Genomic DNA, 53890 nt, shown 5'->3' with positions numbered 1-53890 from the left:
TTCGCGGTGAGCGTGGGGCAACGAACGGACAGGGGATTCCAGAATGCGCGCACCTTTGATGGCGATCGCGGCGGTAGGACTGATGGTGACAGGCTGCGGGACCAGGCTTCCGCTGCTGTCGTCCAAGCCCAAGGCGATGCCGACGCGGGCCAGCTGCCCCGCGATGAAGAACGAAACCTGGAGCCCGGTCGTCGAGGGCGCGGTCCACAAGACGTTCGACCGCGATCTTCAGAAGCGGTTCGCCGACACCGGGGTCCATGTGCGACTCGCCTGGAGCAAGACCGACAAGGGCGACACCGTGATCACCGCCCAACGGATCGGTCCGGCCAAGTTCGCGATGCCCGAGCCCGGCAAGGGCGGCGAGGTCGAGATCGTGTTCAAGGCCTGCACGGGCAAGCTCCTGAAAACGCGCAAGCTGGCCGGTCTGGAGAAGCATCCGATGCCGCTGCCAGCGGAGGGCGCGAACTAGGGCGAGTCGACATTCAGCCAAAAACTACCAAACCTTTCGTCATTCCCGCCCTTGTGGCGGGAACCCCTGGTTCAGCTGACACGTGAGACGCAAACGGATCGCTGGCGATCCGCCCCTCCCGCACCTGCGGCGGCACGAGGGGTTCCCGCCACAAGGGCGGGAATGACGGAGTTATAATATCTGAATGTCGATTGGCCCGAGGCCGCGATGACAGTTTTTACCGCCTAGCGCCGCTCCAGCACCCGGAACACGAAGGCCTGCTCGTCGCCTTCGCCAGCGGGGTGGGCCTCGCGGCGGACCTCGGTCCAGGCGGCCTCGTCGAAATCGGGGAAGGTGACGTCGCCATCGACCGTGGCGTCCACCTCGGTCAGGTAAAGCCGCTTGGCCTTCGGCATCGCCGCCTCGAACAGGCTGCGGCCGCCGATCACGCAGACCTCCTCGGCCCCATCGTCGGCCGCCTGTTCGCGGGCCATCTGCACGGCTTCCATGAAGCTCTCGCAGACCACGGCCTGTTCGGGCGCGAACGAGCCGTCACGCGACAGGACGAGGTTCATGCGGCCGGGCAGGGGCTTACGGGGCAGGCTGTCCCAGGTCTTGCGGCCCATGATCACCGGCTTGCCCAGGGTGTTGGCCTTGAACAGCGCCAGGTCCGACTTCAACCGCCAGGGCAGGCCGCCGTCACGACCGATCACGCCGTTGGCGGCGCGGGCGACGACGAGGGAAAGGGGGATCAAACCGAGACCTCGGCCTTGATGTGCGGATGGGCCTGGTAGCCCTCCAGCGTGAAGTCTTCGTACTCGAACGCGAACAGATCGCGCTTGTCGGCGATCTTCAGGGTCGGAAAGGCGAACGGCTCGCGGGTCAGCTGCTCGCGGGCCTGGTCGAGGTGGTTCAGATAGAGATGGGCGTCGCCGAAGGTGTGGACGAACTCGCCCGGTTCCAGGCCGACGACCTTGGCGACCATTAGGGTCAGCAGGGCGTAGGAGGCGATGTTGAACGGCACGCCCAGGAAGACGTCGGCGCTGCGCTGGTAGAGCTGGCAGCTCAATTTCCCATCCGCCACGAAGAACTGGAACAGGCAGTGGCAGGGCGGCAGCGCCATGTCGTCGACATCGGCCGGGTTCCAGGCCGAGACGATGTGGCGGCGGCTGTTGGGGTTGGTCTTCAGGTTCTCGACGAGATTGCTGATCTGGTCGATGACCCGACCGTCCGGAGCGGCCCACGAGCGCCACTGCTTGCCGTAGACCGGGCCGAGGTCGCCGTTCTCGTCGGCCCACTCGTCCCAGATGCGCACGCCATTGTCCTTGAGATAGGCGATGTTGGTGTCGCCCTTCAGGAACCACAGCAGCTCGATGAAGATCGAACGCAGGTGCAGCTTCTTGGTGGTCAGGACCGGGAAGCCCTTGGCCAAATCGAACCGGATCTGCCGGCCGAACACGCCGAGCGTGCCGGTACCGGTGCGGTCGCCGCGCTGGACGCCGTTCGCCAGGATGTCGGCGAGCAAGGCCAGGTACTGCCGCTCGGGATGGTCTGCGGCGGCTTTCGGAGCGTCGAGGACGGCGGTGGTCATGGGGACGAGTGTGGCGGCGAATCAGCCGGTTGAACACTGCGGCGCCGGGAGGCGTCCACAGGCTGGCCGCTGTTTTCCATCGCAAATCGATGTCATCCCGGCCGCAGCGGAGCGGAGAGCCGGGACCGCCCCAAGCTCGGCGCTTCCGGCGGTCCCGGATAGCCTCTGCGAGGCTTCCGGGATGACACGCTGTTTCGAGTAAATCTACTTCCCCGGCTCCAGCGCCGTATTCAGGACCCAGCCGACGTTGTCGTTCTCGTCGGCGACTTCCCACCACAGGTCCTGCTTCTTGCCGGTCGGGTAGACGATGGCGCCGGCGGGCAGGGCGCGGATCAGTTTGCCGGCGGCCACCGGCGCGGCGCGCAGGTTCGTGGGACGCGTGGCCACGAAGGTCTTGGACGGCGCGGAGACGGCCGCTGGCGCGCTGTCGGACAGCAGGCCCAGATCGCCGATCATCTTGGAATAGGCGTTGATGAACGACAGGGTGACGATGCGGCCGATGTCGGTGTCCTCGTAGCCGCCGCCGACCGCGCCGCCCCAGCCGATGCCGCCGCCCGCGCCCCAGCCGATGTCGTTCTTCACCGCGTAGCCTTCGGCCACCGAGGTGGTTTCTGTGGTGCGGACATTGGTCAGCGACAGGACGGTGTTGGCTTCCAGCTTCTTGGTCTTGATGCCGCCGACCAGGCCGCCAACGCGGCCGCCGATCAAGCCGCCGATGGCCCCGGCCACCGCGCCGCCGCCGACATTGCTGTTACTGCCCTGGACCTCGGCGACCAGCACGTAGTCGGCCGCCTTGACCTGGCCCTGGCCGACGTTGGAGCCGCGCTGCAGGCCGAGATTGCCGCCGATGGCCCGTTCCTTCTCGGCCGCGCTGAGGCCCGCGCCGCGGTCGACGAGGTTGAAGCAGCCCGAACGCTGGACGATGGCGCGCAGCACCTTCTGCGGCGAGGCCAGGTTGTACTGGGTCCAGCCGCTGGAGTCGTCGCCGTCGACGATCGACAGCGTGCCCAGCTTGCGCGAGCAGTGCGGAATCTCGGCCGACGCCTGGGTCTGCATCGTCTGGCCCTTACTGGCCTTGGCCTGGGCGAAGGTCTGCGCGGGCGTCAGGACGGTCAGCGCCAGACCGACGGTCAGCGCGCTACGGAAGGCTTTCATTAGGTGGTGTTCCCCGATCTATCCCCGGACTCGAAGCGTCACCCTACAGGCGAGCCCCGGTCGCGCCAAGATTGAGCCGTGGTTAACCGGCGAACCCGCCTTCGTCGAGGAACTCCTGCTCGGCCGGCGTCGTCTCGCGGCCCAGGCCGGGATTGCGGTGCGGGAAGCGCCCGAACCGGGCGATGATGTCGCGGTGGATCAGGGCGTACTTCATCGACTCCTCGTCGCCAGTGTCGGCCTGCAGCGAGGCGAACAGCTGAACGCTGAACTCCTGGTCGACCAGGGATTCGGAGTGCTCGAACGGGAGATAGAAGAACCGCCGCAGCTCGGGGGCGATGATCGGGTCCTGGTCGTGGCCGGCGGCGATGGCGGCGCGGGCGAACATGCGGGCCAGCGGATCGGTGGCGAAGGCGTGCGGCGTGTTGCGGTAGAGGTTGCGCGGGAACTGATCGAGCAGGATCATCAGGGCCAGGGCGCCGTCCGGCGTCTCGGCCCAGGCGTCATAGCGGCGCATCGAGGCGCGGTAGTGGGTCTGCTCGAACTTCAAGGCGATGGCGGAGTCGAAGGCGTGGTCCTTGGCGAACCATTTCTTGGGCCCGGCCCGGTGCCAGAAGCTGACGACGTCGTTGGGGTGCGCGGTCATCGAGACGCCTCGTGAAATCCGTTCAAGCCCGGTTCATCGGGTGAGTCCGAGATTGCTATCAAGGGACAAGCCCGGGCCGCGCTTCAAGGCCCTTCGGAGCGAGAAATGAAACGTCTGATCACGACCGCCATGCTGCTTTCGTTGCTTGGCGGCGCGGCGGCCGAGGCCGGGGCCGCTGGCGCGGTGGTCGCCCAGCAGCAGCAACAGCAGGGGCAGCACGAGCGTGGGGACGGCGGTCCTCGCGGCGACCGCGGTGATCGTGGCGGCTGGCAAGGCGGCGGCGATCGAGGCGACCGGGGCGGTGATCGCGGCGGCGGCTGGAACCGAGGCGGCGGCGACCGTTCGCAGCCCCAGCCTCAACCCCAACCTCAGCAACAACAGCAGCAGCCGCAGAACAACGGAAGCGGCTGGAACCGGGGTGACCGGGGTGATCGCGGCGGCCGGCCGGACTGGAACAGCAACGGCGGGAACGGCGGCTGGAACCGCGGCGGCGACCGTCCGCAACAGCAGCCGCAACCGCAGCCCCAACAGCAGCAGCCGCAGAACAACGGTGGCCGCGACTGGAACCGGGGCGGCTGGGACCGTGACAACCATCGCGGCGACAATCGCGGCGACTGGGATCGCAACGGCCGCAACGACCATCGCGGCGGTTGGGACCGCAACGACTGGAGCGACAATCGCGGCGGCTGGGACCGCAACGACCATCGTCCGGGCCAGGGCCAGTATCGCGACCGCGATCGCGGCCGTCCCCAGTACGATCGCAACCACTACCGTCCAAGCTTCCGGGCCACGCAGCGGTACCGCATCGGCGCCTACCGCTATCCGCGCGGCTGGTATGTCCGCAGCTGGTCGTTCGGCGACTATCTGCCGGGCGGCTGGTACTCCAGCCCGTACTATCTGGACTGGTACCGCTACGACCTGCCGCAGCCGCCGATCGGTTGCGAATGGGTCCGGGTCGGCGACGACGCCATCCTGGTCGACGTCTGGAGCGGTCAGGTCCTGAGCGTCTATTACGACCTCTTCTGGTAAGCGCTTCGCCTGGCGAGTGTCGACGGGCGGGCTTCCTCGCGGAGGCCCGCCCGAACTTTTTTGGTCTCCCCTGTCGGCGCCGGTTCCGCCGATCCGTCTTGAAACGGAAGGCGGCTGTCCCGCCCACAAGGAGAGACCGATGAAAGCTTCCCCGATGGTGTGGACCGGCCGTGTCCTGACCGGCCTTTTCGCCCTGTTCATGCTGAGCGCCTCGATCGCGCCCAAGCTGCTGGGCATGCCGGTGGCCGCCCAGACGCTGAGCGCGCTGGGCTGGAAATCCGACTACGTGCTGATGATCGGCCTGATGGAGCTGACGTTCCTGGCGCTGTATCTGTTCCCGCGCACGTCACTGCTGGGCGCGGTGCTGATGACCGGCCTGCTGGGCGGGGCCATGGCCACCCAGGTGCGGGTCGAGAACCCGCTGTTCAGCCACGAGCTGTTCCCGATCTATCTGGGCCTGTTCCTGTGGGCGGCCTGTGGCTGCGCGATCCGGCCCTCCGCGCCCTGTTCCCCTGGCGTCGGGCTTAGCGGCGCCTATATCGGCCGAAACCAGGGAGGCGCCCGCATGAAGCCGGCCGGAATCGATCACGTGGTGCTGAGGGTGCGTGACCGCGCCGTGGCCGAGGCCTTCTATGTCGACGTCATCGGCTGCGTACTGGAACGCCGCCAGGAGCATGTGGGCCTGACCCAGCTGCGGGCCGGAGCGTCGCTGGTCGATCTCGTCGCCATCGACGGCCCGATCGGCCGGCAAGGCGGGGCGGGGCCGGGCGTCGAGGGCCGCAACATGGACCACTTCTGCCTCGCCATCGAAGGTTTCGACGTCGAAACGATCAAGGCCGAGCTGATCGCCAAGGGCGTCGCGCTCGGCGAGGAGGGCGAGCGCCACGGCGCCTCGGGCCTGTCGACCTCGATCTATCTGAAGGATCCGGACGGCAACGGGCTGGAGCTGCGCGGCTAGCTAGACGTTGGTCGTCGACTTGGCGGCCTGTTCGTCGTCCTTAGTCGCCACGATCCCCTTGCGCTCGACGTGGCGGATGAACGCGCTCGCCCAGGCGTCGAAGGGCTTCAAGCCCTCGACGTCGGCCATCATGTCGTCGATCTGGTCGTCGGCGTAGGGGACGCCTTCGCCGAACGCCCCGGCCACCCACAGCTCGTCGGGAACCTCGATCCCGCTGTAGCGGCACTGCCAGACCAGGCCCTGATAGGCCAGCCGCTCGTCCTGGTAGGGCTCTTCCGTCGGATCGAACCACGTCTTGTGCTGGAGCAGCTTGGGCCGCCCGTCTGGACCCAGCTCGTTGGCCCCGCCGTCGCAATAGGTAAAGAACCCGGCCGTGCGGCCCTCCAGGTGGTTGCGAGTCAGCTGTCGCCACTCGGGCGAGCGTTCCAGGGCCTGGGCCTTCTGGGTGTCCTTCTTGTCGATCAGGTCGGGACGCGGATTGCCGCCCGCCGCGCAGACCAGCCGATCGAACATCAGCTTGAAGTTGGTGGTCGGCCCATACCAGTTGGTCGGCCCGATCAGCGCCCAGGCGTCGGCGCGGGCCAGGCGGCCGTAGAGATCCAGATCCCACATCAGGTCCGGCTGGCTGGTCGAGCGCGGGCCGTAACAGTTGCAGGGCCAGACGCAGAGCGCCATCGACGAGCTGACGCAGGCGTTGCAGGCCTGGATCTTGGGCTTGCCGTGCTGGTTGCCCAGGTCCTCGGTGTCGACCTGCCAGCCGGGCGGCATCCGCGCGGCCATCCGCAGCATCAGGGCGCGCGCCTTGGAATCCAGGCCCGGGCAGCTGTTGTGGCGGCGCTGGGATCCCGCGACGATCAGCACCCGCAGGGGGCGCGGTTCAGGCGGCCGGACCATGGCGGTCGGAGGCTCGTGACCATCCTTTTCGGGTGTCGGCATGGCGTACGAACGCACGAGCGCCTAAAACGTGGCCGCGAGGGCTTCGGCATTTCGCCGTTCTGTCGGCTTCACCTTGACGAAACGGCAAAAAAACGCTCAAACGCCCGGCCTTTGTCGCTCCGCCGTTGCGCGGCGCGGCCAGATTGACCAGTCCTTGGAGAAAAAACATGCGCGTCTATTATGATCGCGACGCCGACCTCGCCCGCATCTTGGACAAGAAGATCGCGATCGTAGGCTATGGTTCGCAAGGTCACGCGCACGCTCTCAACCTTCGGGACTCGGGCATCAAGAACGTCGCCGTGGCGCTGCGCGCCGGCTCGCCGACCGCCAAGAAGGCCGAAGGCGAAGGCCTGAAGGTCATGACCGTCGCCGAGGCCGCCGCGTGGGCCGACCTGATCATGATCCTGGCGCCCGACGAGCATCAGGCCGCGATCTACAAGCACGAGATCGCCCCCAACATCCGTGACGGCGCGGCCCTGCTGTTCGCCCACGGCCTGAACGTCCACTTCGGCCTGATCGAGCCGAAGGACACCATCGACGTCCTGATGGTCGCGCCGAAGGGCCCGGGCCACACCGTGCGCGGCGAGTACCAGAAGGGCGGCGGCGTGCCCTGCCTGATCGCGGTGCATCACAACGCCACCGGCAACGCGCTGGACCTCGGCCTGGCCTACGCCTCGGCCATCGGCGGCGGCCGCTCGGGCATCATCGAGACCAACTTCCGCGAAGAGTGCGAGACCGACCTGTTCGGCGAGCAGGCCGTCCTGTGCGGCGGCACCGTCGAGCTGGTCCGCGCCGGCTTCGAAGTGCTGGTGGAAGCCGGCTACGCGCCGGAAATGGCCTATTTCGAGTGCCTGCACGAGCTGAAGCTGATCGTCGACCTCATGTACGAAGGCGGCATCGCCAACATGAACTACTCGATCTCGAACACGGCCGAGTACGGCGAGTACGTCACCGGCCCGCGCATCATCACGCCGGAGACCAAGGCCGAGATGAAGCGCGTGCTGGAAGACATCCAGTCGGGCAAGTTCGTCCGCGACTTCATGCTGGAAAACCAGGTGGGCCAGCCCAGCTTCAAGGCGACCCGCCGCCGCTCGGCCGAGCACCAGATCGAGGAAGTCGGCGGCCGTCTGCGCGGCATGATGCCCTGGATCGCCAAGAACAAGCTGGTCGACCAGGCCAAGAACTAGTTTCGACGAAAATCCCACGAAATCCCACGACGAAGCGGCGGGCCGAAAGGTCCGCCGTTTTTCGTTCGCGGGTTGCATTTCAATCAATTGAAGGTTGTTTAAATCTGTGATTGAGTTCCTTGGCGCAATCGCGCGCTGTAGGAGGTCAATGGATATGTCCAAGTTGCTCCGCCTCGCCCTGGCTTCGGGCGCTCTGCTCTCCACCGTCTATGTCCAGGCGCCGGCCCAGGCCAAACCGCCGATCTGCCTCCAGTGGGCATGGTCCCGCTGCACTCACTACGAGCAGGGCACACCGGAATGGGGCGCCTGCATCGATACGATGGAAGCCGCTTGCGAAGCGACACAGCCGGGGCCGCCGCCAAACTTCCCGCCCCCGGCTCCCCCGTTCCCCTGGCCGACGACGACCGGCGGCGACTGATCCGCACGTCCCTCGGTCTCTGAGGCCGAGGGACTTCGCTTGAGGCTTGCGTGAGCGGAGAGAGCGACTGAAGCTGTCTCGCTGGTCCCGCTTGGGGATCCGGAGGGGATATCCTGATGAAACGCCTGCTCGCCACCCAGATTGCTGGCTTGATCGCCGGAGCCGCCCTGACGATCGCCGCGCCCGCCTCCGCCGCCGAGGTCGCCTACAAGCTGGACCCGGCCCACACCGAGACCACGTTCACGATCGACCGCTTCGGCTTCACCTCGATCATCGGCATCTTCGCCAAGTCGGAAGGTACGATCTGGCTGGACGAGGCCGCGCCCGAGAAGTCGCGCGTCGAGGCCACGGTGGCCGTCGACAGCCTGTTCACCGGTGACGACACCCGCAACCAGCACATCGAAGGCGAGCGGTGGATGAACGCCGCCAAGAACCCGACCATGACCTTCAAGTCGACCAAGGTCGAGAAGACCGGCGACATGACGGCCAAGGTCACCGGCGACCTGACGGTGATGGGTGTGACCCAGCCGGCGACGTTCGACGTCAAGCTGAACAAGATCGGCACGGCGCCGAACAATCAGAAGAAGCAGGCCGGCTTCACCATCACCGGCCAGGTCAGCCGCAAGGCCTTCGGCAGCGCCAGCGCCGCGGGCGTCATCGGCGACACGGTCAACATCCGCATCGAGACCCTGGCGGTGGCGCAGTAGTGGCTTTAGGGAGCGCCCCCTCCGTCACGGCGCGTATCCGCGCCGCGCCACCTCCCCCGTTTCACGGGTGAGGAGGAAGTCGCCCATCCTCCCCCGCCTGCGGGGGAGGTGGATCGCCGCGGATACGCGGCGAGACGGAGGGGGCGCTCGTCAGCCTCACCCCAACACGAACACCGGTCCCCAGGCCACCTGGTAGCGATGTTCGCCCGAGGACAGGTGCGGGCGCAGCTGCCAGGCGCCCGGGGCGAGCACGCTGGGCGGGCGGCCCTCGACATAGGTCGTGGTCAGCACCTCGCCGCCGGGTTCGGACACCGAGAACTGGCGGATCGCCGGCGCCGCGTTCGACAGGGCGCGGGCGATCTCGTCGGCCGAGCGCACGCGGAGCGGAGCGGGCCCCGCCAGCCGCGCGGCGACCTCGGCATAGGCCCCGACCGCGACGACGCGCGGGCCCTGGCGCAGCACGCCGTAGCCGACATGGGTGAAGCCCGGGGCCAGCAGGTTGGCGCGGTGGCCGGGGCTGGCGCGCCACTGGCCCATGATCTGGTCCGGCGTCACCGCGCCGGCGGCGTTGCGGCGCATGGCGATGTTCTCGCCCGGCGCGCCCACCAGGTCGCGGGCCAGCAGGCCCACGCGACCGGCGGGGGAGTAGCCCTCGCGGGTGACGTGGTCGAACAGCTCGGTCCGGGCCATGTCGGCGGCGTGGGCGCGGGCGGCCAGCGACAGGCCTTTGTCCCAGGCCAGCGGCGCGGGCCCTTGGCGGTTCCGGAAAATATTGTTGAGGTCGAGCAGCGTTTCCTCGAAATCCGGGTCGAAGTCGCCGCCCGGCGGGTCGGCCAGCAGGTCGCGCAGCCGGCGGTCATAGGCGATCCAGGGCTGGGGCGGCGCGGCCCAGGCGGGCGTCGAACCGGACGCCGCGGCCAGGGCCAGGGGGACGGCCAATAGGGTTCTTCGCGCGATAGGCGTCATTCGCTTCCCATCAAGTCATTGACTCCAGGCCCCAGGACCCAGACCTAAGACGCATGCGTCCTGTCCGTTCCCTATGGCTCGCCGGCCCCGAGGCCTGGCTCCCCGATTCCGAGGCCCAGGCCGCCCGGCAGAGGGCGCTCTGCCTGGAGGCCGGGCTCGAACCCCTGACCCCCGCCCATATGCCGCTGGGCGAGGGCGGCGACGAGATGGAGGCCCGCCAGTTCTACGCCGCCCGCATGGCGCAATTGCGCCAGGCCGATGCGGCGGTGATCAACCTGACCCCCTTCCGAGGGCCGTCGGCCGACACCGCCGCGGTGTTCGAGGCCGGCGTCCTGGCCGGCCTGGGCAAGCCCACCTTCGCCTATCTGAACGTCACCAGCGAGATCCAGGCGGAATACGTGGCTCGCGTCGACTCGATCCTGGGCGCGACCCTGGACGAGAATCGCATCTGGCGCGACGGCGACGGCTGCAGGGTCGAGGATCACGGCCTGCCCGAGACCGTAATGCTGTGGGGCGAGGCCCGGCGGCTATTCGTGATCGTGACCCAGGACCCGCTGCGGGACCTGACCGGACTGGAGCTGTGCCTGCAGGCCCTGGCGCTGTACGCGGAGTAGGGGGCGGCGAGGGGCCTGGATGTCCGTTGGAATGGGTGAGCGGGGGCCTCGCGAGGGTTTCCTTGGCGCGGCCTAGATAGCGGGTTCGGGCTGTGTGAGGTCTGGATCATGGTCCAGTTCGCCGGCCAGCGCGTGGATCACGGACACGCTCACGCCTGGACGTGCGTCTTCGACGGTGACTTGAGCCCGCAACTGCCTTGCCAAGGCCTGTACGATGCTGGTGCCAAGCCCCGCCATGGCAGGGCCATGAGGCTGCGGCATCCCCTTGCCATCGTCCGTCACCGAGAGCGTCCAAGCGGGCCCCACGGCGGCGTATTTCACGGTAATGGTTCCTTCGACCTCGCCGGGAAAGGCATGTTTGAGCGCGTTGATCGCCAGTTCGGTGACAATGAGGCCCAGGCTGACCGACACGGCCGGATCGACATCGACGTCTTGAGCATCGACCCTGAGGCGCAGCCGGTCGGGATCGGCGATCATCGAAGCGCCGATGGTGGCGCAAAGCTTGGTCAGATAGGACCGGATATTCACGGCTCCGCTGGTGGACACCGCCAGCTGCTGCTGCAATTCCGCGACGGACATGACGCGATTGTGGGCGTCTCGAAGATGGCTGCGGGTCTCTTCGGACTGGGTCCGGCGCGCATTCTGCATCATCACGCTGGCGATGATCTGCAGGCTGTTGGCGACGCGGTGCCGGATTTCCAGGAGGAGAAGCTGGTTATCGCGTTCCAGCGCTTCGTTCTTGGCGCGGGTTGCAAGACCGCTCTTCTCCAGGCGCCGAAGATCGGTCAGGTCGGTGATCGACAGCAGCAGCCGCATCTGGGTCGGGTCATCCGGCGCGGTTAGCCGTTGCACCTTGATCGCCAGATGGCGGGGTGGCCGGTGGGCGCGCTGGAGGTCCATTTCATAGGCCTCGATCGCCGCGTCGCCCGAAATGGTCGCGTCGATCAGGGACTGGAGCGTGCGCGAGCCCCACTCTCCCTCGCCCAGTTCGGTCAGCAAGGCGCCCGCGACCGTACAATCGACGTCGAAGGCGGTGCAGAAGGAGGCGCTCGCCGCGACGACGCGCTTATCCGCGTCCAGCAACAGCATGGGAACCGTGGACGTCACCACGATGGCCAGGGCGAGCGTGAGCCCCGGATCGTCGCGTAAAGGCGCGGAGTTCGGCATAGGCTCGTCCAAGGGCGTCCGGGAGGCTTTACCGTGCGAAAGCCAAGCCCGACGAGGAAGCGCGCTTGCGCCCTGTGCAATCGCCACGCCGACACTAGCACAATTTTCGAGTTGCGTTTGATGTGACGTACGCGCTTGGCGAGCGCTTCGATTTTCCAGGTTCAATAGCGCAGGCCCCCACCTGGCCTGCGCGCGCACCCTCTTCCCCCTCCGGGCGAGGAGCGCCGCGGGCGCGGAGGGGTCAGTACGGGGATTGAGCGCGCTGTATCCCCGGCGTTCGCGAGATCGAATTCAACGAAATCAACCACTTCTCACTTTTACGCGCCGCTGAATGATCCGCGTTGAATCCTGACGTCATAATCATTCCACCTGATGGCTTGAAAGGGACGTCCGGCCGGCGACTTGGGCGGCTGTCAGGGGTGGTCGAGCGGGAAGCGCTCGCCGGCCTTTCTTCGGGAAGGCGCCTTCGCGACGGATCCGGCGGCAGGCTCCCTGAAACACGGGACGAAGCCCCGGCGGCGAAGGCTTCGGCGGCGCGGCAGGCATGGGCTGAAATCGCTCATGCGGTCCGGACGGGATGGCCAATCCCTCCGCCCGTCGGGGGCCTCTTCCGGAGCGGGTTAAAACCCCGCGCCCCGGAGGCTCACCGGATAACGCGCCACGCGGAGCGTTCGGACTTCGTCGAAACGGTACTTACACACTCACATCCCGGGCGACGCCCGGCGCTCCGCGGTCCCTTTCACACCTTCAGCGGCAAACCGCGTGAAGCGGCGGAGCCGTGACCTCACCACCCCAGCGCCGCTTCGCCGCGCAAAATCGCCTCGGCTTCGACGCTGTGCTTGCCGCCTTCGCGGTCGTGCAGGACCAGCGGCGGCAGGAGGACCAGCGGCGCCTTGCCCGTCTTGAGCGCTCGCACGATCACCCGCTTGGCCGGCGCGTCGGCGAACGGGGCGATCGGGCGAATCCGGAACGAACCGGCCTTGGGGGCGAGCAGGGCAAGAAGGTCGGCCAGGCGATCGGCGCGGTGGATGATCGTGATGGTCCCGCCCTCGCGCACCGCCTTCAGGCAGAAGCCGGTCCAGGCCGCGAGGCCGCCGTCGGCCATCCAGGCGCCGCTCTTGGCCTCGGCGGGCGCGCGCAGGGCGCCGGGGTCGTCGAAGAACGGCGGGTTGGTCATCACCGCGTCGAAAACGGGCAGGGCCAACGCCCGGAAGCCGGCCTCGACATCGCCTTCGACGACGGCGACGCGATCGGCCAGGCCGTTCAGGGCCGCGTTCCCGGCCGCCAGGGCGGCGGCGGCGGAATCACGCTCCACGCCCTGGAAGATCGCGTCCGGCCGGCGGGTCGCGGCCGCCAGCAAGGCCCCGCCGACTCCACAGCCAGGTTCCAGCACACGCTGGCCGGGCAGGGCGTCGCAGGCGGCCGCCAGCAGGGCCGCGTCCATGCCGGCCCGGTAGCCGTCGGGCTTCTGACGGAGCCGCACGCGGCCTCCCAGAACCCGATCCTCGGTAACGCCTGTCTCTTCCAATGCTTTCTAGGCCTTGTGCTCGCCTTGACCGTGACCTATCCCGCCACCATTGTCCCTCGCAACGGTTCATCCTCGGCCGGCCACCGTTGGCCGACGTGAAGATCGAGGGAACGCCGTAAGGAGAGTATGGTTTTGGACGCAGCCGCAGCGACCCTCCCCCGTAAGTCGGGCTCGGTGGATCGTCTCGTGCGCCTCGCCGAGGCCGACATGGCCGGCGTGAACCGCCTGATCACCGATCGCATGCAGAGCGACGTGCCGATCATCCCGGCCTTGGCCGAGCACCTGATCGCCGCCGGCGGCAAGCGCTTGCGTCCGCTGCTGACCGTCGCCGCCGCGCGGTTGGCCGGATCGGACAACGACCACTGCCTGAAGTTGGCGGCGTCCGTCGAGTTCATCCACACCGCCACCCTGCTGCACGACGACGTGGTCGACGGCAGCCAGCTGCGTCGCGGCAAGGTCGCCGCGCACCTGATCTGGGGCGCGGCCCAGAGCGTTCTGGTCGGCGATTTCCTGTTCGCCCGCGCCTTCGAGCTGATGGTCGAGACCAACTCGATGAAGGCGCTGGAGATCCTGGCCCGCGCCAGCCGCGTCATCGCCGAGGGCGAGGTGCTGCAGCTGATGCGCAGCCACGACCTGAACCTGTCGCAAGCCGTCTATCTCGAGATCATCCAGGCCAAGACCGCCGAGCTGTTCGCCGCGGCCTCGGAGGCCGGCGCGGTCTCGGCCGGCATCGACGCGGCCAAGGCCGAGGCGCTTAAAGCCTACGGCCTGAACCTGGGCCTGGCGTTCCAGCTGGCCGACGACGCCCTCGACTATGGCGGCGCGACCGAGACCCTGGGCAAGAATGCCGGCGACGATTTCCGCGAAGGCAAGGCGACCCTGCCGCTGCTGCTGGCCATCGCCCGCTCGGGGCCTCGCGAGGCCGAGTTCTGGGAGCGCGCCATCGGGCGTCGCGAGCAGACCGAGGCGGATTTCCGCCGGGCCCGCGAGCTGATCATCGGCTCGGGCGCGCTGGACGCGACCCTGGACCTGGCCGCCGACTACGCCGACAAGGCCAAGGGGGCGCTGGCCATGTTCCCGGCCAACGACTGGCGCGGGGCTTTGGAAGACCTGGCCGACTTCGCGGTCAGCCGTCTCGCCTAGATGGCCAGACGGAAGTCATCCTACGGGGGACTTCCCCCGGCCAAGCCGGGCGAACTGCCGAGGCTGCGGACGGTCATCGCGAGCTCTCCCGAGAATCCCGGCGGCGATCCGAACGTGCGGCCTCACGAGGCCGGCGAGGCGGCGGGCAAGGTGATCGGCGGCGGCCTGGGCGTGCTGATCGGCGCGGTGCTGGTCATCCTGATGCTGGGACCGATCTTGTGGGCGCCGCTGTGGGCCGGCCTGCGGACGGCGCGGTTCTTTCCTGGCGCGTGGCAGCCGTGGCTGGCCGGCCTGGTCGCCTGCGCGGCGGCGGCCTTCGTCCAGACCGTGCTGCTGGTCCAGCGCAGCCCGATCCTGCGCTATCCGATCGTGGCCCTGTTCGCCCTGATCTGGATCGGCGGCCTGTGGCTGGAGTTCACGTCGCCGCGCCACGACTGGGTCACCACGGCGCCGACCCTGCACATGCCCAGCCCCTGGTCCTGGGCGCTGATCGCGGTCGGGACGGTGATCTACGCCGGTATCTACCTCCTGGCCCTGGCCCCGATCGGCAAAAGCCGTTGGGCCAAGCGCTGGCAGCTGATCAAGTAGGCGGTGAATTCGGTGTAATCCGGGCCTCGCGGCCTTCACAGCGGGGCAAGACGGGGCCACGTACGGGGCCTGGGCCTCGAAGGGCCTGATTGGGGACCCCATTGGGGGCTACAAATGATCCGTTTCATCCTGAACGTTCTCTGGTTCATCTGCGGCGGTCTCGTCACGGGACTGGGCTGGCTGCTGGCCGGCGTGCTGCTGGCCATCACCATCGTTGGCCTGCCCTATGCGGGCGCGGCCTTCCGCATCGCCGGCTTCGCCTTCTGGCCGTTCGGCAAGGAGATCGTGCATCGCGAGGTGCTGGGTCGCTCGGACGTCGGCACCGGCCCGCTGGGGACCGTGCTGAACGTGATCTGGTTCATCCTGGCCGGCTGGTGGCTGGCCCTGGGCCACGTCGTGGTCGCCGTCGCCGAAGCCGTGACGATCATCGGCATCCCGTTCGCGATCAAGGATCTGCAATTGGCCTATATCGCCCTGGCCCCGATCGGCCGGGACGTGGTGCGGCGCTAGAAGCCGGTGAATAGGCGGTCGAGCGCGCGACGAATGGCGTCCTCGTGCTCGACCAAGCTGCCGGCGCGCCGACGCAGCGCGGTCGCGGAGAGGCTGAAGAGTTCGCTGACCACCAAGGTCAAGGGGGCGTCCTGGACTTCGACCGCTATCTCCAGATCACCGATCACTCGTGTCGCATCATTGACGGCTGGTGCGACAATGACCTCGGATAAGCCATGCAGGTGATGCGAGGAAAGAACAACGAGGTATGGCGCGATCAAACGCGCCTCTGGAGACGGATTTTGGTAGGCGTCGAATTGGCGCAAACTACCACCGTCTGAAGTGGTCGGAGATCAGGCCGCGACGCTCGATGCGCTCGTTATGCTCCTTGATCGCCTCGGCGTTCTCCTCCGCCCAGCGACGGGCGCGCTCCTCGGCGCCTGCGGGATCGACCTTCTGGAGATGCAGCCGCAGCTGGGTTTCGCTCATGCCCGACACCGAGATGCCCAACCGCTTGGCCTGGGCCAGCAGTTCGGGGTCGATGCCGAGGTCGAGTTCGGGCGCGTCCATGGCCAGCACGATAGCGCGCTTTATGGCCAGCGCGAAGCCGCACGCCGCAGCGTATGGGTCCACGGGCCGCTTGTGTCGGCCACGAAGCCCTGTGCCTCCCAAAAGGGCGCGGCCCCGTCCGAGGCCTGCGCGTTGACCGTCAGCAGAGCCACGCCGTCGAAACCCTCGTGGATCAAGGCCGAGGCCAGGGCGGTCGCCACGCCCCGCCGACGCATCGCAGGACGGACGTAAAAGCGGCGCAGGCGGCGCGCCGGTTCAGCGGAAGCGGGTTCGACGGACAGGCCGCCGATCCCCGCCAGCTCGCCCACCAGGAACGCGGCGAACAGGGCCTCGCCATCGCCCTGGAAACGCGCGCCGCCCCGCCAGCTCTCGGCTAGCCGGGCCATGTTGCGCACGCCTTCGCCGGAGGCCTCGGCGACCAGGTCGTCGAAACCGTCCGGCGGTTCGTCGGCCAGACGAACCAGCTGCAGCATCAGCCGGGCGAGACCATCTTTTCCGGACGGACGTATTCGTCGAACTCTTCGTTCGTCAGATAGCCGCCGCCGACAGCCTCTTCGCGCAGGGTCGTGCCGTTCTTGTGCGCGGTCTTGGCGATCTTGGCGCAGATGTCGTAGCCCAGTCTGCCGTTCAGGGCCGTGACCAGCATCAGGCTGTTCTCGACGCCCTTCTTGATGTTGTCGATGCGCGGCTCGATGCCGACCACGCAGTTGTCGGTGAAGCTGATCGCCGCGTCGGCCAGCAGGCGCACCGACTGCAGGAAATTATAGGCCATCACCGGGTTGAAGACGTTCAGCTCGAAATGGCCCTGGCTGCCGGCGAAGGTCAGGGCGGCGTGGTTGCCGAACACTTGGACGCAGACTTGGGTCAGGGCCTCGCACTGGGTCGGATTGACCTTGCCCGGCATGATTGACGAGCCCGGCTCGTTCTCGGGCAGGGACAGTTCGCCGAGGCCGGCGCGCGGACCCGAACCCAGGAAGCGGATGTCGTTGGCGATCTTGAACAGGCTGGCGGCGACCGTGTTGATGGCGCCGTGGCTGAAGACCATGGCGTCGTGGGCGGCCAGGGCCTCGAACTTGTTCGGGGCGGTGGTGAACGCCAGGCCCGTGATCTTGGCGATGGCCTCGGCCACGCCTTCCGCGAAACCGATCGGGGCGTTCAGGCCGGTGCCGACGGCGGTGCCGCCCTGGGCCAGCTGCATCAGCTTGGGCAGGGTGCTCTCGATGCGCTCGATCCCGTTGGCGACTTGCTGGGTGTAGCCGCCGAACTCCTGGCCCAGGGTCAGCGGGGTGGCGTCCTGGGTATGGGTGCGGCCGATCTTGATGATGTCGGCCCAAGCCTTGGTCTTGGCTTCCAGGGCGGCGTGAAGATGCTTCAGGGCCGGCAGCAGATCGTGGACGATCTGTTCGGCGCACGCCACGTGCATGGCCGTCGGATAGGTGTCGTTCGACGACTGGCTCATATTGACGTGGTCGTTCGGGTGGACGGGCTTCTTGCTGCCCATCTCGCCGCCCAGCATCTCGATCGCGCGGTTCGAGATCACCTCGTTGGCGTTCATGTTCGACTGGGTGCCCGAACCGGTCTGCCAGACGACCAGCGGGAAGTGATCGTTCAGCTTGCCGTCGATGACCTCGTTGGCCGCGGCGATGATCGTCTCGGCGATCTTCGGGTCCAGCTTGCCCAGCTTCAGGTTGGTCTCGGCGGCGGCGCGCTTGACGATGCCTAGGGCGCGGACGACCGGCAGGGGCTGCTTCTCCCAGCCGATCTTGAAGTTGCCCAGGCTGCGCTGGGCTTGCGCGCCCCAATAGCGGTCAGCGGCGACTTCGATCGGGCCAAAGGTGTCGGTCTCGATGCGCGTGGCGGTCATGCGGCGATCTCCGGAAAAACGGTCGAGCGCGGTCTAGACCCTGAGGCCCCGGTTCGCAACGCCCCCAAAGCGCAACGCCGTGGCGCCGCACAATCGGCTTCGCTATACCGAAGGCAGCAGGAGGGACCCATGCTCGTCACCACCACCAACGATCTGGCCGGTTATCGCGTCGTCGAACATCTGGGCCTGGTGCGGGGCGTCACCGTCCGCTCGCGCAGCGTCATCGGCAATATCGGCGGTTCGATCCAGTCGCTGTTCGGGGGCAACCTGTCGATCTACACCAACCTGGCCGAAACGGCCCGGCAGGAAGCCTATGACCTGCTGGTCGCCCACGCCCGCGAGGTCGGGGCCAACGCCATTCTCGCCACGCGCTACGACGCCAACGAGATCATGGAAGGCATCACCGAGGTGCTGGCCTACGGCTCGGCGGTCCGCGTCGAGGCGCTCTAGATGAACGCCTTCGTCGCGCTGCCGCGCTCGATCAACACCGGCAAGCGCAAGGTGCTGAAGGAAGACCTGCTGGGCATCGCCCAGGACACCGGTTTCAAGGACGCCAAGACCTATCTGGCCAGCGGCAACCTACTGCTCTGGGGCGACCATGCCGGCGGCGAGACCTTGGAGCGGGCGCTGGAGGACGCCCTCGAGGCGCGCATCGGCCTGCGCACCGAGTTCATGGTGCGCTCTCCGGCCCAGATGCGCGCGATCGTCGAGGCCAATCCGTTCATGGCCGAGGCGCAGGATCATCCCAGCCACGTCATCGTCAACTTCCTGAAGGCGCCGCTGCCCAAGGGCGACGAGGATGTGCTGCGCGCGGCGATCACCGGGCCCGAGCGGTTCGCGGTCGGGACGCGCGAACTCTATGTCGACTTCCCGATCAGTATCGCGGACTCGCTGCTGGACAGGGACTGGAAGAAGACCAAGCGCCATCCGATCGGCACCACACGCAACTGGAACACGGTGCTCAAGCTGACGGAAATGCTCGCTGCATAAGTGTTGACATCGCTGTCAATGACTTCCATCTAGACCGCCACAAGTCGGGGGAGGACTTCGAATGGCGGCCCGTCAGCCTGGCCAGCGCATGGTGGCGCTGGATTTTTTGCGCGGCCTGGCCGTGGCGGGCATGATCTTGGTGGTCAGCCCTGGTTCCTGGGAAATGACCTACGCGCCGCTGAAGCACGCCGCCTGGCGCGGCTGGACGCCGGCGGACCTGGTATTCCCGACCTTCCTCTACTGCGTGGGCATGGCCATCGGCCTGATGGTCCCGCGCCTGGCCTCGGCCGACCGAGGCGGCTCGGCCCTATGGCTGAAGGTCGCCCGTCGGACGGGGCTGTTGATCCTGCTGGGCCTGGTCCTCAACGCCTTGCCGGATTTCAATCTGGCCCACCTGCGCATTCCCGGCATCCTTCAACGGATCGCGCTGTGCTACGCCCTGGCGACGGCGATCTGTGTCCTCGCGGCGGGGCGCGGGGAAGACGGTCGCCTGAGGTTCAACCTGCCGGTCGCGGCGGTCGCGGCGGCGGCGTTGCTGGCGCTGTACTGGGCGTTGCTCGCCTTCGCGCCGGTCCCGGGCTTCGGCCCCGGCCATCTGGATTCCAACGGCTCGCTGCCGGCCTATATCGACCGCGTCGTGTTCACCGTCCCGCATCTGTGGCCCTACGGCACGACCGAGGGCGTCGGCGTGACCTATGATCCCGAGGGCCTGCTCTCGACCCTGCCGGCCACCGTCAACGTGCTGGTCGGCGCGATCGTGGCCCACATGACGATGCGGAGCGATCGCAAGCCCATGCCGGTCCTGGCCCTGGGCGCCGCGCTGATCATCGCCGGCTTGGCGCTGGACCCGCTGATGCCGATCGTCAAACGGATCTGGACGCCCAGTTTCGCCCTGCTGAGCGGCGGCATTTCGACGGTGGCGTTCGTCGGTCTGGATCTGCTGTCGCGGTCCAGGCGGGGACCGGGGCTGGGCTTCGTCCCGATCGTGCTGGGCGGCAACGCGATCCTGGGCTTCATCCTGTCCCAGTTGCTGAGCGCGTTCGGCGGGATGCACGTCCTGCGCGGCGCCAATCCCTCGCCGCAAGGCTTCGTCTATGCCCTGACGCAGAAGGCGATCGCGGATCCTTATCTGGCTTCCCTTGCGTGCGCGGTTCTGGTTCTTGCTCTGATCACCGCGATCCTGATCCCCCTGCACAAGCGCGGGATCCATCTGAGGCTCTGAACTTGCTGGAAGACGACTGGACGCATCACGGCAAGGTCCGGGCCCGCGAAGCAGGGGGCGAGCTGACCATCGTGGTCGACGGCCTGACCACCCAGGGCAAGTACTACAAGCCGCTGATCTACGAGTTCTTCCGCAAGGCCTGGCGCGGCGCGCGGCCGGCCTGGGGCGAATTCAGCGTCGAGATCGGCATGGAATATCTCGGCGAGCCCCCGTGGATGGATCTCGACAACCTGGCCAAGGCCCTGCTGGACGCCATCAAGGGCTATGCCTTCCACGACGACGCCCAGGTCGCCCGGCTGCTGGTCGAGCGGCGTCCGGGCGAGCGCGAGCGGATCATCATCCAGGTGCGGAAGCTGACCTCAAACCTTATGCGGCGCACGCTCGAAGATTGAGGCCGCGACGGCGACGTAGGTCACCGCCAGAAATGCGCCGTAGCGGCCGACGCTGACCGGGTCGCCCGTCGGCATCACCTCGGCGTAGCGCGACACCACCAGAGCGCCGGCCACCAGGCCCGGGGTCGAGAACAGGATCATCGGGAAAAGCCGGCGGCGGCGCGGCGTATGCGTCAGTCGCGCCACCGCCTGGAAGGCGAACGTGACCGTTGCAGCGGCCGCGAAGGCGTTCAGTGCGTAAAACCAGAAGGCGCTTTCCAAAAGGCCCCCACCGAAAGCGGCGTAAAACAGGGTGGCCGCCGACCAGGCCGCCAGCCCCGTTCCCCCAAACGCCAAACCGTCCAGTTTTGACACGTCGCGTCTCCCTCGCTCGTCTCCTGGAACGGCGATCTGCAAGCAGGGCGCCGTACGGTGACGTTTCAGGGAGGGGGTCAGCTCCAGGGCAGCAGGTAGCCCCACAGGCCCAATAGGACGGCCAGCAGCACGAACAGCAGGGCGGTGAAGGTGAAGGCCACCTTGCGGCCGCCGCTCCAGCTGTCGACCCGTCGGCCGCCGCGCCAGACCATCGGCAGGACGCCCAGGGTCAGGATGCTCAGCACCGAGGCGACCAGGGCGCAGGCCGAGCCGCTCAGCAGCCAGCCGCTGGGCCAACCGAAGAAGACGTTGGTCTGGTCGGCGGCCTTGGCCGCGAACACGCCCATGCAGGCCGCCGAGATCAGCCACAGCACCGACTGCATCGTCTGCATCTGGCTGGCGCGGGCCTGGACGGGGGTCTGGCGCGCCTCGCGACGGTTGCGGAACAGGACGCCCAGGACGGTCGCCGCGCAGGCCAGGACCGAGGCCGCAACGGTCCAGACCAGCAGGCTGGCCGAGCGGAAGAAGCCGATCCGCTCATAGGTCGAGAAGCCGCGCGCGGCGTAGAAGCGGGAAGGGCGGTCGCCGTTGGTGTCGAACACCAGGGTCAGGGCGCTGTCCAGCGCCTTGAACACGCCGGGATGGTCGGTGCCGTTGAACAGGGTGCTGACGCCGCCTTCGGTGACGGTCAGCCGGCCCTCGGGCGTGGCCCGCACCGTGGCGCGGCCGATGATGCGGTTGGTGAAGCCTTCCAGCCCGCCATAGGCGCGGCGGGTGGTCAGGTAGTCGCCCTCGTAGTTGCGGGCCTGGTCATAGGTCAGGGCGCTGGGCGGCGGCGCGGCCGGGGCGGGGGCGTAGAAGTGCTCGACGATGGTCGCGGGCAGGGTGGCGGGCAGGTTCGCGCCGCTGTCGGTATTGACCGAGACGAAGATCCCCAGGCCCAGATCCGGCACGATCATCATGTTCGAATAGAAGTACAGCGTCGCGCCCTGGTGGCCGTAGCCGCGACGACCGCCCGGCAGGGGCGTGTCCTGGAAGCCGGCGTTCCAGCCGGCGGCCTCGGGGGCGGGGCGGTACATCGGCGTGCGGAAAGCCAGGGAGGTCTTCGGCGAGAAGATGGTCTTGCCGTCGATCGTCCCGCCGTTCAGCAGCAGGGTCATGTAGCGGGCCATGTCGCCGGCGGTGCTGGACGCGGCGGCGGCGGGCGCGACCTGGCCCATGAACTCGCGCGGCTGGGTCTTCCAGCCCATCGGCGTCCACGAGAAGCCGTCCGACAGGTCGGCCGCCAGGGTCTCGTTCATCGGCGCGGGCAGGCCGTCGCGCCAGGGGCGGGCCTCGCGGAAGGTGGTGTGGGCCATGCCGGCCGGCAGGATGATCTCCTCGGTGACCAGCTGCTCGTAGGGCTTGCCGACCACGTTGGCGACGGCGGCCCCGGCCAGGGCCGCGCCATAGTTGGAATAGCTGGGCAGCAGGCCCGGTTCGCGCACCCGGCGCGGACGCTCCTGGCGCAGATAGTCGGCCAGGGCGCGGACGCGGTTGGGATCGCGCTCGAACAGCTGGCCCAGCGCCCGGTCCTCGAAGCCGCCGGTGTGGGTCATCAGGTCCTTGAGGCGTACGGGGGTCTTCTTGCCTTGGTCCTTCAGCTGCAGCGGCTCGGGCAGGTAGAGGTTCACCGGGCCGTCGAGGCGCATGTGGCCCGACTCGATCTCGTTCATCAGGGCGATCCAGGTGAACGTCTTCGAGATCGAGGCGACGCGGAACAGGGTCTTGTCCGGATCGACCGGCTTGCGCTGTTCCAGGTTGGCGAAGCCGTAGCCCTTCTTCAGCACCACCTGGCCGTTCTGGACCACCGAGATGGTCGCGCCGGCGATGTGGTCGCGGCTCATGGCGCGGCGGACGACGCCGTCGACGAAGGCCTCCAGTTGGGGCGCGGGCATCGGCGCGGCGTTGGCCGACGCCGGCGGCGGAGCGACCGTGGGCGTTGCGGCGGCGGCGGGGGGAACGGGCGCCGTGGCCGCGGGACTGGGACGAACCGGCGTCGTGGCGGCTGCCGGGACGGCGCGCCGAACGACTGGACGCACTCGGCGCGGACGCAGGCTGTTATAGGGGCGCGGCGCGGCGTTCAGCGTCGGTTCGCCGGCGGCCGGCGAAGGCGTCGAAGCGTCCTGCGCCAGCGCCGTCGATCCGACCCAGGAGCAAAGTACGATGAAGGCCGCCATGTAGGCGGCCGCGGGCGAAACGCGCGACGTCAACGATGTCCCCTGGGTGAAGCGGAAAACTTCTAGGGTTTGTGTAGCGCGCTGCGGGCCAGGGTCAAACCCGATCGCCGGTCAAGGTGACTTTGGTTTGGCGCGATTGAACGCGTAGAGCGGCAGCATCGGCCGCAAGGCGGGTCCGATCCAGACCTGGGGCTCGGAGGCGGGCTCGGCGCCAGTCTCCTTCTCCTTGCGCGCCACGCAGGCCTGAACCCCCGCGCCCAAGGCCGCGAAGTCGCGCGCGCCGGGGGCGGACGACAGGAAGCAATCGTCGAAATACGGGTACTTGTCGCTCTCACCGCAGCCGAACGAGGCGCGGTCGGGGCGCGCGGCGGTCAGCACTAGGCGATCGCCTTTCTGCAATGGCGGAATGAAGACGCCTGAAAAGCAGGCGGAGATCACCACCACGCTAGGCCGGCTGGGGCAGGCCTCGTCGAGCAGGGCGGCCAGACGATGGGGCCGCAGCACGCCTTCGCCGAGAATCGCCCCTTCAGGCCCGCCGTGCGAGCTGATGTAGAACAGGCAGCCGGCCTTGGCGGTCCGGGCCTTGATCCGCAGAGCGTCCTGGATAGCGTTCACGTCGGCATAGCCGGGCTTGTCGGCGCGATAACGCCCGGGGCGCACCGAGAACTGCTGGATAGCGGCCTTGTCGAAGCCCAGCTCGACCAAGGCGTTGGAGACGTCGCGACGGGCGTTGTCGAAGGCCTCGGTCGGGCCGCCAGAATGGGCGTGGAAGTCGCCGGCCACCACCACGGCGGCCCAGTTCGAGAACGGGCCGGCGGCTTTAGTCGCCTGGGCGGCGGCCGGCGCGGGCTGGAGCGGCAGGAAGAGCAAAGCCAGAAGTCCGATGACCGCCGCCGCGCTCCGCATGGCTCTATCCCTTCTCGGTCGGGCTATTTCTTGAAGTTGGCGAAGGGCGTCGGGATCGCGGTGGCGGTCGACTTGGCCAGCAGCCGGCCGTCGGCGTCGTAGAGTTCGCCTTCCATGAAACAGACGGTGCGGCCCCATTTGACCACGCGGCCGACCCCGCGCAGCGATCCGGGCATGGCGGGGCGCAGGAAGCTGGTCTTCATCTCTAGAGTGGGGACGACATGGGTCATACCCGAGGTGACCAGACCCGCCACCGACATGCACTCGTCCAGCATGGCGCAGACGAAGCCGCCCTGGATCTGGCCCATCGGATTGCACAGCAGCTCGGCGCGCGCCGTGAAGCCGACCTCGACCTCGCGCTCGGCCTGGCGCACGGCCAGCATTTCGAAGCCCAGGGTCTGGGATCCGGTCGGCGCGTTCTTGGACGCGCGGAAGCGTGCGAGGATCGCCTCGTCGCTCAAGGTTTGGGGAGCGTCCGAGGCGATGCCGCTCATTTTTTCCGGAACTGGTCCAGGGAGACGATCTTGGGACCATCCTCGCCCGCCGGGACGGAGGGCTTGTCCTCGGCTTCGGGTTCTGGTTCGGGCTTGTCCTCGATCACCTCGGGCGGCGCGAACTGCAGCGCGAATTGCACCGATGGGTCATAGAAGCGGGTCAGGGCCGCGTACGGCACCGACAAGCGCTTGGGCTGGCCGCCGAACTTCAGCGTCACCGAGAAGAAGGTCTCGCCGGGGGCGAGGTCCCAGTACTGGTGCTGCAGGACGATGGTCATCTCGTCCGGATACTTGCCTAGCAGGTCCTGCGGACCCGAAACGCCGGCCGCCTTGGTCTTGAAGGTGATGTACAGGTGGTGCGGCTCGGGCAGGCCGCCGGGCGCGGCCGCTTTCTTGAGGGCCGCCTTGACCACGCCGCGCAGGGCGTCCTGGGCCATGGCCTCGTATTGCATGAGGTCTTCGGGCGGATTGGTCTGGGACATGCGCTGGAGTCGGGACTTCGAACTGAAAACGAAGCCCGGAACGTAGCGCGTCGGAGGCCTCGCGCAAAGCGGGTCCTTTGTCATCCCGGACATAGCGCAACGAAGATCCGGGGCTTCGGGAAGCGCAACCGTTTGCAGCGGTGCGCGCGGAGCTCCCGGCTCGGCGGGATCGCTTCGCGCCCCTGGGCCGGGATGACAGTTTTGCGGATTAGATGGAGGGATTCTGTTGGCAGGCTCCCCCATGCCTTCTCGAAAACAGAGGAAGGAGCCTCGGCGATGTGATGAAAAGTGGAGGGATTCTGTTGGCAGGCTCCCCCATACCCTCTCGAAAAGAGAGGAGGGAGCCTCGGCGATGTCGTGGAAAGTGAAGGGATTCTGTTGGCAGGCTCCCCCATAAATTCTCGAAAAGAGAGGAGGGAGCCTCGGCGATGTCGTGGAAAGTGGAGGGATTCTGTTGGCAGGCTCCCTCCGGGCCCCGCCTAGGGATCTGAACCCCTAGGACTTAAGAGGCGAATTCACCTGCACCGCATTACGCGGCGACGGCGAACTCTTCAGCGAAGTTATCGTTCGCATTTAGAAAAATGACCCGAAACGGTGGATCAAGCCGAGGGAAAGCAGACACCTTTACACGTCTGTCGATGCTGATCGGCCCCATGCAGTCCCATGATAACTTGGGAGAGTTTGGTGGAGCCGCCGGGAATCGCACCCGGGTCCAGTCCGCTTATTACGTGCGCGTTTATCCCCATAGTTCGGCCGAAGCCGGACAATCACAATATAGGAGCTTCCACCTCCGTATGGAAGGCCGGCTGTTCGACCGTCCCCAGGCTTAGGCGGCCGTTGGACAATGTGCCGCTGACGACCGCGCCCTGGTCCTCGAACAGCTTCAGCGTTTCGCCGACCAGAACATAGACGCCGGTGAACACGTCGGCGAAGTCGTCGCGGGTCTCGATGAAGCGGCCGTCGGCGCGCAGTTCGAGGCAGACGTGGCCGTCGGGCGAGGTCCAGACGCCGGCGACCGGGATGTGGGGAACGATGGCGGACATCATCATGGGGCGATCCTCCAGGTGCTGGCGGCAGGGGCGGGTGACATGGGCGGAAGGGCGGCGGTCATGGCGGTCAGCGCGGCCGCGCCGCCCAGCAGGACGGCGACGAACCAGCGCGGAGCCGCCACGCCGCGTCGGGGCGTGTAGCGTCTCATCACGTATCCAGATTTTGGGAGTTGCCGCGTCGGGGAGCGGAACGAGGCCACTATGGGGCATGGGCCGGTCTAGCCGGTAGACCGATGCTCCGGCATGATTGCACAATCCTACAGAACCGAACGCCGTCGCGTGACGGAGGATCGTGCAAGGCTTACAAATAGCCGCGTTCCAACAAGGAAATTCCATGAGCACGCGTGAGGCGCTGGCCGCCCTGATTGAACGATTCACACCGGAGGAAGGGCCGGTCGAGACCTGCTGCCCGAGGGTGAACCTCTATCGGCTCACCCAGCCCAGCGAGCCCAACCACGGCCTGCACGACCCGTCCTTTTGCGTGTTGGCCCAGGGCCGCAAGCGGGTCACGGTCGGCGAGGCCGTACATGAGTACGACGACAGGCACTTCTTCCTGTCGTCGATCGACGTGCCCGTGACGGGACAGGTGGTGGAGGCCTCGCCGGAGAAGCCCTATCTCAGCTTCAGGATCGTGCTCGACGCGAACCTGATCAGCGAGATGATCATGGAGTGCGGCCTAGCCGGCCGGCTGGACGCGGCGGTGACGCTGGTCGGCGGCATGTCGGCCGGGGCGATGACGCCGCAGCTGTTCGACGCCGTCGGCCGAATGGTGGCCCTGCTGGAAACGCCTGGGGACGTGGCGGTCATGGCGCCGCTGATCGAGCGCGAGATCATCTATCGCCTGCTGACCGGCGACCAGGGCCCACGCTTGGCCCAGATCGCACGCCGCGACGGCCGCCTGCGGCAGGTCAATCGCGCCATCGGCTGGATCAAGCGCCACTTCGACCAGCCGTTCAGCATCGAGGCCGTCGCCGAGGAGGCGCGGATGAGCACGTCGGCCCTGCACCAGCACTTCAAGGCGGTGACCTCGCTGTCGCCGCTGCAATATCAGAAACAGATCCGGCTGCAGGAGGCGCGGCGGCTGATCCTGGTCCAGCGCCTGGATGCGGCCACGGCCGGCCATAGCGTCGGCTATGACAGTCCCTCGCAGTTCAGCCGCGAATACGCGCGGCTGTTCGGCGCGCCGCCGCTCAGGGACGTGGCGCGGCTGCGGGAGCAGCCGGAACAGATGGCTGGCGCATAGACTAAGTAGAGCTATTCCAAGACTCGTCGAAAACCTGCATGGTCGACAGCGCAAGGGCTCGTGAACTTGCTTAAATTCGATCGGGGAGACGACGAAATGTCAAAAATTGTTGCCGAGTTCATCGGTACGTTTGCTCTGGTTCTATTTGGCTGTGGCGCGGCCGTGCTGGGCGGAGACCATGTTGGTCAGCTGGGCACGGCCCTGGCGTTTGGTTTCGCGATCATCGCCCTGGCCTACGGGATCGGTCCGGTCTCGGGCTGCCATGTCAATCCGGCGGTCAGCCTGGCGGCGTTCGTGGCCGGCCGGATGAGCGTCAAGGAGATGGGCCTCTACTGGATCGCCCAGTTCGCCGGCGCTTTGGCTGGCGCGGCCGTGCTGGCCTGCATCGCCGGCGGAACCACCCATGGTTTGGGCCAGAACGGCTGGGGTCCGGGCTATCTGGGCGAATATCCGCTGCACGCCGCCTTCGTGTTCGAGGTGGTGATGACGGCCCTGTTCGTGATCGTCATCCTGGGCGCGACCGGCGCCGACGCCGCGCCCGGCTTCGCGGGCTTGGGGATCGGCATCGCCCTGGCGGTGATCCACATCGTCGGCATCCAGGTGACCGGCGTTTCGGTCAATCCGGCCCGCAGCTTCGGTCCGGCCGTGCTGGTCGGCGGCCAGGCTCTGGCGCAGCTCTGGCTGTTTTTCGTCGCCCCGGCGATCGGCGCGATCCTCGGCGCGCTACTCTATCGCTTCAACCTCCTGAAGGTAGGCTGACCCCGAGCGTGGCGGCCCCGGCGTCCGCGCCGGGGCCGATCATCCCTACTGCACGGCGCCCGTCAGCACGAACGGGCCGATCCCGCCCTGATGCGTGCCGCTCTGCTCGCAGATGTTGGAATACACCCATCCGATATAGCCGCCGTACGAACACAGCACCTGGTCGTAGCCGCTATAGGTCTTGCCGGCGTTGATACTGTTGGGCGGCAGGGGGCCGACCTGATTGTAGCGGCTCGACTGTCCAGGCGTCCAGGTGACCGTCCCCGACACCAAGGTCAGGAACTGGACGTTTTTGGTCGCCGGCATCTTGTTGCCGCCATAGCTGCCGTTGCAGGCCGCGCCGTCCCACCAACCGGCCCAGGGGCGGTCGTACTGGCCCAGCCCTCGGCACACCGGAGCCTGGGCCATATTGGCGCCCTTGACCACATTGGCGGGCGGCGACGCGGCGGGGACCCAGGCATAGACGGGGCTGCTCGTCGGCAGGTCGCTCCAGGCCACGTCGACCTTGGCGTCGCTCTGGCCAAAGATACTGACGGTCTTGGCGATCGGGTCGACCGTCATCTTGTAGACGTAGCGCGCGCCGTCGCGGGTCATGTTCTTCAGCACCGCGCCATTGGCGTCGTAGCTGACGATTCCGTAGGACACGCGATTGTCGATGAAGCTGTAGGCCCAGGTGGTGACCCCGCCGTACTGGATGACAGGGCAGGTCGGGCTCGGCGCGCCGGTATTGGCGTTGGGCGTGCAGGTGACCTTGAGGCCGGCCGGCACTGGCGGATTGCTGCTCGCCGGCACGATGGCGATTTGCGGCGTGGTCTGCGCCTGCGACGCGGAGGCGCCCAGGGTCGCGCAAACAGCGCCGGTTCCGATCAGGATGGTCTTGAAGGCGTAGGCGACAGCTCGACGATAGGTCATGGCGTCCCTCCCAGGATCTTTGACGAGGGAAGGGTAACATCGTTATGTGAAATTAGACTGTGAGTTGTGTCACATTATAATTCGACCATAAGTCGTCAATCGGGTTGCCCATCCTCCGGCGGCAAGGGGACGGCCGGCGGCTGCGGCCGGTTCGACTCGCCGGCCTTCAGCCCGCCGCCACTGGCCAGCAGGTCGTCATAGGCCCGCTGCTGGCGCGAGAAATCGGCGCCCCGGGGCAGGACGGCGTCGAAGCGCGGGTCGCGCCCGACCGCCGCGCCGAGGGCGGCGGCGAGGATAGGGGCGATCGAGCCGACCTCGGCGTCGTCGCAAGCCCGACGCAGATGGCGGGCCTGGCCGGGAACCAGCAAGGTCACGTCCCACGAGACGCCGTCGACGCACAGCGCCGAGACGGCCCCGCCGCCATAGTCGACGATCACCGCGCGCGGCTGGCTCCAGGCCGGATCGGCGGGCAGGGACCGGAGGGGCGCGATCTGCGGCGCGGCCAGTTCGGCGTCGATATCGACCCGGCGGCCGATCTCGGGCGTGCAGCAGCCGAGGCCGGCGCGGGCCTGGACGAAGGCGCGGCCGTCGCGGCGCAGGGTGACGCGGACCACGGCCTGGCGCACGCCGCGCGCGGGCCGAGCCCAGACTTCCAGGATCAGTTCGCCCCGCTTGAGAACCTGGCTTTGCAGCGGCTGCAGTCCCCAGAGGCGGTAAAGCAGCGGGTGGACGCCGTTGTCGATCGGGATCGGCTGTTCGTCGCGCCCTGGCCGTCGGTTATAGAGCGGCTCGAGTTCGGGCGGCGGGCGCGGCACGTCCGGCGACCACCAGGTCGCCGGGTCCGGATAGGGCGGGGGCGGCGGAACCTGCTGGACGGCGAGGGCGAGCCCCGCGATCAATCCCGTCAGGCCGCTCATCACCCGGCTCCCTTACATGCCTTCGACGCCCCGCTCGATGGAAAGGACCCCGGTGCGGGAAAGTTCCACCAGGCCCAGGGGGCGCATCAGGTCCAGGAACTTGTCGATCTTGGACGGCGCGCCCGAGATCTCGAACACGAAGCTCTCCAGCGTGGTGTCGACCGGCTTGGCGCGGAAGATCTCGGCGATGCGCAGGGCCTCGACGCGGTCGACGCCCGAGCCGCGCACCTTGACCAGGGCCAGCTCGCGCTCGACGCCGTTGGGGTCGCGGGTCACGTCGTGCACGCGGCGCACGTTGACCACCTTGTTCAGCTGGGCCTCGATCTGGTCCAGCACCTGGCGCGTGCCGCGGGTCACCACGGTGATGCGGCTGGTGTGGGCCTTGCGGTCGGTCTCGGCGACCGTGAGGCTCTCGATGTTGTAGCCGCGCGCGGCGAACAGGCCGACGATGCGGTGCAGGACGCCGGGCTCGTTGTCGACGAGCAGGGCGAAGGTGGCAGTCTGCTCGGCCTGGTCCTTAGGGCTAAGGTCGTAGGCCGAGGCGGGGGCGGGTTGGACGTTGGCGGTCATGGATCGCTTCTATGCCAAAGGGTTGGGGAAGGGCAGGGGCGATCAGACCAGCCCCGCGCCATCCTCGCCGATCACGTTCCCGATGTCCTCGACCTCGCCCATGATCATCTCGTTGTGGGCCTTGCCCGAGGGGATCATCGGCAGGCAGTTCTCGTGCTTCTCGACGCGACAGTCGAAGATCACCGGCTTGTCGCTGTTGATCATCTCCAGGATCTTGCCATCCAGCTCGGCCGGGTCCGAGCAGCGAATGCCGTGGGCGCCATAGGCCTCGGCCAGCTTCACGAAGTCGGGCAGACTGTCCGAATACGAGTGACTGTAGCGCTCGCCGTGCAGCAGCTGCTGCCATTGGCGGACCATGCCCATCCATTCGTTGTTCAGGATGAAGATCTTGACCGGCAGGTCGAACTGGATCGCCGTCGACAGCTCCTGGATGCACATCTGGATCGAAGCTTCGCCGGCGATGTCGACGACCAGGCTCTTGGGATGGGCCAGTTGCACGCCCAGGGCGGCGGGCAGGCCGTAGCCCATGGTGCCGAGCCCGCCGGAGGTCATCCAGCGGTTCGGCTCCTCGAAGCGGAAGAACTGCGCGGCCCACATCTGGTGCTGGCCGACTTCGGTGGTGATGTAGACGTCCTTGTCCTTGGTCAGCTCGTACAGGCGCTCGATGGCGTACTGTGGCTTGATGACCGTGTCTGAGCGCCGATAGTTCAGGCACTGGCGGGCGCGCCACTGGTCGATCTGGGCCCACCATTCGGTCAGGGCGGCCTTGTTGGGCTGATGACCGCCCGCCTTCCAGGCGGCGATCAGGTCTTCGAGCACGCTGCCGGCGTCGCCGACGATCGGCAGGTCGACGCGAACGTTCTTGTTGATCGACGAAGCGTCGATGTCGATGTGGATCTTCTTGCTGCCTGGCGAGAAGGCGTCCAGGCGGCCCGTGACGCGGTCGTCGAAGCGGGCGCCGACGCAAATCATCACGTCGCAGTCGTGCATGGCGTTGTTGGCCTCGAATGTGCCGTGCATGCCCAGCATGCCCAGCCACGCCGGGTCGGCCGCCGGGAAGGCGCCCAGGCCCATCAGGGTCGAGGTAACCGGCGCGCCGGTCAGGGCCGCGAATTCGCGCAGGGCCTGGCTGGCCTTGGGACCGGCGTTGATCACGCCGCCGCCGGTGTAGAAGATTGGCCGGCGGGCGCCCGCGATCATCCGAGCCGCCTCGGCGATGCGGCCCGCGTCGCCCTTGGTCTTCGGCGCATAGGCGTGGGTCGAGGCGACCTCGGCCGGGCCGTAATATTCGCCCTTGGCGAACTGGACGTCCTTGGGGATGTCGATCAGCACCGGGCCCGGACGGCCGGTGGTGGCGATCTTGAAGGCCTCATGGATGATCTGCGGCAGGTCGCGGACGTCTTTGACCAGGTAGTTGTGCTTGGTGCACGAGCGGGTCATGCCGACCGTGTCGGCTTCCTGGAAGGCGTCGGTGCCGATCAGGTGGGTCGGGACCTGGCCGGTGATGACCACCATCGGGATCGAGTCCATCAGGGCGTCCATGATGCCGGTGATGGCGTTGGTCGCGCCCGGGCCCGAGGTGACCAGCACGACCCCCGGCTTGCCCGAACTGCGGGCGTAGCCCTCGGCGGCGTGCGTCGCGCCTTGCTCATGGCGGACCAGGATGTGCTGCAGGCGCGGCTCGTGGAACAGCGCGTCATAGATCGGCAGGACCGCGCCGCCCGGATAGCCGAACAGAACCTCGACGCCCTGGTCCACGAGGCCGCGAACCACGATCTCGGCGCCGGTCATGGCGCGGTCGGCTGTGTCGGCGGGAGCTTTGCTCTCGATGGTCTGGTGAGCGGTCATGGGACGGATCCGATGGGAAGGGGCGGAAAGCTGGACTGGTGGGAAGCGGAAAAGAAAAAAGGTCCCGAAGGACCTTTGCGCGCGCGACCGAGCTACGACGTGACTTCTAGGTCACCCCGCGAACGGCCGCTCCATAAGTACGATCATGGTTTTGCGCACGAGTCTTGCTCCAAAGCTACGGAATGGGTCATGACATGCACCTGATGGGGCGTCAAGGCGCTGTTTGTCGCAAGGTTGTGCCTTTTTGGGCGATGTGACCTTACCGGAGTTTCACGTGACAGGGGCAGGTTCGACCCCGCACGGTCGCGCTCTCGCAATTGAGGGGCGTCTTTAGTGTTCGGACGGCGTGAATTTCTGGCCGGGGCGGCCGCGCTGGGCTTGGCCGAAAACGCGGCGGCCGGGGTATTGTCTGGCGGAACCGCCGACAAGGCGGTCGACGCGTTCCTCAAGCTCCAGCTATTCCAGGGCGTGGTGCTGATCGGCAAGGCCGGCAAGCCGATCTACTCGCGGGCCATCGGCTTCGCCGACATCGAGGCCAAGCGGCCCGCCACGCTGGATACGCCCTACGCCATCGCCTCGATCTCCAAGTGGCTAACCACGGTCGGCCTGCTGCGGCTGGTCGAGGCTGGTAGGCTGGACCTGGACGCACCGATCACCCGCTACCTGTCCGACTACCGCGCCGACACGGGGGCCAAGGTCACGATGCGGCGGCTGATGTCCAACACCAGCGGCGTGCCCAACGGCTTCATCGCGGCTCTGAAGGCCGACCCGACCCTGCTGCCCAGCCTGGTCGAGACGCCGGTCAGCGCGGCCGAGGGCGTCAAGCGCTGGGGCATGGGCGACCTGGCCTTCGAGCCGGGCGCCCAGTTCGACTATTCGATGACCAACTGGATCATCGTCGTGGCGGTGGTCGAGGCGTTGACCGCCAAACCCTTCGCCACGGCTATCGCCGACCTGGTCACGACGCCATTGGGACTGACCCACACCGGCTTGGCCGATCCGTCCGCTCTGGCGGTCGCCTATCGCAGCGTCGAACCTCTGGTCCGGCACAACGAGGCGCGCGTGTCGTTGATGGCGGCCAGCGGCGGCTTCGTCAGCACGGCGGGCGATCTGTTGAAGGCCGCGCACGGCGTCTTCGACGGCGACCTACTGTCTCCGGCTCGCAAGCGCGAGATGCTGACGGTCATCCGCTCGGATCAGGACTACGCCCTGGGCGGCCGGGTGAAGGTGCGGTTCGACAAGGCCATGCCGCGCGTCCTGGCCTGGGAGACGGGGCGCACCGGCGGCTATCGCTCGGTGCTGGGCCACCGCCTCGACGACCAGACGACCGTGGTGCTGCTGAACAATACCGGCCTGTCGCAGAAGGTGATGGACGATCTGGCCTTCACCTTGATGGGCGTCGTCTAGGTTTCCAAGGTCCGCGCCAGTTGCTCCAGCGCAAAGGCGGCGAAGGCCTGCATGTTGGCGGCGCGCTGGTCGCCGCCGGTCTCCAGAGTGGCGCTGACCGAGACCTCCTCGCCAACCACGGCGCAGCAGCAGTGACCCGGCGCATCGCCGTAGCGGTTGCCGTCCGGGCCGGCCGCGCCGGTTTCCGACAGACCCCAGGTCGCCTTCAGGTTCTTGCGGGCCACGCGGGCAAGCATGACGGCGTAGGGCTCGCTGGCCGAGCGCAGGCCGTCCATGGCCTTCTGCGGGATGTCCATCAGGGTCAGGCGGGCCCGCGCCGTATAGACCACCGCCCCGCCGACATAGAACTTCGACGCGCCCGGCACGGCCAGCAGGGCCGCCGAGATCAGGCCGCCGGCCGAGGACTCGGCGATGGCCACGGTCTCGCCCCGGGCGATCAGGCGCTCGGCGACGCGTTCGGCCAGGGCGTTGAGGTCGGACATCTTGGTTCTCTCGTGTTGAGCCCTCTCCATAGGGGCAAGGCGCGGGCGTGCAAACACGCATGACCGAGGGCTATCGCCAAGATTGAGCGAACGTGCTCACCATGGCCAAGCTCAACCCGGAGGCCTTCGTGCTCTTGCAAGCCGCCCCGCCGCCCGCCGCCGTCCCGACACCGCCGGCGCTGCAGCGCCTCGCGCCCATCTCGCAAAAGGCGCGGCCGCTGCTGCTGACCAAGGGCGGCCGGACCGAGAACGCGGTGGTGCGCTACCAGGTCTTCCTGCGCACCATCGTCAAGCCTGGTCCGACCCCGGCGACGCCGGAGGGCGTGACGGTGTCGGCGATCCCCTGCGCCTGGACGGTCGAGTCCTACCTCCAGCGCGACCTCTGCTTCTACTCGATCACGGGCCTGCTGGGCTGCGAGGAGGGCGCGACCAAGCCGCTGACGGCCGTGGAAAACGGCCAGGTCGATCTGCCGGCCGGGACGACCTGCGAGGTCTTCGCCAAGCCCGTGACGGCGGCCGAGGATCGGGTGATCGCGGCCCTGGACCGCCTCAAGGACCAGATGTTCGACGAGGACTACCAACTGGCGGTCAAGCCGCGGCTGGTGCGGGGCGGGGCGACCATCACGGAACGCTAATCCGCTCCCAATCGGAGGTCTGGTTTCGGAACCAGGTCAGCTGGCGCTTGGCGTAGCGACGGGTCTCCTGGCGCGCGGCGTCAAGCGCCTGGTCCAGCGTGGTCTCGCCGCGCAGGTGGGCGGCGAACTCGCGATAGCCGACGGCTTTGAGCGCGGGGAGGGACGGATCTAGGCTCCGCGCCTCCATAGCCCGCACCTCGTCCAGCGCGCCGTGCTGGACCATCACCGACAGCCGCGCGTCGCAGCGGGCATAAAGCTCGGCGCGGGGCGGATCCAGCACGACGCCCTTCCAGCTGCCAGGCGCGAGAGCGGGCTTGGTGTCGGTCTGCCAGGACGTCAGCGACTTGCCGGTGGCCACGGCGACGGCGTGGGCTCTGACCAGGCGCTGGCGGTCGCCGACCTCGATGCGCGCCTCGGCCTGCGGGTCGAGCGGCTTGAGGACCTCGCGGAACTCTTCCTCGCCCCGCGCCGCGTAGAGCAGGCCGGAGATCTCGCGCTGGGTCTCGGGCACGGGCGGGACGTCCGCCAGGCCATGGGTCAGGGCGCGGAAATAGAGGCCGGTGCCGCCGACGATGATGGCCGGACGGCCGCGCGCCTCGATCTCGGCGAGCGCCTTGGTCGCCGCCTCCAGCCAACGGCCGACCGACCAGCCGACGGCGGCGTCGACCACCTCGAACAGGTGATGCGGCGCGCGGGCGGTCTCTTCCGGCGACGGTCCGGCGGTCAGAACGCGCAGGCCCGCGTAGATCTGCATCGAGTCGGCGTTGACGATCTCGCCGCCGATCCGCTCGGCCAATTGCAGCGCATGGGCCGACTTGCCGCTTGCGGTCGGGCCCGCGATCAGCCAGATGCGGGGCGCAATGTCCGAACTCTCCACCATACCGACCGTCCTCACCGTCGTGGGGGCAGACCCCGACGCATACGCATCCGCCGTTTCGCGCGTCGAGGCCAGGCTGTCCAGCCGCCGCGAGGACCTGGGGCCGCTGGCCTCGGATTTCTTCATCGAAGGCGGCGACCTGGCGGTGGTCAAGGCGGACCTGGCCGACCTGGCGGTCGATTTCGCGGTCCAACCGGCCGAAAACCGCAGGAAGCGTCTGCTGATCGCCGACATGGACTCGACGATCATCAACGTCGAGTGCCTGGACGAGCTGGCCGACTTCGCCGGCGTCAAGGAACAGGTCTCCGAGATCACCGAGCGGGCCATGCGCGGGGAACTGGCCTTCGAAGGCGCGCTGCGCGAGCGGGTCGGCATGCTGAAGGGCCTGGGCGTCGAGGCGCTGCAGACCTGCTACGACCAGCGAGTCCAGCTTAACCCCGGCGCGCGGACCCTGGTCGTCACCATGGCCAAGCACGGCGCGCGCTGCGCCCTGGTCTCCGGCGGTTTCACCTTCTTCACCAGCCGGGTGGCCGAGGCGGCGGGTTTCCACCTGAATCGCGCCAACACCTTGATCGAACTGGACGGCGCCCTGACCGGCCATGTCGGCGACCCGATCCTGGGCAAGGAGGCCAAGCTGGCCGCCCTGAACGAGGAGACGGCGGCTCTGGGCTTGACGCCGGCCGACGCCCTGGCCGTGGGCGACGGGGCCAACGACCTGGCGATGATCGAGGCCGCTGGCCTCGGCGTGGCCTATCGCGCCAAGCCGATCGTGGCGGCCCAGGCCGACGCCAAGGTCGACCATACCGACCTGACCACCTTGCTCTATTTCCAGGGCTACAGGACCGAGGAGTTCGTCCAGTGAGCTTTCCCCGCCGCGTTGAGGCCGTCGTGTTCGACATGGACGGCCTGCTGCTCGACACCGAGATCGTCTATCGCGCGGCGATGATCGAGGCCGGCAACGTCTTCGGGGTCCAGTTCACTGGCGAGACCTACGCGGCGATGGTCGGCAAGACCACGCCGGAGTGCGGGGTCATGCTGCAGGAGCTCTACGGCCAGGACTTCCCGGTCCAGTCGTACTTCGAGCGGGTCTGGGCCGATGTCGAGGATCTGCTGGCGGCCGAGACCAAGCTGAAGGCCGGGGTGATCGAGATCCTCGACTATCTCGACGACCTGGGCCTGCCGCGCGGTATCGCCACCTCGAACGGCATGGTCGCCGTGGAGAAGTATCTGGGGCGCTTCGATCTGCTGCGCCGTTTCAACGCGGTGGTCGCCCACCACGACGTCACCAAGCACAAGCCGAACCCGGAGCCCTATCTGGAAGCCGCCCGCCGCCTCGGCGTCGACCCGGCCCGCTGCCTGGCGCTCGAGGATTCGCATCCGGGCGTCCGCGCCGCCCACGCGGCCGGTATGATGACGGTGATGGTGCCCGATATCCTCGATCCGAACGAGGAGATGCACGACAAGTGCGTGCACGTCGCCGACAGCCTGCATCACGTGCTGGACCTGCTGAAGGCGTCGGTGGAGGAAATGGCCTAGCGGAACAGCGTGGCGAACACCGCCGCTGCCGAGAGCAGCACGGAATTGTTGGCCGCCTCCTCAGTGCGTTGGCGCTGTTCTTCGCGCTTCTCGCGCCGCGCCGTGGCGGCGCCGCTGAGGATCTCGTGCCAACGCTGCGGCTTGCCGTAGGCACCGGGCTCCAGGGGCGATCGAGGTTTCGAGGCCATCGGATGTCTCCACAACCGTCGCGAGTTTAGCACGCGGCGGACACGCTCTCAATCTCACGCCGTCCGGCGCGCCTCGTCGCTCGGCAGCTCGATCGACCAGGAGCCCAGGAAGTCGACCAGCTGCTCCAGGCTCATCGGCTTGGCGATATGGTAGCCCTGGGCCAGGTCGCAGCCCATCAATTGCAGCGCCGCCAAGGCTTCGCGAGTCTCGACCCCCTCGGCGGTGACCTTCATGCCCAGGCTGTGGGCCAGGTCGACCGTGGACTTGACCAGCAGGGCGTCCTTGCCGCCGGACGTCAAGGTCATCACGAAGGCTTTGTCGATCTTCAGCTCATCGGCGCGGATCTGCTTCAGATAGGCCAGAGACGACAGGCCCGAGCCGTAGTCGTCGATCGAGATCGGGATGCCGGCGCCGGCGATCCGTTCGATGACGGCCAGCGCGACGTCGGGATTGCCGATCACGGCGGTTTCGGTGATCTCGAAGCACAGGCGCGCGCCGGCGGCGGTGACCTCGGCGATCGCGTATTCGGCGAAGTCGGAGTCGTCGATCAGGCGGCCCGAGATGTTGACCGACATCATGACGTCGTGGCCGGCCGCGCGCAGGCGGGCTTGGTCCTCGATGGCCTGAGCGAGAACATAGTCGGTCAAGACGCGGATGTGGCCGGTCTCTTCCGCCATGCCGACGAACAGGTCGGGACGAATATAGCCGCGGGTTGGGTGGTTCCAGCGCGCCAGGGCCTCGACCCCGGTGACGGCGCCGGTGCGCAGGTCCAGCTTCGGTTGATGGTTCAGGAAGAGGTCGCCCTTGCGCACCGCTTCCAGCATCTCGCTCATCAGAGACAGGTTGGCGGCCGGATCGCCATAGACGACGGGGTCGAACACCATCAGCTTCTTGTGGGCGGCGCGGGCCTGGTCCAGGGCGATCAGGGCGCGCTCGATCAGGCGAGCGGCGTCGAGGTCGTCGACCGAGGTCGCCGCCACGCCGTGGGTGATATGAACGTCGACGGGCTCGCCGCCGATCAGGATCGGCGTCTCCAGGCCCGCCAGGAAGCCGTCGGCGCGGCGCAGCACACCGTCCAGATCGTTGGTGGCCGATAGGGTGCAAAGGATCGAGGTCGTCAGGCGGCCAACGGTGACGCCAGGCACGGTGTCGGCGACCCGTTGACCCAGCTTGGCGACCAGCTCGGTGGCCAGCTCGTAGCCGATGGCGGCGCGCACGGCGGGGAAGCGGTCGAAGCCGATGGCGCTGATCACCACCTGTTCGCCGGGCGCGAGGGTGGCCAGCCGCGCCTCGATCGCGCGTTCCAGGGCCCGGCGATTGGGCAAGCCGGTCTCGCCGTCGTGTAGCGCCTGGCGGGTCATTTCCGCCTCGCGCTGGCGGATCTCGCCGGCCATCAGGTTGAAGCTCTCGGCCAGGCGGCCGATCTCGTCGCGGGTCGTAACCTCGACGCTGACATCCTCGCCGCGCTGCAGGCGGCGGGCGGCGACGTCCAGAGCCGTGATCGGCTTGGCCAGGCCCCGCGACAGGGCCCAGCTGGCGGCGGCCACCAGGGCCGCGCCGATCAAGCCGACGGCGAGCACCGCGGCCATCAGGGGACGGTAGGGCGCCATGGCCTGAGCCATCGGATAGCGTAGCACCAGGGCCGCGCCGCTGGCCTTGTCCAGCGCTCGGATCGGCTTGACCAGCACCAAGCTGTCGGCGCCGTCGCGCAGCATGGTCGGTTCGCGCAGCTTGTCCCGCACGGCCTTGCCGACGAAACCGGCCAGCACCGTGTTGGCCGGGGCCCGGTCTGCCGAGATCCACTGACCGCCGCGCTGGTCGAACACCTGGGCGTCCAGCCCGATGGCCGACAGCTTTTCCAGGGCCTGCATCTCGGGCTCGTCCAGCTTGGCCGCGAAGACGACCCAGCCGGTCAGGGTCGGCGACAGAATCGGGGCCGAGATCAGCTGATAGGGCTGGCCGTCGATGGCGAAGACGCCTTGCGCGCCATCCTCGGCGTCCAGAGCGGCCCAGAGTTTTTCGAGGTCCAGACGGCCGGGGTCCAGACCGACGACGTCGCCGTCGACGCCGACCGTGAAGGCCAGGTCGAGGCCCAGGCGCTGGCGCAGGTTGGCGACGGCCGACTCCACGGTCGGGCGATCGTGGGTCGCCACGGCGGCGCGGAAGCCGAAGTCGCGCGACAGCAGCTCGGCGCCGTCGTGCAGACGCTGGGTGCGCAGGGCCCAGACACGATCGAACACCGTGCCCGACGCGGCTAGCTCCTGGCGGACGGCGCGCTGGGCGTTGTTGGCGATCGCCACGTAGACCGTCACGGCCACCAGGCTGAGCGCCAGGGCGAAGAGCCCCGCGTAGAGGACTGTCAGCTTGGTCTGGAGGCGCTTGAACGTCATGGCGTCAGTGGTGGTCGGCCGGCGCGCGCAGCTCGACCGACACCGCCTCGCGGACCGGGCCGACGCCAACGCTGGTAGTCGGAAGGGTCTTTTCGTTCTTCAGGGCGCGCAGATAGGGATGCCAGACCTTGGCGACGACGGCGCCGGCCGGGATGTCCTGGATCGTTACGGCGCCGTTCGTGTCGGTCTTGCCGGCATAGGCGGTGTCGACGACCTTGATGAAGCCGACCATCTGGTCGTGGATGTTGCAGCCGATGGCCACGGCGCCGGCCGCGTTCATCCTGGCGGTGCGGTTTTCCTCGTGACCGTACAGCTTGATCTCGAACTTGTTGCCCGGCGAGAACGAGTAGACGTGATGGCGCACCTTATCGAGGTTCGGGAACGCCACCTCGGCCCCGACGGGGACCACCAGCATGAACGGGCTGAACTGGATGTTCTGCTGCGCCACCCGATAGGGCCAGGGGAACTTGATCGGGCCCTTGGTCGGCTGGCCGTTCGGATAGACGGTGACCACCGCGTCCGGCACGGGTCTGCCCTCGGCGTCGCGTACGGTGACCGAGAAATCACCGGCCAGCGCGCGCCCACCCCAGAGCGCAACCATCAGCAGTAGAGCCAGATGTCTCATCAGCTTTCTCGTAGCCTAGCCCCGGTGAAATGGGCGTTAACGCACCGTCCGAGGGTGCGACATGGGCTGCGACACCTGATTTGGGGACGCGGTTTACTTCGAAACCCTCTGTAAAACCTTCGAGGTCACGGTCCGCCTCATCGGCTTGAGTTGGGCGCTCGTCGCCGGGTTTCTCTGGAGGGGGCGATGAAACGACTTTCGCGCGGGGCGTTCGCCACGTCTGTGTTGGCTGCCTGTGTCGCGACGGGCGCGCAAGCCGGCGAAATCGAGACGGGCGGAAAGCAGTTGCTGACCCACGGCGTCAGCGCTCTGGAAGGCGGCGCGGGCGGAGGTCTGTCGACCTGGGCGGTGATCGCCGGCGACGAGACCGATCGCGGCATCGGCGGCGAGGTTCACGCGACCTATGTCGACGTCAAGGACTACAAGCTGCGCGCCTTCGGCGGGGCGGTGGGCTGGCACGACCGCATCGAGCTGTCGGCCACTCGCCAGGCGTTCGACACCGGCCCGACCGGCGTCGAGCTCGGCCTGGGCAAGGGCTTCACCTTCAAGCAGACGGTGCTGGGCGCCAAGGTCCGCGTGCTGGGCGATGCGGTCTACACCCAGGACAGCTGGGTTCCGCAGGTCAGTGTCGGGGCGCAGTACAAGGACAATAGTCAGGACGCCATGGTCCGCGCCGTCGGCGCCAAGGACGACAGCGGCGTCGACTGGTACGTGGCGGCGACCAAGCTGCTGCTCGACAGGTCGCTGGTGTTGAACGGCGCGGTGCGGATGACCAAGGCCAACCAGACCGGCCTGTTGGGTTTCGGCGCGGCCAAGGACGGCGGCTACAGGCCCCAGTTCGAGGGCTCGGCCGGCTATTTGCTGAGCCGGCGTCTGGTGGTCGGGGCTGAATACCGCACCAAGCCCAGCAACCTGGCCTTCGCCAAGGAGGACGACTGGATGGACCTGTTCGCCGCCTACGTCGTGAACAGGCATTTGTCGGTGACCGCCGCCTATGTCGATCTCGGCGACATCGCCACCTTCAAGAACCAGCGCGGGCTGTACCTGTCGCTGCAGGCCGGCTTCTAGGAGGAGCGACCATGAACACCGTCAAGACCTTCATCCTCGCCGGCTTCGCCGTCATCGCCCTGACTGGCTCGGCTCTCGCTCAAGAGAGCGCCGCGCCCGCTGGCGAGAAGCCGGTCGACGCCTACAAGCCGTCGAACGCCAACGCTGGCGCGACGCCGATCACCGATCCGTCGGTGCTGGCGGCGTTCCATGGCAAGGCGGGTGTCGACCGCATCGTCGAGACCTTCGTCGAGCGCAACTTCTCCGATCCCCGGACCAAGGACTTCTTCGCCGCCGCCGACAAGGTCCGAACCAAGCGGACCCTCAAGGAGCAGTTCTGCTACATCCTGGGCGGCGGCTGCGACTACACCGGCCGCGACATGCGCGCGTCCCACAAGGACCAGGGCGCGACCAACAAGGATTTCAACGCCGTGGTCGAAAACCTGCAGATGGCCATGGACAAGGAAGGCGTGCCCTTCGCCGCCCAGAACAGGCTGCTGGCCAAGCTGGCCCCGCAGCAGAAGGACATCGTCGAGCGGTAGGGCGCGGCGCTCTTGTAAACCCCGGCCATCGCGCGGATATGAAGCCCCCGAACCCGGAGGCCCGCCCGTGACCGCTACTCTCGACGACGCCCGCGCGGCGCTGGACCGCATCGCCGACCCGGTGAGCGGGCAGGGGCTGGTGGCCGCCGGCCTGGTGCAGGGGCTGGTGGTCCGCAACGGCCGCGCCGGCTTCATGCTGGAAGTCCCGGCCAGCCGGGCCGCCACCTATCCCGCCGTTCGCGAAGCCGCCGAAAAGGCCCTAGCCGCCTTGCCGGGGATCGATGTCGCCCAGGTCGTGCTGACCGCCCAGGCGGCCGAAGGCGCGACCCGGGTGCGCAAGGGGGCCAAGGTGTCGGAAGATCCGCAGGCCCGCATGGTCCCGCCGCCGGAGGCCGAGAAGCCCGCCCACGTCCGCCACGTGATCGCCGTGGCCTCGGGCAAGGGCGGGGTGGGCAAGTCCACGGTCTCCACGAACCTGGCCGTCGCCTTCGCCCGGATGGGCCTGCGCGTCGGCCTGCTGGACGCTGACATCTACGGCCCCTCGGCCCCCAAGATGATGGGCGTCGACGGCGACCCGCTGTTCGAGGAAAACAAGCTCCAGCCGCTGGAAGCCCATGGCGTCAAGCTGATGTCGATCGGCTTCATCGTCGACGAGGGCAAGGCGATGATCTGGCGCGGGCCGATGGCCTCGTCGGCCGTGCGACAGATGATCCACGACGTGGCCTGGGGTTCGGAGGCCGCGCCGCTGGACGTGCTGGTCGTCGACCTGCCGCCGGGCACCGGCGACGTCCAGCTGACCCTGGTCCAGAAGCTGCGCATCGACGGCGCGGTGCTGGTGACGACGCCGCAGGAGATCGCCCTGATCGACGCCCGCCGCGCCGCGGCGATGTTCGAGAAGACCGCCACCCCGATCCTGGGTCTGATCGAGAACATGGCCTTCTTCGCCGATCCCTCGACCGGCGCCCCGATCCCGATCTTCGGCGATGGCGGCGGCGTGGCCGAGGCCGAGCGCCTGAAGGCGCCGCTGCTGGGCCGCGTGCCGATCGAGATCGCCGTCCGGATCGGCGGCGACCAGGGTGTTCCGGTCGTGATCGGCGAGCCCAAGGGCGCGGCGGCGGCGGTGTTCGTCGCGGCGGCGAGGGCGCTGTGGGAGGCGATTAGCCACTAAATCTCTGTCTTCCCGGGCGAAGACCCGGGACCGCGGCGGGCTCCGAGCTTCCGGCGGCCCCGGCTCGGCGTGCTACGCACTTGGCCGGGATGACAGATTTCAATGAAAAGCCCGCCCGGATCGCTCCGGGCGGGCTTCTCGTTCAGCGATGCGCCAGCCCTAGAAGCTGAAGCGCGCGCCCGTCGCCAGCACGACGGCCGAGCCTTCCACGTCGCCGCGCAGGTTCACGGTCGAGCTGGTGGCGGTCACGTCGGTGCGATTGATCTTGGCCTTGTCGAACGCGATGTAGCTGATCGCGGCGTCCAGCTTCAGATTGTCGGTCGCGGCCCAGGTGGCGCCGACGGCGTACATCATGCGGTCGCCGTCCGGCACGCGGGCGGTGCGGCCGACGTCCGGCGTCGGGGTCGGGTCGTACTGGACGCCCGTGCGCAAGGTCAGGCGCGGCGTGGCCTGATAGTCGACGCCGACGGCGTAGGTGGTGACGTCCTTGTAGTTCTGGACGCTCTCGGTCGCGCTGGTCGCGAACTTGATGCGGATGGCGTCGAACTCGCCCCAGCCGACGCGGCTGACCGAGCCATTCAGCGTCAGCTTGTCGTTGACCGCCCAGCGGGCGCCCACATTGGCGATCCAGGGCAGGGTGATCTTGGCCTGGCCGTCGGTCGAGAAGTTGTTGGCGGCCGGGATCGGGGCCAGCAGGCCGCCGACGGTGACCGTGCCCTTCAGCTTCTGGTCGATCTTGCTGCGATAGCTGGCGCCGATCGTCAGGCTCTTGGACGGGTGCAGCTGGGCGCCGACCGTGTAGCCATAGGCCCAGCCGTCACCCTTCAGGGATTGCGTACCGTCCGGCTGCAGCGGCGAGATGTTCGGCAGAGCGTTGGTCAGCTCGGCGTCGGCGTACATGGCCGTGACGCCCACGCCCAGGTCGATCAGGTCATTGACCTTGTAGGCCACGACGCCGTCGACATTGACCGTGCGCAGCTGCGACTTCAGCGCGTCGTAGCGGGTCCAGCTGGCCTTGCTGTACTCGGTGGTGAAGTTGTACGGCGCGGCGACCGACAGGCCCAGCGACAGCTTGTCGTTGATCTTGAAGGCCGCGCCCAGGTTCGGCACGAGGCCATTGTTGATCGGCTTGGAGGCGCGGTTCTCGCCGCCGACCGGGGTGGTCAGGCCGGTCGGGGGGACCGGACGGGTGATGGTCGAACCGGTGTCGCTGACCTTCGAGTCGACCAGGATGGCGTTGAGGCCGAGATAGCCTTCGCTGCGCTCGATGCCGGCGATCGAGGCCGGGTTCCACCACAGGCTGCCGACGCCCTTGTCGGCGACTTCGCCGGAATAGGCGCGACCGGTGCCGCGCACCGACTGTTCCTGCAGGTAGAAGGCCGAAGCGGAGGCCTGGGAAGCGGCGGCGAGCGCCAGCAGAGCGACGCCGGCGGCGAGGCTGGTACGCGAGAGAGACATGATGACTTAGCGACCTTCTGGGGGAGGAGAAGTCCGCCGAGCGTCTTGAAGGCGCTCGAGGAGCGCCGCCTTTAACGCATCTGCTCAAAGAGCGTTGCTATAAATTGATAAGACGGTGAATTTTGTCAGTATGGATAAAGAAACGGGGGCGCGCGGCCCCCGTATCAATCGTTGTTATGTCAAAATTCGCTTGAATCCAGGTATTCGCGCGGCGGATATGCTTACGTAACGTCAACCGCCCGCCATCTTGCGAAAGAACTTCTGGCCCTGCTCGCCGCCGTTGAAATAGGCCTTCTGGCCGTCCTCGGCGGTGATCTTGTCCCAGTTGTCGCGGACCTCCTCGGCCGAGAGGCCGCCCTCGCCCAGATAGACACCCTCGGTCTCGTAGATGCGCGACAGGGCGAAGGCGCCGGCGCCGGCGGTCAGGATCGCGCCGGTCGGGGCCTCATCCGACGCCAGATAGACGACGCCGGGGGTGACATATTCCGGGGCCAGCTTGGCCAGCACTTCCGGCGGCATCAGGCCCTCGGTCATGCGGGTGGCCGCGACCGGGCTGATGGCGTTGATCTTCACGTCGTTCTTGGCGCCCTCGAGCTTCAGCGTGTTCATCAGACCCAGGATCGCCATCTTGGCCGCGCCATAGTTGGACTGGCCGAAGTTGCCGTACATGCCCGACGACGAGGTGGTCACGACGATGCGGCCGTAGTTCTGGGCCTTCATGACGTCCCAGACGGCCTTGATCGGCTTGAAGGTGCCCCAGACGTGGACCTGCATGACGGCCTCGAAGTCTTCGAGCGCCATCTTGGTCAGGGTGCGGTCGCGCAGGATGCCGGCGTTGGCGATCAGGATGTCGATGCGGCCCCACTGGTCCATGGCCTGCTGGACCATGTGAGCGACGCCGGCGTCGTCGGTGACCGACGAGCCGTTGGCGATGGCCTCGCCGCCGAAGGCCTTGATCTCCTCGACGACCTTTTGCGCCGCTTCGGACGAGCCGCCCGAGCCGTCGACGCTGCCGCCCAGGTCGTTGACCACCACCTTGGCGCCGCGCCGGGCCAGCTCTAGGGCGTGCTGCCGGCCAAGGCCGCCGCCGGCGCCCGTCACGATCGCCACCTTGCCGTCGAAGCGGATGTCCGCCATGCCCGTAGTCTCCCTCAAACGCGTGTTTGGTTCGCGCCGTTTGTGCGGCGCGAGGGCAGGGGCGTCAAGGGGAGCGATCCCCATGCGCGCTCGTCCTCACGCGGCTGGCCGCTGAAGGCATGGAAGGGAAGCGGAGCGCCCGGGCGACGCCCGGAGGTTTGGATAATGAGTACCGTTTCGACGAAGCCAGAGCGCTCCGCGTAGCCGTTATCCGGTGAGCCTTCGGCGCGCGGGGTTTTAACCCGCTTCCGAACGCGCCCCCGACGGGCGGGCCGGGGCGACGAACCCCGGTCCCGGAGCGCCTGGGCGATTTCAGCCCAGGCCTGCCGCGCTCGCCGAACCTTCGCCGCCAGGGCTTCGTCCCATGTTCCAGGGCGCCCGCCGCTGGATCCGCCACGAAGGCGTCCCCGAAGAGACCTCGACGAGCGCTTCCCGCTCGACCACCCCCGACAGCCGTCACGATCGCCGGCCGGACGTCCCTTCCAAGCCGTCAGGTGGAGTCAGTATCGGGGGGTTTTGAACGCGGATCATTCAGAGCCGCGTAAAATCGACAAGCGATTGATTTCGTGGCGTTCGAAGTCGCGAACGCCGGGGATACAGGGGCGTCAATCCCCGTGACCGCTCCCAGCTTCGCTATCCAAGCGAAAGCCGAGGAGAGCGGGCGTGGGTATGGCCGAGACGGGTGGAAAGGCGCTGATTGCGCCCCCTTACATCCAGAACGGCTTCCACTCCGCATTCTGGCTCGGTCGCTCAGAATACATGGTGTGGAGTTCGCTCAGGTCGTCGAACGGCTGGTCGTTGACGTGAGCGAAAGCAGCTTCCATCGCCTGATCCCGGCCGGCCGTCCAATCGGCGAACCGGAGCGGGACCATTACATCGGGCATGGTCCAGATTCGCTTGTCGTAGGGGTGGGAGTCGAACCAGGGCAGGGTCGACACGAATGCGCTGAACCCATCGCCCTGGAACGGCCTGGCGTCGCCCTCGTGATTGGGGGAGCCGCCGGTGGGTTCGCCCACGAACACGGCCCAGGTTTCCCGCTCGAGCCTGGAAGTCAGGTTCTGGGCGGCCGAGAAGGTGTGAGGTCCGATCAGGACATAGAGCCCGCCAGGCCGGTTGAAGCGGGACCGTTCGAGATGCTTTCTAAGGCCTTCCCCCAGGCGGTTGTCGCCGCCGTCATTGCGGCGCAGATCGAGTACGACCCGCTCGATCGCGGGATCCTCCATGGCCGCAAAGGCTTCTCGCACGAAGGCCAGGATCGAGGCCTTATTAGCGAACAAGCGGTCGAAGGCGATGACCAGGACACGGCCTTCCGCGTGGACGAAGTTGGGCGCGGGTCCCGGCCGCCAAACTTCGACCGGAAACGGCTTTCGGGGAAGCGGGACCAGCGCCTCGCGCGCGTTCAGGCGCGGTATCAGCACTGCCTTGACGAGCGAGCCGCCTATCTCAGCCTCGACGGTGACCGGCGCCGAGACGCCGGCGGGCGCGGCCAATCGCGCGCCGCGCAGGACCGCGGGTCTCAGGATCAAATCGGCGTCATGGTGAGCCCGGGTGGGGTTGTTCCCGGGCCACATGGCCGCGAAGGATCCCAGGACCTTCTCGATGGCCACCCCATCCACACGCGCGATCCGCGCACCAAGCAGGGGCTCGCCCTCTGCCTTGGCCGCTGTGACGTAGAGGCCGTCGAAAAAGGGGGTGGCGGCAATTGGAAGGGTGAGGTCAAAGCCGGGCGCCTTGATCATACTCGTTGGTCCCGCACGCCCATCCACGTACATCGTCGTATGGCCGTCGTGGAACCAAGCCAACCGCGCCATGAGGCCCATGAGATAGGCCTCGGAGGTCATGGCGTCCGCCTCGGCGGCGAGGCGATCCCAGCCGGACCGCCAAGCCGGGTCCGCTGCGGCGATCAAGCCACGCGGGTGGGTCGTTTCGGCGTACCTGCGCAGGCGCGCTGCTTCCGAGCGGCGGGGTTTGGCCACGGCCGCCGTTGCCGGCGCCGCCAAGCTTCCTGACGACAGGATGCAGAAGTCGCGTCGCGTCGGGACATATGATCGTGTCATGTTCGGATCCCCTGAATGCTAATGTGGCCTAGCGCACAAGCGGACCTCGAACGTCGCCTCAGGGTCGGAAGCGGACGCCGCCGCCCGCTCCCTTCCTAGCTCTGCTAAGCCTTCTTCTTCGTCATCCCACCAGCCACCGGCGGCGTCGGCTTATCCCGCTTCACGCCAGCCTTCTGGCCGGGCTTCATGAACTTGACCAGGACGCGCTGGCCGACCAGCAGCGGGGCGCCGTCGGCGCTGACCACCACCTCGACGACGCGTTCGTCGCTGCGCTGGCTGGGGTCGTCCGAGGCCAGCTTGCGGGCGCCGAACACGGCGGCGCGGCGCAGGACCTTGCCGACATAGGTCAGGTCCGGATTGCTCTCGGGCTGGATCTCGACCTCCTGGCCGATCCTCACGTTGGGAATGTCGGCCTCGACGATCTCGGCGCGAACGATGCGTTGGGTGTTCGGCTCGAGGTCGAACATGGCGGTCACGTTCAGCGTCGAAGCGCCAGCGCCTGGATTGGCCTGGCGGCGGGCGATGCGGCCGTTGGCCGGGGCGCGGATCACCGTCAGTTCCTCGTTGTACTTGGCCTGGGCGACCTGGGCGGAGGCGACGCCGATCGCGGCCTGTTGCGCGCCGATATTGGCCTGGGCCGAGGCGATCTGGTCGCGCGCGGCGTCCAGCTTCTGGGCGGCCACGTAGTTCGAGGCGGCCAGGCCTTGCAGGCGATTGTACTCGCGCTGGGCGGTGCGCAGCTGCACTTGATAGAGCTGCAGTTGGGCCTTGGCCGAGGCCAGGTTCGCCGCGGAGGTCTGGGCCGCGAGGCGGACATCGTCGTCCTCCTGCTTGGCCAGTGGCTGGCCCTGGGTGACGACATCGCCTTCCTGGACGAACACCTCGCGGATGATGCCCTGGCGGCGCGCGGCCACCTGGATCACGCCGCCCTCGACGTCGGCCTTGCCCTGGGCGATGGCCGCGTAGGGGGAGGGTTCCTCCTGGGCGGCGGCGGCTTCGAGCTTCTTCTTTTTCTCGGCGGCTTGGCCCTTCATGTAGAAGAAGCCGCCGCCGAGCAGCAGCACGACGACGAGGACGATGTAGAAGGCGGGTCGGCGCAGGAAGCCGGGCATCAGAGTTTCCCCCAGAAAATCAGTGGCTGAGCGGCGCGGGATTGGCGTCGGGCGTTCTCCGCACGTCGTCCAGGATCCGGCCGTCTTCGATGTGGATGACGCGGTCGGCATAGGCCTCGAGCCGCGGGTCGTGGGTCACGCAGATCACCGCCGCGCCGCGCTCGGTGGCGGCGGCGCGCAGCAGCTTGATCACCGTCTCGCCGCTCTTGCCGTCGAGGGCCGAGGTCGGTTCGTCGGCGAAGATCAGGTTCGGGTTCTTGGCCAGGGCGCGGGCGATGGCCACGCGCTGCTTCTCGCCGCCCGACAGTTCCGACGGGCGCTGGTTGACGCGAGGACCCAGGCCCACGGACTCCAGGGCCGCCTGGGCGCGGCGCGAGGCCTCGCCCGGACCGACGCTCTGATACTTCAGCACGGTCATCACCTGCTGCTTGGCCGTCAGGGCCGGGAACAGGTTGAAGCCCTGGAAGATGAAGCCGCAGTGGTCGAGGCGGAACCGATCGATCTTGCTCTTGGACAGCGACCAGAGGTCGTCCGCCTCCAAGGCCGAGACCAAGCCCTCGTCGGGCTTCAGCAGGCCGGAGAGGGCGGCGACCAGGGTCGACTTGCCCGAGCCCGAGGGGCCCATGACCATGGTCACGTCGCCGTGCTTGGCGTCGAAGTCCACGCCCTTGAGCACTTCGATGAAGGTGCGGCCGGTCTTGAAGCGCTTGACCAGGCCCTTGGCCGAGAGCGCGCTCTGGCCGCGTTTGTGGCTGTGATCGTTGCTCATCGCAGCAGGTCCGCGGGTTGGCTGTTCTTCAGGATGCCCAGCGACAGGAAGCCAGAGAGCATGGCGATGACCACCAGGAAGACGGCGACGACGATCACCAGGGTCGGCGGGAAGTACATCGGCACGCCGCCGGCGCTGGCCAGCAGGGTGACCAGCCAGGTGAGCAGGCCCGCGGCGAGAACGCCAACGATGCCGACCCAGAACGAAAGCTCCATGACGATGTTGCGCAGGTCGCCCATCGAGACGCCCAAGGCGCGCAAGCTGGCGAACTCCTTGATGTTGGCCATGATCGCGCCGCGCAGGGTCTGCCAGGTGATGGCCACGCCGATCAGCAGGCCCAGGAACGCCGAGAAGCCCAGCATGATGCCGATGATCTGGTCGTCCAGCATGGCGCCGGAATTGGCGTCGGCCAGCTCCTGGCGGGTCCAGGCGCGGAACTTGCCGTCGGCCTTCTTGTTCAGCTGGGCCGCGACGATCTCGGCGCGCGAGGGATCGCGGATCTCGACCATTAGCGGGCCGACGCGCTGGCCGGTGTCGGCCTCGCCCAGCATCCGCAGGGTGTCGCGCGACATGACCAGGGTCGGCTGGATGATGTTCGGATAGCCGTGGGTGACGACGGCGATGGTGATGGTCTTGCCGTTGTAGAGGGCGCGGTCGCCCTTCTTGACGCCCAGGCGCTTGAGGGCCGTTTCGTCGACCGCCACGGCGTACGGCCGGCGCAGGGCCTCGATCATCGACTGGGTGTAGTCGGTCGGCACGGTCACGTAGCCGGGGATCGCATCGATCACCGTCACGTTGACGAACTCGCTCTTGCGGGACGAACCGCCGCCTTTGCCCTTGCCGCCCTTCTTGGCGCGCGCCTCTTCCTTGGCCTGCTGCTCGGGGCTGAGGATGTTCTGGAAGCGACCGCCCGAGCCGTCCAGCGGCGCGACCTGGGTGACCTCGGGGTGGCTGTAGACCAGCGGGATCATCCGGCGCGGCAGGCCCGAAGGGCCGCCGAACAGCGCCTTGGCGCCGGGGCCCAGCACCATGACGTCGGCGCGCGCGCGATCGATCTGGGCGGTGAACCCCTTGCCGATGCCGACGAACATGCCGACCTGGGCCAGGACGAGGAGGCCGGAAAAAGCCAGGGCGACCACGGCCGCCATATAACGACGCCACTCATAGAGAAGAGTGGCCAAGGCCAACGACATTCGAAACCGTGCTCCCCCAAACCGACGGTTGCAGCAATGAACGGCGATCGTCGAAGGTCCAAGTTAAATCGGGGTAAGACGGATTTCCGTAGTGAAATATTCGCCATGGATGCGGAAGAAGGTTGGTCGAGCCCCATGGTCGAGGTTAAGCGACGTTTTCCGTGCAGCGATCCACAACGCCCATGACGCTCCTCCGCGCCGCCTCGGCCCTGATCCTCGCGCTGGCCGCGACGGCGTCGGCGCGGGCGGACGAGGGCATGTGGACCTTCGACAAGATCCCGGTGGACAAGATCCGGGCGGCGACGGGCGTGACCCTGGACCAGGCATGGCTCGACGCGGCCCAGGCCTCGACCGCGCGGCTCACCAACGGCTGCTCGGCCGCGTTGGTCAGCGGCCAGGGCCTGGCGCTGACCAACAGCCACTGCGTCTCCGAATGCGCCCAGGCGCTGTCGAGCGGGCATGACGACTACGTCCAGGACGGCTTCCTGACCGACGGCAAGGACGACGAGCGCAAGTGCGCCGGCGTCGCGGCCGAGGTGCTCCTGACCATTATCGACGTCACCGACCAGGTGCGGGCGGCGGCCCAGGGCAAGAGCGGCCGCGACTTCGTCCGGGCCCGCGAGGGCGCCATGGCCCTGGCCGAACTGGCGGCTTGCGGCCAGGATCAGGCGCTGCGCTGCCAGACGATCAGCTTCTTCCGGGGCGGCCAGTTCAAGGTCTACAAGTACCGGCGCTACAACGACGTGCGGCTGGTGTTCGCGCCCGAGACGGCCGCGGCGTCGTTCGGCGGCGATCCCGACAATTTCAACTTCCCGCGCTACGCGCTCGACGCGGCGTTCGTCCGGCTCTACGCCGACGACAAGCCGGCCGACACCCCGACCTTCCTGGCCTGGCGCGACAAGGCGCCGGTCGAGGGCGAGCCGACCTTCGTCGTCGGCAATCCCGGCGCCACCGAGCGCCAGCTGACCGTGGCCCAGCTGGAGACCCAGCGCGACCTCGTCCTGCCGGTCATCCAGTTGCAACGGGCCGAGCTGCGCGGCCGGCTGATCCAGTTCGGTCAGGAGAGCGGCGAGCACCGGCGGGCCGCCAGCCAGGCCCTGGCCTGGGTGCAGAACAGCTACAAGCTGGGCGTGGGCCGCCAGGCCATGTTGAACGACAACGCCTTCCTCGCCGCCAAGCAGGCCGAGGAGGCCGCTCTGCGCGCCAAGGTCGCCGCCGACCCCAAGCTGGAAGCCGAGGCCGGCAAGGCCTGGGACAAGATCGCCGAGGCTCAAGCCGCCGCCGCCGAAACCTTTCTGCCCCTACGGATGCTGGAGAGCGGGGCGGGCGGTGGTTCCGAGACCTACTACTACGCCCGCCTGCTGGTGCGCGCGGCCAAGGAGCGGACCAAGCCCAACGCCGAGCGCCTGCCGGAATATGTCGACACCCGCCTGCCGCTGATCGAGCGCAAGCTGGCCGACGCGCCGCCGGCCGACGCGGCCTTGGAGCGGATCTATCTCGAGCACTGGCTGCTGAAGACCCGCGAGGCCCTGACCGTCGACGATCCCCGGGTCGAGGCGCTACTGGGCCGCGAGAGCCCCGAGCGGGTCGCCGAGACGCTGGCCGGCAGCCAGCTGTCCGACCCCGACGTGCGCATGGCCCTGTGGAAGGGCGGCGAGGCGGCGATCGAGGCGTCCGACGATCCGCTGATCCAGTTCGTGCGCCGCGTCGATCCGCTGGCCCGCGCCGCCCGCGCGGCCTACGAGGCGGAGGTCGCCGGACCGGTCGACATCGCCGCCGAGAAGATCGCCCGGGCCCGCTTCGCCCTGCTGGGCGACAGCGTCTATCCCGACGCCACCTTCTCGCTGCGCCTGTCGTACGGCGAGGTCGCCGGCTGGAAGGCGCGGGGCGAGAAGATCCCAGCCACCACCACCTTCGCCGGGCTCTACGACCGGGCCACGGGCGCGGAGCCCTTCGCCGCCGCCCAGCGCTGGCTGGACGCCAAGGACCGGCTGAAGCTGATGACCGTCTTCGACTTCTCCAGCACCAACGACATCGTCGGCGGCAGCTCGGGCTCGCCCGTGATCGACGCCAAGGGCCGCCTGATCGGCGTGGCCTTCGACGGCAACATCCATTCGCTGGGCGGGATTTACGGCTACGACGCGGCGCGGAACCGGACCGTGTCGGTCTCGGCCGTCGCGATCAGCGAGGCGCTGGCGAAGGTTTATGACCGCAAGGCCCTGGTCGAGGAACTGAAGGGGGGCGGCGCCGAAGCCGGCCGCTGACCCGTCAGGTCGCTCGCGATCCCAGCCGGCATGACGGGTGGTAATAGGCTTCTGACTTAGGCGCCGGGCGCCGTCCTTAACCATTCCTTACGCAAGCCGCTTGCGCGGGATGCCAGACTTGGTGTCATTCTTCGCCCTTGGTCGGCGTCGCGGGGGCGTCGCCTCATCGTAAGGTCTTCGTCTTGATGTTCCGTCCCGAGAACGTGCAGGCCCTCGCGGGTCTGGCGCTCACTTTGGGCCTTTGCTGGCTCGTTTCCGAGAATCGCAAGCGATTCCCGTGGGTTCTGGCGATCGGCGCCATCATCGTCCAGGTCATGCTGGTGCTGGTGCTGTTCGGCCTGCCGCAAGCCCAGCAGATGCTGCGCGGCGTCAACAGCGCGGTCGAGGGCCTCGGCTCGTCGACTCAGGCCGGCACCGCCTTTGTGTTCGGCTTCCTGGCCGGCGGCGACCAGCCGTTCACGGTCAGCAATCCCGGCGCGGGCTTCATCTTCGCTTTCCGGGTCATGCCGGTGATCCTGGTGGTCTGCGCGCTGTCGGCGCTGCTGTGGCACTGGAAGATCCTGAAGTGGCTGGCCCAGGGCTTCGGCTTCGTGTTCCAGAAGACGCTGGGCCTGCGCGGCCCGCCGGCCCTGGCCACCGCCGCC

The 53890-nt window shown here is 67.8% G+C and carries 60 protein-coding genes, 1 other RNA gene and 1 pseudogene (1 of these 62 cut by a window edge); 25 read left to right on the top strand and 37 right to left on the bottom strand.

Annotated features, from left to right (window positions below; genetic code table 11):
- Positions 1–43: 43 nt before the first annotated feature.
- A complete protein-coding gene (locus tag ABIC66_RS06505) occupies positions 44–469 on the top strand; it encodes a hypothetical protein (RefSeq protein WP_354068716.1) in 426 nt (141 codons plus the stop codon).
- A 31-nt stretch (positions 470–500) separates the two neighbouring features.
- On the opposite strand, the pseudogene ABIC66_RS24165 reads toward ABIC66_RS06505, so the two are convergent.
- The 5 genes and pseudogenes from ABIC66_RS24165 to ABIC66_RS06485 form a co-directional block, all read right to left on the bottom strand.
- Positions 501–683: pseudogene (locus ABIC66_RS24165) on the bottom strand (hypothetical protein); the annotation flags it as partial.
- A 10-nt stretch (positions 684–693) separates the two neighbouring features.
- Positions 694–1203 (bottom strand): dihydrofolate reductase, encoded by a 510-nt coding sequence (locus ABIC66_RS06500; protein WP_354068714.1) that lies wholly within the window; start codon positions 1201–1203, stop codon positions 694–696.
- Positions 1200–2039: a thymidylate synthase gene (locus ABIC66_RS06495; RefSeq protein ID WP_354068712.1), complete on the bottom strand. Its 840-nt coding sequence runs from the start codon at positions 2037–2039 to the stop codon at positions 1200–1202. The genes ABIC66_RS06500 and ABIC66_RS06495 overlap by 4 nt, the downstream gene beginning before the upstream one ends.
- 204 nt (positions 2040–2243) lie before the next feature.
- Positions 2244–3194: a CsgG/HfaB family protein gene (locus ABIC66_RS06490; protein ID WP_354068710.1), complete on the bottom strand. Its 951-nt coding sequence runs from the start codon at positions 3192–3194 to the stop codon at positions 2244–2246.
- 82 nt (positions 3195–3276) lie between these two features.
- Positions 3277–3837, bottom strand: coding sequence for a DUF924 family protein (locus ABIC66_RS06485; protein WP_354068708.1), 561 nt, complete (start codon positions 3835–3837; stop codon positions 3277–3279).
- 105 nt (positions 3838–3942) lie between these two features.
- Between ABIC66_RS06485 and ABIC66_RS06480 the strand changes: the two genes are divergently transcribed.
- Together ABIC66_RS06480 and ABIC66_RS06475 are read left to right on the top strand one after the other, a co-directional pair.
- Positions 3943–4866: an RcnB family protein gene (locus tag ABIC66_RS06480; RefSeq protein ID WP_354068706.1), complete on the top strand. Its 924-nt coding sequence runs from the start codon at positions 3943–3945 to the stop codon at positions 4864–4866.
- Between the two features lie 139 nt (positions 4867–5005).
- On the top strand, positions 5006–5824 hold the full coding sequence (locus ABIC66_RS06475; protein ID WP_354068704.1) for a DoxX family protein: 819 nt from the start codon (positions 5006–5008) through the stop codon (positions 5822–5824).
- On the opposite strand, the gene ABIC66_RS06470 is transcribed toward ABIC66_RS06475, so the two are convergent.
- On the bottom strand, positions 5825–6775 hold the full coding sequence (locus ABIC66_RS06470; protein ID WP_354068702.1) for a flavodoxin family protein: 951 nt from the start codon (positions 6773–6775) through the stop codon (positions 5825–5827).
- A 152-nt stretch (positions 6776–6927) separates the two neighbouring features.
- Here ABIC66_RS06470 and ilvC point away from each other — a divergent pair, with 152 nt between their 5' ends.
- The 3 genes from ilvC to ABIC66_RS06455 all read left to right on the top strand — a co-directional run bounded on the left by ilvC (position 6928) and on the right by ABIC66_RS06455 (position 9072).
- Positions 6928–7947, top strand: a complete 1020-nt coding sequence (ilvC, locus tag ABIC66_RS06465) for a ketol-acid reductoisomerase (RefSeq protein ID WP_354068700.1) — start codon at positions 6928–6930, stop codon at positions 7945–7947.
- 154 nt (positions 7948–8101) lie between these two features.
- A complete protein-coding gene (locus ABIC66_RS06460) occupies positions 8102–8365 on the top strand; it encodes a hypothetical protein (protein WP_354068699.1) in 264 nt (87 codons plus the stop codon).
- Positions 8366–8481: 116 nt separating this feature from the next.
- A complete protein-coding gene (locus ABIC66_RS06455) occupies positions 8482–9072 on the top strand; it encodes a YceI family protein (protein ID WP_354068697.1) in 591 nt (196 codons plus the stop codon).
- 156 nt (positions 9073–9228) lie between these two features.
- Here ABIC66_RS06455 and ABIC66_RS06445 read toward each other — a convergent pair whose 3' ends face one another.
- Positions 9229–10038 (bottom strand): CAP domain-containing protein, encoded by an 810-nt coding sequence (locus ABIC66_RS06445; protein ID WP_354068695.1) that lies wholly within the window; start codon positions 10036–10038, stop codon positions 9229–9231.
- A 53-nt stretch (positions 10039–10091) separates the two neighbouring features.
- On the opposite strand from ABIC66_RS06445, the gene ABIC66_RS06440 reads away from it, so the two are divergent.
- Complete coding sequence (locus tag ABIC66_RS06440; protein ID WP_354068693.1) at positions 10092–10652, top strand: nucleoside 2-deoxyribosyltransferase; 561 nt, start codon at positions 10092–10094, stop codon at positions 10650–10652.
- Between the two features lie 72 nt (positions 10653–10724).
- Here the strand turns inward: ABIC66_RS06440 and ABIC66_RS06435 are convergent, their stop codons facing one another.
- Positions 10725–11819 (bottom strand): sensor histidine kinase, encoded by a 1095-nt coding sequence (locus tag ABIC66_RS06435; RefSeq protein WP_354068691.1) that lies wholly within the window; start codon positions 11817–11819, stop codon positions 10725–10727.
- A 784-nt stretch (positions 11820–12603) separates the two neighbouring features.
- The gene (locus ABIC66_RS06430; protein WP_354068689.1) at positions 12604–13347 is read right to left on the bottom strand and encodes a methyltransferase; all 744 of its coding nucleotides are present in this window, start codon (positions 13345–13347) and stop codon (positions 12604–12606) included.
- A 132-nt stretch (positions 13348–13479) separates the two neighbouring features.
- Here ABIC66_RS06430 and ABIC66_RS06425 point away from each other — a divergent pair, with 132 nt between their 5' ends.
- The 3 genes from ABIC66_RS06425 (at position 13480) to ABIC66_RS06415 (ending at position 15588) form a co-directional block, all read left to right on the top strand.
- Positions 13480–14490, top strand: a complete 1011-nt coding sequence (locus tag ABIC66_RS06425) for a polyprenyl synthetase family protein (RefSeq protein WP_354068688.1) — start codon at positions 13480–13482, stop codon at positions 14488–14490.
- A gap of 114 nt (positions 14491–14604) precedes the next feature.
- On the top strand, positions 14605–15078 hold the full coding sequence (locus ABIC66_RS06420; RefSeq protein ID WP_354068687.1) for a hypothetical protein: 474 nt from the start codon (positions 14605–14607) through the stop codon (positions 15076–15078).
- A gap of 114 nt (positions 15079–15192) precedes the next feature.
- The gene (locus ABIC66_RS06415; protein ID WP_354068686.1) at positions 15193–15588 is read left to right on the top strand and encodes a YccF domain-containing protein; all 396 of its coding nucleotides are present in this window, start codon (positions 15193–15195) and stop codon (positions 15586–15588) included.
- Here the strand turns inward: ABIC66_RS06415 and ABIC66_RS06410 are convergent.
- Genes ABIC66_RS06410 through fumC form a run of 4 tightly spaced genes read right to left on the bottom strand, consistent with a single transcriptional unit; the run spans position 15585 to position 18001 of the window.
- Positions 15585–15893: a CcdB family protein gene (locus ABIC66_RS06410; protein ID WP_354068685.1), complete on the bottom strand. Its 309-nt coding sequence runs from the start codon at positions 15891–15893 to the stop codon at positions 15585–15587. The genes ABIC66_RS06415 and ABIC66_RS06410 overlap by 4 nt on opposite strands.
- Position 15894: 1 nt before the next feature.
- A complete protein-coding gene (locus ABIC66_RS06405) occupies positions 15895–16137 on the bottom strand; it encodes a type II toxin-antitoxin system CcdA family antitoxin (protein WP_354069381.1) in 243 nt (80 codons plus the stop codon).
- A gap of 20 nt (positions 16138–16157) precedes the next feature.
- The gene (locus tag ABIC66_RS06400; protein WP_354068683.1) at positions 16158–16610 is read right to left on the bottom strand and encodes a GNAT family N-acetyltransferase; all 453 of its coding nucleotides are present in this window, start codon (positions 16608–16610) and stop codon (positions 16158–16160) included.
- Positions 16610–18001 carry a class II fumarate hydratase gene (gene fumC, locus ABIC66_RS06395; protein WP_354068681.1) on the bottom strand — a complete coding sequence of 464 codons (1392 nt, stop codon included), beginning with the start codon at positions 17999–18001 and terminating at the stop codon, positions 16610–16612. Before fumC ends, ABIC66_RS06400 begins: the two co-directional genes overlap by 1 nt.
- A gap of 129 nt (positions 18002–18130) precedes the next feature.
- On the opposite strand from fumC, the gene ABIC66_RS06390 reads away from it, so the two are divergent.
- The 4 genes from ABIC66_RS06390 (at position 18131) to ABIC66_RS06375 (ending at position 20605) form a co-directional block, all read left to right on the top strand.
- A complete protein-coding gene (locus ABIC66_RS06390) occupies positions 18131–18451 on the top strand; it encodes a YbjQ family protein (RefSeq protein WP_354068679.1) in 321 nt (106 codons plus the stop codon).
- On the top strand, positions 18452–18991 hold the full coding sequence (locus ABIC66_RS06385) for a DUF1697 domain-containing protein (protein ID WP_354068677.1): 540 nt from the start codon (positions 18452–18454) through the stop codon (positions 18989–18991).
- Positions 18992–19052: 61 nt separating this feature from the next.
- Positions 19053–20213, top strand: coding sequence for an acyltransferase family protein (locus ABIC66_RS06380; RefSeq protein WP_354068675.1), 1161 nt, complete (start codon positions 19053–19055; stop codon positions 20211–20213).
- Positions 20214–20215: 2 nt separating this feature from the next.
- Positions 20216–20605 (top strand): RusA family crossover junction endodeoxyribonuclease, encoded by a 390-nt coding sequence (locus ABIC66_RS06375; RefSeq protein WP_354068673.1) that lies wholly within the window; start codon positions 20216–20218, stop codon positions 20603–20605.
- On the opposite strand, the gene ABIC66_RS06370 is transcribed toward ABIC66_RS06375, so the two are convergent.
- From ABIC66_RS06370 to ABIC66_RS06335, 8 genes are all read right to left on the bottom strand, one after another.
- A complete protein-coding gene (locus ABIC66_RS06370) occupies positions 20573–20959 on the bottom strand; it encodes a hypothetical protein (RefSeq protein ID WP_354068671.1) in 387 nt (128 codons plus the stop codon). The genes ABIC66_RS06375 and ABIC66_RS06370 overlap by 33 nt on opposite strands.
- A gap of 77 nt (positions 20960–21036) precedes the next feature.
- Positions 21037–23211, bottom strand: a complete 2175-nt coding sequence (locus tag ABIC66_RS06365; protein ID WP_354068670.1) for a serine hydrolase domain-containing protein — start codon at positions 23209–23211, stop codon at positions 21037–21039.
- Between the two features lie 78 nt (positions 23212–23289).
- Positions 23290–24084, bottom strand: coding sequence for a C13 family peptidase (locus ABIC66_RS06360; protein WP_354068668.1), 795 nt, complete (start codon positions 24082–24084; stop codon positions 23290–23292).
- Between the two features lie 23 nt (positions 24085–24107).
- Complete coding sequence (locus tag ABIC66_RS06355) at positions 24108–24578, bottom strand: PaaI family thioesterase (protein ID WP_354068666.1); 471 nt, start codon at positions 24576–24578, stop codon at positions 24108–24110.
- Positions 24575–25060, bottom strand: coding sequence for an SspB family protein (locus ABIC66_RS06350; RefSeq protein WP_354068664.1), 486 nt, complete (start codon positions 25058–25060; stop codon positions 24575–24577). Before ABIC66_RS06350 ends, ABIC66_RS06355 begins: the two co-directional genes overlap by 4 nt.
- 439 nt (positions 25061–25499) lie before the next feature.
- Positions 25500–25864, bottom strand: a transfer-messenger RNA (tmRNA) gene (gene ssrA, locus ABIC66_RS06345).
- Positions 25828–26109 carry an Atu4866 domain-containing protein gene (locus ABIC66_RS06340; RefSeq protein WP_354068662.1) on the bottom strand — a complete coding sequence of 94 codons (282 nt, stop codon included), beginning with the start codon at positions 26107–26109 and terminating at the stop codon, positions 25828–25830. Before ABIC66_RS06340 ends, ssrA begins: the two co-directional genes overlap by 37 nt.
- Complete coding sequence (locus ABIC66_RS06335) at positions 26106–26258, bottom strand: hypothetical protein (protein ID WP_354068661.1); 153 nt, start codon at positions 26256–26258, stop codon at positions 26106–26108. The genes ABIC66_RS06340 and ABIC66_RS06335 overlap by 4 nt, the downstream gene beginning before the upstream one ends.
- Before the next feature lie 185 nt (positions 26259–26443).
- On the opposite strand from ABIC66_RS06335, the gene ABIC66_RS06330 reads away from it, so the two are divergent.
- Together ABIC66_RS06330 and ABIC66_RS06325 are read left to right on the top strand one after the other, a co-directional pair.
- Positions 26444–27352 (top strand): AraC family transcriptional regulator, encoded by a 909-nt coding sequence (locus tag ABIC66_RS06330; protein WP_354068659.1) that lies wholly within the window; start codon positions 26444–26446, stop codon positions 27350–27352.
- 96 nt (positions 27353–27448) lie between these two features.
- Positions 27449–28111, top strand: coding sequence for an aquaporin (locus tag ABIC66_RS06325; protein WP_354068657.1), 663 nt, complete (start codon positions 27449–27451; stop codon positions 28109–28111).
- 45 nt (positions 28112–28156) lie between these two features.
- Here the strand turns inward: ABIC66_RS06325 and ABIC66_RS06320 are convergent, their stop codons facing one another.
- From ABIC66_RS06320 to ABIC66_RS06300, 5 genes are all read right to left on the bottom strand, one after another.
- Entirely contained in the window at positions 28157–29023 is an 867-nt protein-coding gene (locus tag ABIC66_RS06320; RefSeq protein WP_354068656.1) for a hypothetical protein, read from the bottom strand.
- Positions 29024–29118: 95 nt separating this feature from the next.
- Complete coding sequence (locus ABIC66_RS06315; protein ID WP_354068654.1) at positions 29119–29940, bottom strand: hypothetical protein; 822 nt, start codon at positions 29938–29940, stop codon at positions 29119–29121.
- 12 nt (positions 29941–29952) lie between these two features.
- Complete coding sequence (ilvN, locus tag ABIC66_RS06310) at positions 29953–30510, bottom strand: acetolactate synthase small subunit (RefSeq protein WP_354068652.1); 558 nt, start codon at positions 30508–30510, stop codon at positions 29953–29955.
- Positions 30511–30552: 42 nt separating this feature from the next.
- Positions 30553–32358: an acetolactate synthase 3 large subunit gene (locus ABIC66_RS06305; RefSeq protein WP_354068650.1), complete on the bottom strand. Its 1806-nt coding sequence runs from the start codon at positions 32356–32358 to the stop codon at positions 30553–30555.
- Between the two features lie 111 nt (positions 32359–32469).
- Positions 32470–32517: a hypothetical protein gene (locus ABIC66_RS06300; protein ID WP_024265762.1), complete on the bottom strand. Its 48-nt coding sequence runs from the start codon at positions 32515–32517 to the stop codon at positions 32470–32472.
- A gap of 174 nt (positions 32518–32691) precedes the next feature.
- Here ABIC66_RS06300 and ABIC66_RS06295 point away from each other — a divergent pair, with 174 nt between their 5' ends.
- A complete protein-coding gene (locus ABIC66_RS06295; RefSeq protein ID WP_354068649.1) occupies positions 32692–33765 on the top strand; it encodes a serine hydrolase domain-containing protein in 1074 nt (357 codons plus the stop codon).
- On the opposite strand, the gene ABIC66_RS06290 is transcribed toward ABIC66_RS06295, so the two are convergent.
- On the bottom strand, positions 33762–34247 hold the full coding sequence (locus tag ABIC66_RS06290; protein WP_354068647.1) for a CinA family protein: 486 nt from the start codon (positions 34245–34247) through the stop codon (positions 33762–33764). The two genes, ABIC66_RS06295 and ABIC66_RS06290, sit on opposite strands and share 4 nt — an antisense overlap.
- Positions 34248–34348: 101 nt before the next feature.
- Here ABIC66_RS06290 and ABIC66_RS06285 point away from each other — a divergent pair, with 101 nt between their 5' ends.
- Positions 34349–34882 (top strand): hypothetical protein, encoded by a 534-nt coding sequence (locus tag ABIC66_RS06285; RefSeq protein WP_354068645.1) that lies wholly within the window; start codon positions 34349–34351, stop codon positions 34880–34882.
- On the opposite strand, the gene miaA is transcribed toward ABIC66_RS06285, so the two are convergent.
- Complete coding sequence (gene miaA / locus ABIC66_RS06280; protein ID WP_354068644.1) at positions 34869–35762, bottom strand: tRNA (adenosine(37)-N6)-dimethylallyltransferase MiaA; 894 nt, start codon at positions 35760–35762, stop codon at positions 34869–34871. The genes ABIC66_RS06285 and miaA overlap by 14 nt on opposite strands.
- On the opposite strand from miaA, the gene serB reads away from it, so the two are divergent.
- Together serB and ABIC66_RS06270 are read left to right on the top strand one after the other, a co-directional pair.
- Positions 35743–36621: a phosphoserine phosphatase SerB gene (gene serB, locus ABIC66_RS06275; protein ID WP_354068642.1), complete on the top strand. Its 879-nt coding sequence runs from the start codon at positions 35743–35745 to the stop codon at positions 36619–36621. The genes miaA and serB overlap by 20 nt on opposite strands.
- Complete coding sequence (locus tag ABIC66_RS06270; protein ID WP_354068641.1) at positions 36618–37295, top strand: HAD family hydrolase; 678 nt, start codon at positions 36618–36620, stop codon at positions 37293–37295. Before serB ends, ABIC66_RS06270 begins: the two co-directional genes overlap by 4 nt.
- Here the strand turns inward: ABIC66_RS06270 and ABIC66_RS06265 are convergent.
- Genes ABIC66_RS06265 through ABIC66_RS06255 form a run of 3 tightly spaced genes read right to left on the bottom strand, consistent with a single transcriptional unit; the run spans position 37292 to position 40499 of the window.
- On the bottom strand, positions 37292–37483 hold the full coding sequence (locus tag ABIC66_RS06265) for a hypothetical protein (protein WP_354068639.1): 192 nt from the start codon (positions 37481–37483) through the stop codon (positions 37292–37294). The genes ABIC66_RS06270 and ABIC66_RS06265 overlap by 4 nt on opposite strands.
- Positions 37484–37537: 54 nt before the next feature.
- On the bottom strand, positions 37538–39874 hold the full coding sequence (locus ABIC66_RS06260) for a putative bifunctional diguanylate cyclase/phosphodiesterase (protein ID WP_354068637.1): 2337 nt from the start codon (positions 39872–39874) through the stop codon (positions 37538–37540).
- A 4-nt stretch (positions 39875–39878) separates the two neighbouring features.
- A complete protein-coding gene (locus ABIC66_RS06255) occupies positions 39879–40499 on the bottom strand; it encodes a cupredoxin domain-containing protein (RefSeq protein WP_354068636.1) in 621 nt (206 codons plus the stop codon).
- A gap of 186 nt (positions 40500–40685) precedes the next feature.
- Here ABIC66_RS06255 and ABIC66_RS06250 point away from each other — a divergent pair, with 186 nt between their 5' ends.
- The 3 genes from ABIC66_RS06250 to ABIC66_RS06240 all read left to right on the top strand — a co-directional run bounded on the left by ABIC66_RS06250 (position 40686) and on the right by ABIC66_RS06240 (position 43256).
- Positions 40686–41567: a DUF3034 family protein gene (locus tag ABIC66_RS06250; RefSeq protein ID WP_354068635.1), complete on the top strand. Its 882-nt coding sequence runs from the start codon at positions 40686–40688 to the stop codon at positions 41565–41567.
- An 11-nt stretch (positions 41568–41578) separates the two neighbouring features.
- Positions 41579–42088, top strand: a complete 510-nt coding sequence (locus ABIC66_RS06245) for a group I truncated hemoglobin (protein ID WP_354068634.1) — start codon at positions 41579–41581, stop codon at positions 42086–42088.
- 67 nt (positions 42089–42155) lie between these two features.
- Positions 42156–43256 carry an Mrp/NBP35 family ATP-binding protein gene (locus tag ABIC66_RS06240; RefSeq protein ID WP_354068633.1) on the top strand — a complete coding sequence of 367 codons (1101 nt, stop codon included), beginning with the start codon at positions 42156–42158 and terminating at the stop codon, positions 43254–43256.
- 159 nt (positions 43257–43415) lie between these two features.
- Here ABIC66_RS06240 and ABIC66_RS06235 read toward each other — a convergent pair whose 3' ends face one another.
- From ABIC66_RS06235 to ABIC66_RS06210, 6 genes are all read right to left on the bottom strand, one after another.
- Positions 43416–44714 (bottom strand): outer membrane protein transport protein, encoded by a 1299-nt coding sequence (locus ABIC66_RS06235; RefSeq protein ID WP_354068631.1) that lies wholly within the window; start codon positions 44712–44714, stop codon positions 43416–43418.
- A gap of 231 nt (positions 44715–44945) precedes the next feature.
- Positions 44946–45851: an SDR family NAD(P)-dependent oxidoreductase gene (locus ABIC66_RS06230; RefSeq protein WP_354068629.1), complete on the bottom strand. Its 906-nt coding sequence runs from the start codon at positions 45849–45851 to the stop codon at positions 44946–44948.
- A 707-nt stretch (positions 45852–46558) separates the two neighbouring features.
- A complete protein-coding gene (locus ABIC66_RS06225) occupies positions 46559–47692 on the bottom strand; it encodes a S41 family peptidase (RefSeq protein WP_354068628.1) in 1134 nt (377 codons plus the stop codon).
- Between the two features lie 320 nt (positions 47693–48012).
- A complete protein-coding gene (locus ABIC66_RS06220) occupies positions 48013–49020 on the bottom strand; it encodes an HlyD family secretion protein (RefSeq protein WP_354068626.1) in 1008 nt (335 codons plus the stop codon).
- A 19-nt stretch (positions 49021–49039) separates the two neighbouring features.
- A complete protein-coding gene (locus tag ABIC66_RS06215) occupies positions 49040–49789 on the bottom strand; it encodes an ABC transporter ATP-binding protein (protein ID WP_354068624.1) in 750 nt (249 codons plus the stop codon).
- Positions 49786–50982, bottom strand: a complete 1197-nt coding sequence (locus tag ABIC66_RS06210; protein ID WP_354068622.1) for an ABC transporter permease — start codon at positions 50980–50982, stop codon at positions 49786–49788. Before ABIC66_RS06210 ends, ABIC66_RS06215 begins: the two co-directional genes overlap by 4 nt.
- 182 nt (positions 50983–51164) lie before the next feature.
- On the opposite strand from ABIC66_RS06210, the gene ABIC66_RS06205 reads away from it, so the two are divergent.
- A complete protein-coding gene (locus tag ABIC66_RS06205) occupies positions 51165–53246 on the top strand; it encodes a S46 family peptidase (protein WP_354068621.1) in 2082 nt (693 codons plus the stop codon).
- A gap of 185 nt (positions 53247–53431) precedes the next feature.
- Positions 53432–53890, top strand: the start of a protein-coding gene (locus ABIC66_RS06200) for a NupC/NupG family nucleoside CNT transporter (protein ID WP_354068619.1). 822 nt of this gene lie beyond the right edge of the window; 459 of the gene's 1281 nt are visible here — the first part of the coding sequence; its start codon is at positions 53432–53434; the stop codon falls past the right edge of the window.

This window comes from Caulobacter sp. 1776, assembly GCF_040545685.1.
Lineage (GTDB): Bacteria > Pseudomonadota > Alphaproteobacteria > Caulobacterales > Caulobacteraceae > Caulobacter.
This window is presented reverse-complemented; position numbering and strand designations above follow the sequence as displayed.

Bases quoted from the DNA above. Each gene is read 5' to 3' on its own strand.
- ABIC66_RS06355 (WP_354068666.1), bottom strand. From the start codon at position 24,578: ATGAGCGGCATCGCCTCGGACGCTCCCCAAACCTTGAGCGACGAGGCG.
- ABIC66_RS06495 (WP_354068712.1), bottom strand. From the start codon at position 2,039: ATGACCACCGCCGTCCTCGACGCTCCGAAAGCCGCCGCAGACCATCCC.
- ABIC66_RS06220 (WP_354068626.1), bottom strand. From the start codon at position 49,020: ATGCCCGGCTTCCTGCGCCGACCCGCCTTCTACATCGTCCTCGTCGTC.
- ABIC66_RS06485 (WP_354068708.1), bottom strand. From the start codon at position 3,837: ATGACCGCGCACCCCAACGACGTCGTCAGCTTCTGGCACCGGGCCGGG.
- ABIC66_RS06480 (WP_354068706.1), top strand. From the start codon at position 3,943: ATGAAACGTCTGATCACGACCGCCATGCTGCTTTCGTTGCTTGGCGGC.
- serB (WP_354068642.1), top strand. From the start codon at position 35,743: ATGTCCGAACTCTCCACCATACCGACCGTCCTCACCGTCGTGGGGGCA.
- ABIC66_RS06460 (WP_354068699.1), top strand. From the start codon at position 8,102: ATGTCCAAGTTGCTCCGCCTCGCCCTGGCTTCGGGCGCTCTGCTCTCC.
- ABIC66_RS06250 (WP_354068635.1), top strand. From the start codon at position 40,686: ATGAAACGACTTTCGCGCGGGGCGTTCGCCACGTCTGTGTTGGCTGCC.
- ABIC66_RS06440 (WP_354068693.1), top strand. From the start codon at position 10,092: ATGCGTCCTGTCCGTTCCCTATGGCTCGCCGGCCCCGAGGCCTGGCTC.
- ABIC66_RS06215 (WP_354068624.1), bottom strand. From the start codon at position 49,789: ATGAGCAACGATCACAGCCACAAACGCGGCCAGAGCGCGCTCTCGGCC.
- ABIC66_RS06415 (WP_354068686.1), top strand. From the start codon at position 15,193: ATGATCCGTTTCATCCTGAACGTTCTCTGGTTCATCTGCGGCGGTCTC.
- ABIC66_RS06490 (WP_354068710.1), bottom strand. From the start codon at position 3,194: ATGAAAGCCTTCCGTAGCGCGCTGACCGTCGGTCTGGCGCTGACCGTC.
- ABIC66_RS06360 (WP_354068668.1), bottom strand. From the start codon at position 24,084: ATGCGGAGCGCGGCGGCGGTCATCGGACTTCTGGCTTTGCTCTTCCTG.
- ABIC66_RS06205 (WP_354068621.1), top strand. From the start codon at position 51,165: ATGACGCTCCTCCGCGCCGCCTCGGCCCTGATCCTCGCGCTGGCCGCG.
- ABIC66_RS06260 (WP_354068637.1), bottom strand. From the start codon at position 39,874: ATGACGTTCAAGCGCCTCCAGACCAAGCTGACAGTCCTCTACGCGGGG.
- ABIC66_RS06505 (WP_354068716.1), top strand. From the start codon at position 44: ATGCGCGCACCTTTGATGGCGATCGCGGCGGTAGGACTGATGGTGACA.
- ABIC66_RS06340 (WP_354068662.1), bottom strand. From the start codon at position 26,109: ATGATGATGTCCGCCATCGTTCCCCACATCCCGGTCGCCGGCGTCTGG.
- ABIC66_RS06325 (WP_354068657.1), top strand. From the start codon at position 27,449: ATGTCAAAAATTGTTGCCGAGTTCATCGGTACGTTTGCTCTGGTTCTA.
- ABIC66_RS06475 (WP_354068704.1), top strand. From the start codon at position 5,006: ATGAAAGCTTCCCCGATGGTGTGGACCGGCCGTGTCCTGACCGGCCTT.
- ABIC66_RS06385 (WP_354068677.1), top strand. From the start codon at position 18,452: ATGAACGCCTTCGTCGCGCTGCCGCGCTCGATCAACACCGGCAAGCGC.
- ABIC66_RS06380 (WP_354068675.1), top strand. From the start codon at position 19,053: ATGGCGGCCCGTCAGCCTGGCCAGCGCATGGTGGCGCTGGATTTTTTG.
- ABIC66_RS06230 (WP_354068629.1), bottom strand. From the start codon at position 45,851: ATGGCGGACATCCGCTTCGACGGCAAGGTGGCGATCGTGACGGGCGCC.
- ABIC66_RS06400 (WP_354068683.1), bottom strand. From the start codon at position 16,610: ATGCTGCAGCTGGTTCGTCTGGCCGACGAACCGCCGGACGGTTTCGAC.
- ilvN (WP_354068652.1), bottom strand. From the start codon at position 30,510: ATGACCGCCAACGTCCAACCCGCCCCCGCCTCGGCCTACGACCTTAGC.
- ABIC66_RS06255 (WP_354068636.1), bottom strand. From the start codon at position 40,499: ATGAGACATCTGGCTCTACTGCTGATGGTTGCGCTCTGGGGTGGGCGC.
- ABIC66_RS06330 (WP_354068659.1), top strand. From the start codon at position 26,444: ATGAGCACGCGTGAGGCGCTGGCCGCCCTGATTGAACGATTCACACCG.
- ABIC66_RS06235 (WP_354068631.1), bottom strand. From the start codon at position 44,714: ATGTCTCTCTCGCGTACCAGCCTCGCCGCCGGCGTCGCTCTGCTGGCG.
- miaA (WP_354068644.1), bottom strand. From the start codon at position 35,762: ATGGTGGAGAGTTCGGACATTGCGCCCCGCATCTGGCTGATCGCGGGC.
- ABIC66_RS06335 (WP_354068661.1), bottom strand. From the start codon at position 26,258: ATGAGACGCTACACGCCCCGACGCGGCGTGGCGGCTCCGCGCTGGTTC.
- ABIC66_RS06210 (WP_354068622.1), bottom strand. From the start codon at position 50,982: ATGTCGTTGGCCTTGGCCACTCTTCTCTATGAGTGGCGTCGTTATATG.
- ABIC66_RS06305 (WP_354068650.1), bottom strand. From the start codon at position 32,358: ATGACCGCTCACCAGACCATCGAGAGCAAAGCTCCCGCCGACACAGCC.
- ABIC66_RS06350 (WP_354068664.1), bottom strand. From the start codon at position 25,060: ATGTCCCAGACCAATCCGCCCGAAGACCTCATGCAATACGAGGCCATG.
- ABIC66_RS06405 (WP_354069381.1), bottom strand. From the start codon at position 16,137: ATGGACGCGCCCGAACTCGACCTCGGCATCGACCCCGAACTGCTGGCC.
- ABIC66_RS06315 (WP_354068654.1), bottom strand. From the start codon at position 29,940: ATGAGCGGCCTGACGGGATTGATCGCGGGGCTCGCCCTCGCCGTCCAG.
- ABIC66_RS06390 (WP_354068679.1), top strand. From the start codon at position 18,131: ATGCTCGTCACCACCACCAACGATCTGGCCGGTTATCGCGTCGTCGAA.
- ilvC (WP_354068700.1), top strand. From the start codon at position 6,928: ATGCGCGTCTATTATGATCGCGACGCCGACCTCGCCCGCATCTTGGAC.
- fumC (WP_354068681.1), bottom strand. From the start codon at position 18,001: ATGACCGCCACGCGCATCGAGACCGACACCTTTGGCCCGATCGAAGTC.
- ABIC66_RS06435 (WP_354068691.1), bottom strand. From the start codon at position 11,819: ATGCCGAACTCCGCGCCTTTACGCGACGATCCGGGGCTCACGCTCGCC.
- ABIC66_RS06225 (WP_354068628.1), bottom strand. From the start codon at position 47,692: ATGACCTCCGAGGCCTATCTCATGGGCCTCATGGCGCGGTTGGCTTGG.
- ABIC66_RS06265 (WP_354068639.1), bottom strand. From the start codon at position 37,483: ATGGCCTCGAAACCTCGATCGCCCCTGGAGCCCGGTGCCTACGGCAAG.
- ABIC66_RS06290 (WP_354068647.1), bottom strand. From the start codon at position 34,247: ATGTCCGACCTCAACGCCCTGGCCGAACGCGTCGCCGAGCGCCTGATC.
- ABIC66_RS06445 (WP_354068695.1), bottom strand. From the start codon at position 10,038: ATGACGCCTATCGCGCGAAGAACCCTATTGGCCGTCCCCCTGGCCCTG.
- ABIC66_RS06245 (WP_354068634.1), top strand. From the start codon at position 41,579: ATGAACACCGTCAAGACCTTCATCCTCGCCGGCTTCGCCGTCATCGCC.
- ABIC66_RS06455 (WP_354068697.1), top strand. From the start codon at position 8,482: ATGAAACGCCTGCTCGCCACCCAGATTGCTGGCTTGATCGCCGGAGCC.
- ABIC66_RS06320 (WP_354068656.1), bottom strand. From the start codon at position 29,023: ATGACCTATCGTCGAGCTGTCGCCTACGCCTTCAAGACCATCCTGATC.
- ABIC66_RS06285 (WP_354068645.1), top strand. From the start codon at position 34,349: ATGGCCAAGCTCAACCCGGAGGCCTTCGTGCTCTTGCAAGCCGCCCCG.